Here is a 56,404-nt window from a genome sequence, read left to right as displayed (position 1 = left end):
ACAGGTGCTCGCCGCCGCGCTCAGCCACAACAATAACAACCGGAAAACCGCGTAGATGAATCAGGTCAAACTGCTTTTTACCCGCTACAAAATGCTCGCCCTGGTGATTGCGGTGGCGATCATCTGGGTGTTTTTCAGCTGGCAGACCGAGGGTGGCTTTCTCACGCCGCGCAACCTGTCCAACCTGCTGCGGCAGATGTCGATCACCGGGATCCTGGCGTGCGGCATGGTGCTGGTGATCATCAGCGGCGAGATCGATTTGTCGGTGGGTTCACTGCTGGGGTTATTGGGCGGGCTGGCGGCGATCCTGGACGTCGTCTACCACATTCCGCTGCTGGCCAACCTGAGCCTGGTGGCGCTGTGCGGCTTGATGATCGGCCTGGCCAACGGCTACATGACCGCCTACCTGCGGATCCCCTCGTTCATTGTCGGCCTGGGCGGCATGTTGGCGTTTCGCGGGATTCTGCTGGGGATTACCGGCGGCACCACCATTGCGCCGGTGTCGCCGTCGCTGGTGTATGTGGGCCAGGGGTATTTGCCGCATGCCGTCGGCGTGGGGCTGGGCGTGTTGCTGTTTGCCTTGACCCTGTTCCTGACCTGGAAGCAACGGCGCAACCGCGCGCTGCATGGCCTGGCGGCGCATTCGTTGGTGCGTGACCTGTTGCGCGTGGCTGTGATCGGCGCAGTGCTGGCCGGGTTCGTCACCACCCTCAACAGCTACGACGGCATCCCCGTGCCGGTGCTGCTGTTGCTGGTGCTGCTCGGCGTGTTCAGCTACGTCACCAGCCAGACCGTGTTCGGCCGCCGCGTGTACGCGGTGGGCAGCAATATGGAAGCCACACGCCTGTCGGGCATTAACGTGCAGGCGGTAAAACTGTGGATCTTCGGCATCATGGGCGTGATGTGCGCCCTCGCCGGCCTGGTCAACACCGCACGCCTGGCTGCGGGTTCGCCGTCGGCGGGCAATATGGGCGAACTGGATGCGATTGCCGCGTGTTTTATCGGCGGTACCTCCATGCGCGGCGGCTCCGGCACGGTGTATGGCGCGTTGCTCGGGGCGCTGGTGATTACCAGCCTGGACAACGGCATGTCGATGCTGGACGTGGACAGCTACTGGCAGATGATTGTGAAGGGCAGCATTCTGGTGCTGGCGGTGTGGGTGGATGTGAGTACCCGGGCCGGGCGGCGCTGACTCACAGCCATAAAAAAGCCACTCGAATGAGTGGCTTCTTATTGGCGGGTCGATTAACTCAGCACAACATCACGCATTGGCGGGATGTAACCGTAGTCGTAGGCCTCCTGCACAAACGAACGGTCACCCTTCAATACAATCCTCACGGTGGGCGCCTCTGTGCCGCCGATGCGGTAGTCGTCGCCGGTGGTGGGCACGCTGTCGATAAACGACGTCACCAGGCCATTGGGCATCACGCAATGGGAATACGTCTGGAACGGCTGCGACGGTGGGTTGCCAAGTACCAACCCCGAGCCATTCATCGGCGTATAGGGGCCAAACAGATGCTCGCTCACAAAACCGTAGACACCATCCGGCCCCGTCACGCCGTCCGCGTAGGTGAACTTGTGACTGATGGTAAACAGGTAGTACTGGTTGTCCTGGAACACGTAATGCGGGCGTTCGGTTTGATCGTTTACGCCAACCGCCGTCACCAGTGGCGGCAGGATTTCCCATTCTTCACCGCTGAGGTCCTTGGCCACGGCGATGCCAATGCAACCGACCTGATACCGCGCACCGCCGACATCTTCATGCCCTGGCGGCACCAGACCGAGTTCATCCGGGCCCACCGCGTGAGTGCCGCGCTCACCCGCGACATTGCCTTCAAACACCATGTACAACTTGCCGTCGTTGGGGTCGATAAACGGGCTGGGGTCGCGAAAGTTCCACGTCGCGTTCTGCGCTTCGGTCTGGTAATACGTGCCGTCGGCATCGAACAGCGGTTTGACTTCAGTAAAGCCCTCAAGGGTAACGCCGCTGTCGGAGGTGACCACCCGGCCCCTGACCTTGGCAATGGTGGCCCCCGGGGTTACGCAGGTGTAATACAGGTCGATATCGCCGTGGTTGTTAATCAGGATCGGCGTGCCTGCCCATTCACGAGTGGTCGGCGAAACCCCTTCGGCCATCACGCGGCCGCCGAAGACCCAGTCCTTGCCGGTGCGTGAGTACCAGTAGCAAATGCGCGCATGGCCGTGGCGGTCTTCCCAATCACGCTTGATGTCGTAACGGCCATCGGCGTTGATAAATTGCGGATCATGCGGGCGACGGTCTGCAGTCAAGGTGAAGATAACCGACCAACCATCGACCGATACCACTGTGCCATCCAGTTCACGCAATGGCATGGTGTCCCAAATAAACACGGTGTCACTCATGACAGGAAAGTCAGGACTCACTAACGGCTGTGTGGTCGTCGGGTCATTTTCATTAACTTTAAGCGCATCGGCCCGAGTCCAACGAGTGGGTGTGTGATTCGCATGTTTCATGATGATGTCCTTTTACTGACGCTTTAGTGACAAGCGAAGATTAAATAACACTCACAGCCAGCAACTTGATGCCGACTGAAAAGAGCGAGCCATTATTAGCCCTATAAGTGCAAAACAAGGTTTAACATGCAACCTATCGATCACAACATGAAGAATTATTTAAGCCACAAGTGCCATCACTGTATTGATATCCTTGATATAAAAACAGTGGCACTGCGTATGAATAACCTGATCAATAGAAAGCTAGCTACTCAACTACCAAACACCAGCGCTACCGCCTGAGCGCCCGCGTTCTTTTGCGTGAATTCCTTGGCCTGAGCGGCGGTTTTCAAGGTGTAGTTATAGTTGGAACGCGCTGTCCACTTGGCATTAGGCGACTTCTGGCGGGTGATGGCGGGCACACTGTTGGTGTCGGTGAACGTGCCAGTGCCTTTATCGTCCAACATGCCGTTATTCTGGCTGCCCTCGCCGAAGTAATTGCTTTCAGAAAGGATATTGGCGTTCTGTGCCAGGGTAAAACCCAGATGGAAGTTATTCACGTAGTTGTTATACACGTGGAAATAACCGTAGCGCATCAAACCCGGCGCGCGCACTTCCATGTTGTCAAAGCGGTTATGGCACAGGGTAAGACGCGGGTAGCCATTAAACTCCGATTTGTTGTCATCGGCCGGGTGACCGAAGATCAAACCGTATTTGTGGTTGCCGAAAAAGCAGTTGCTGATGGTCGCGTAGTCGGCCTTTTCACCGATATACACCAGTTTATCTTCACTGCCGTCCGTGGTAGACCAGTTGTGGCCGACAAAAGAGCAATGGTCGATCCAGTATTGACTGCCATAGTTCAGGTACACCTGGATATCGTCATTGGCCTTAATACTTGCCGAATGCTTGAAGATAATGTTTTGCAGAATAATATTCTGCGACTGCGCCGTGGCACGCAGGTGGATGTTCTCCAGCGTGCGGTTCTGGAAGGAGCCGATCAGGGTCTTGTTAGCCCCCATGTTCACCTTGGTCAGGCTTGCCGCCGAGATATTGCTGTTGATCACCAGCACCCGCGGGGTGGTGTCGCCAATATTGGCTTTGAGTTGGTCCAGCGTGGTGATACTGACCACCTGGCCCGCCCAGCCACCGGTGACTTTTGCCGCAAGGGCGAAACCGGTCAAGCCGGTGAGCTTGCTTTCTGGATACGACATGAGATCCCTCTCTTTCATAAAAAGCGGCTCGACAGTGCGAGCCCGCGCATTCAAGTTAATCCGTTAACTTGCACACAGTGTTTGGCGTGGCTGGTGATGCCGAGGTTGGCTGATCAGCGCTTAAACACTGTGTTTATATACAGTATTAGATATCGAGTACGCCGTCAACACGCTGCTGGAAATGGCCAGGACCACGGTGGATCGCTCCATCGAATGCCTGAAGCCCGCCAGGGCTATGGCTTAAACGCGGTAAAAAAAGTGGGAGCTGGCAAGCCAGCTCCCACAATTGACCTGCGGTGTATTTAAGTTACTTGGACACCGGCATCGCAAACTCCGCGCCCTGCTCGATGCTCTCCGACCAGCGCTGCATGATCGACTTCTGCTTGGTGTAAAAACGCACACCCTCAGTGCCGTAGGCATGCATGTCGCCAAACAGACTCTTCTTCCAGCCACCAAAGCCGTGCCAGGCCATCGGTACCGGAATCGGCACGTTGATGCCGACCATGCCCACTTCGATGCGCCGGGCGAATTCGCGGGCGATGTTGCCGTCGCGGGTAAAGCAGCTGACGCCGTTGCCGAACTCGTGGTCGTTGACCAGCTTGATCGCCTCGGCAAAGTCATTCACGCGCACGCAGGCCAGCACCGGGCCGAAGATTTCTTCGCGGTAGATGCTCATGTCTTTTGTCACGTGGTCGAACAAGGTCGCGCCGAGCCAGAAGCCGTTTTCCAAGCCGGCCTCGGTTGGCACGTAATCACGCCCGTCGAGCAGCAATTGCGCGCCGGCTTGCACGCCTTGTTCGATGTAGCCGCTGATGCGTTCCAGTGCAGCACGCGACACGATCGGGCCCATTTCAGCCTTCAAATCGCGGCCGTCGGTGATGCGCAGGTGCTTGGCGCGCTCGGTCAAGGACGCGATGACTTTGTCACCCACATCACCGACCAACACGGCGACGGAAATCGCCATGCAACGCTCGCCGGCACTGCCGTAGGCGGCGCCCATCAGCGCATCCACGGTTTTTTCGATATCGGCGTCGGGCATCACCACCATGTGGTTTTTCGCGCCGCCCAGGCCTTGTACGCGCTTGCCGTTGCGTGCGCCGGTTTCGTAGATGTATTGGGCAATCGGCGTGGAGCCGACGAAGCTCATGGCCTTGACGTCCGGGTGTTCGAGCAGGGCATCCACCGATTCCTTGTCGCCCTGCACCACGTTGAACACGCCTTTGGGCAGGCCGGCTTCACGCAGCAGCTCGGCCATGAACAGCGAGGCGCTCGGGTCGGTCGGGCTGGGCTTGAGGATAAAGGTGTTGCCCGCCGCGATGGCGATCGGGTACATCCACATCGGCACCATCACCGGGAAGTTGAACGGCGTGACGCCCGCCACCACCCCCAAGGGCTGGCGCATCGTCCAGTTGTCCATGCCACGGGAAACCTGGTCGGAATGCTCGCCCTTGAGCAGGTTGGGAATGCCGCAGGCGAATTCCAGAATATCGATGCCACGGTCGACTTCACCCTGGGCATCGGTGAAGACTTTGCCGTGCTCGGCGACGATGATGCGCGCCAGGTCGTCCTTGCGTTCACGCAGCAAGTGCAGGTACTCGAACAACACACGAGCGCGGCGGATTGGCGGTGTGTCGGCCCAACCGGCGAACGCGGCCTGGGCAGCGGCGACGGCTTCACCGACGGTCTGGCGGCTGGCCAGGGCGACGCGGCCGGTGATTTCGCCGGTGGCTGGGTTGTAGACGTCCTGATAGCGATCATCGCGGCTCACGCGTTGGTCGTTGATGTAGTGCTCGATCGTGCTGGTCATGGCAGGTGATCCCTGGTGGATAGCGTTGAGGCACACGATAGGCTTTCAGTTTGTTCCAAACCAGAGCAGAATCCTGAACTTATTGTCCTTGTGAGCGAACAATAGCACCATGGAAAAATCCGAGATCGAAGGGCTGTGGACCCATATTCACTGGTTGTCGGTGCTCGAAGAGCAAGGCACCTACACCGCCGCCGCCGCGCGCCTGGGGGTGAGCAAGTCGGCGGTCAGCCAGCGCATCTCGGACCTGGAAAAGGCCACCGGCACCCGCCTGGTCACCCGCACCACGCGCAGTGTGAGGCTCACTGATGCGGGGCTGTCGTTGACCCGCGAAGTGCGCAGTGCTTACGAACACATCGCCCGCAGCTTCTCGTCGGTGCGCGACTCGGCCGGGGAGATTCGCGGGCTGGTGCGCCTCACCGCGCCGGTGGCATTTGCGCGGCAGCAATTGGTGCCGCATCTGTCGGAGTTTTTACAGCTATACCCGCAAGTGCGCATACAGCTGGACGTGTCGGATGCCCTGAGTTCACTGGCAGCCGAAGGTTACGACCTGGCGGTGCGCCATGGCTTCCAGGTGCCGGAGACCCATGTGGCGTGGAAGTTATGCGACACCGGCTCGGTGCTGGTCGCCACCCAGGACTACCTGCAACGCCACGGCGAACCCCGCGAGCCTGCCGACCTCAGCGCCCACAACTGCCTCTACTACCCACGTGGCGCCGACCAGCCGGCCTGGACATTCGAGCGCGGCGGCAAAAAAGTCGAACGCACCACCGTGCCCATCGCCGGCAGCTTTTCCACCAACAACAGCGAAGCCCTGCGCGACTCGGCGCTCAACCACCTGGGCATCGCCCTGCTCCCGGATTTCAGCGCCCAGGCGGCGCTGGCCAGCGGCAAGTTGGTACACGTGCTCAAGGGCTGGACACTCAAGGGCGCATTTGCCGATGAGATCTACTTGATCCGCCCGTATTCGCCGCATGTGCCCAAGTCGGTGAGTGCGTTGGTGGGGTATCTGAAGGAGAAACTGTCGGGTGGGTTTCGGTTTGTGGGATGAGGCAGAGCCAGCGCGGTGCGTCCCTTCTAGCGGCAATGGCTTGAACACGGTCAAAAAAATGTGGGAGCTGGCTTGCCTGCGATAGCGGTGTATCAGCCAAAAAATCAGGTGCAGGTATACCGCTATCGCAGGCAAGCCAGCTCCCACATTGGATCTGCGGCGTGACTGAAAACAGTGTAACTGTTGCTCCATGTGGCCGATCAATCAGTGGCCTTTCGACATGGTTATTGCAGGACGTTTCCTAGACAATCCCTGCCGCCTTGTGCCTGTTGGAATCGATGGCTAGTCTGCGATCCGTCACTGCTCATCAGTGATCGGGTTTAGCAGCCTGACTTCAATAGGTATACGGTTCACCGCTGCATTTATGGTGGCTGTGCGTGGGGCATCTTCGGGTGCGCTGGTTTTCCTATTGACCGGTCTGCTAACCCGCGTACAGCTACCACCCTCGTTTAGCAGCGCAGGTGATAGCTCTCTGGTTCAATAGGAGTTACACCATGAAAAAAGTTGTCCCCGACCCACCCCGCAATTGCGCCAAAGACCGCGCCGCCTTCAACAGCGTCCTCGACCATTATCTGCCCACCCCAGGCGTTCACAGCGTGATTGAAGACCTGAGCTTTGAAGACGCCTTGCTCTACACCGCCAGCCTGCTCGACAGCGCTTCGGCCACCACACTCAATTGCAGTGAAATGCTCGCCAGCCCCGAACGCGCGAAGATCCTGGCGGTGTGGCATTTGCTGGAGCTGGCCCGCACCACGGTGGATCGCTCTATCGAGTGCCTGAAGCCTGCCAAGGCAATGGCTTAAACGCGGTAAAAAAATGTGGGAGCTGGCTTGCCTGCGATGGCGGTATATCTGTACCTGATTTTCTAACTGATACACCGTTATCGCAGGCAAGCCAGCTCCCACATTGGATCTGTGGCGCTGCTCCGTGTGGCTGATCATTGCAGGACGTTTCCTAGACAATCCCTGCCGCCTTGTGCCTGTTGGAATCGATGGCTAGTCTGCGATCCGTCACTGCTCATCAGTGATCGGGTTTAGTCGCCCGGTTTCAGAACAGGTGCATCGTCCTCCGAAGTTTATGGTGGCTGTGCGCAGGGCGCCTTCGGGTGCGCCGGGTTCCTGTTCTGACCGGTCGACTAACCTGCGTACAGCCGCCACCCTCGTTTAGTCGCGAAGCGTGTCGGCTCCTTGACCAGACAGGTACTAAACGATGAAGAAAATTGTTCCCGACCCACCCCGCAATTGTGCCAAAGACCGCGCCGCCTTCAACCGCGCCCTCGACCATTACCTGCCCACCCCCGGCGTTCACAGCGTGATCGAAGACCTGAGCTTTGAAGACGCCTTGCTCTACACCGCCAGCCTGCTCGACAGCGCTTCGGCCACCACGCTCAATTGCAGTGAAATGCTCGCCAGCCCCGAACGCGCGAAGATTCTGGCGGTGTGGCATTTGCTGGAGCTGGCCCGCACCACGGTGGATCGCTCTATCGAGTGCCTGAAACCTGCCAAGGCAATGGCATAAACGCGGTAAAAAATGTGGGAGCGGGCTTGCTCGCGAATGCGGTGGGTCAGCCACATATGTGCTGACTGACACTGCGCTTTCGCGAGCAAGCCCGCTCCCACAATGGTCCTGCTGAGTATTTGAGTTCTTTGGATGCACATCGCATTAAACGGAACAGTTCTCGACAACTACGCGCACATAAACTTGTTATAGCTAGCCGCAATAATTCACCAAACAAACCTCACGTTTTTGAACTCAACTTTTTACTTGCAACGGTCATCAACAACAGCTTCTTGACGCCGCCATAAAAGCCATACAACTAATTGTAAATATTGAATAATCACCGCTAAACCTTCTCCTCTAAAACGCCCTTTTCAAACTCCCTTGCGCACAAACTTGCAAAACAACCACAACCGGCTACGTTCATGAATACCGTGAAAGCCATCAGCCATTACGTACAAAACCTGCCCGCCAGGTGAGGGGTTTTATTGCTCTAAAAACAGCGCAAGCACAGACACGGAATTTAAGTCTCAATACTCAAAAGGGATGCTTTGATGAAGCGCAGCCGGTGGTATCGTGCGTTCACGAAAAAGGGCCCAGCCGAACATTTTTGGCTGTCATTGGTGTGTTTTTCTGTGCTGGTGGTTGCCAGCTTTCTGTTGTTTGAACAACAGATCCAAGACTTCCTGATTCACCTCAACCTGTACCAACCGTCCACGCCTGCCCAGGCGTTCAACCTGGCCCTGTTGCTGGTTGCCCTGCTCGCGCTGGACGTGGTGCTGCCCGTGCCGTCGAGCATGGTGGCGTTGCTGGCGGTGGCCATGCTCGGCAGTGTCGGCGGTTATCTGGTGATCTTTATCGGGCTGTGCCTGGGGGCAGGCCTGGGGTATGCCCTGGGCGCCGGTTATTTTCGTTTGCTGTCCGGCCGCCTTGGCTTGCATCAGCGCTCGCCCGGGCAGTTGGCGTACCGCTTGGGCACGCTGTCGTTGATTTGCCTGCGCGGTGTGCCGGTGCTGGCGGAAACCTCGGTGGTGGCCGCCGGGATGCAGCGCTATCCGCTGCGCGCTTTTTTGTTGATCACCACCTTGGCCAATGCCGGCCTGGCGCTGGCCTACACGGCCATCGGCACCTTCCTGATCGAGCAGAATTCATTGCTGGTCACGGTGCTGGCCAGCATGGTGTTACCACTGGCGTTTGTGGCGATCTACAGCTTGCTCAAGCGCAAGCCCAGTGAGGACCAGCCCCTGCGTGGGCGGTTCACGGTCGCCTATGACTACCCGGTGATCTTCACCGACCACCTGTTCGACCCGCTCAACCCATGCCTGCACCACCAGCTCATCACCCAGCACCGTGCGCCGGTCACAGTGATGGTGTTCGCCGATGAGCAACTGCTGCACAGCGCGCCTGCGTTGCGCGACCAGATCGACGCCTACTTCGCAGCCCATGCCGATCTGCAGTTGCTCGCCGCGCCTATCGCCGTGCCCGCCGGTGAACTGAGTAAAACCTCAGAGGTGTTGCAGCAGCTCTACAGCGACATGCTGCAACACGGCCTGGACCGGCATTGCTACGTGCTGGCCCTGGGCGGCGGCGCGGTGCTGGATGCGGTGGGTTACGCCTGCGCGACCTTCCATCGGGGCATCCGGCTGATCCGTATTCCCAGCACGGTGCTGGCCCAGAACGATGCCGGTATCGGCGTCAAAAACGGCATCAATGCCTTCGGCCAGAAGAACCTGCTCGGCGCGTTCTACCCCGCCACCGCCGTGATCAACGACTTCCAACTGCTCACCAGCCTCACCCGCCGCGACCAGATCGCCGGGCTGGCCGAGGCGGCGAAAGTGGCGCTGATCAAGGACGCCGCGTTCTTCGAGTGGATGGAAGCCAACGCCAGCGCCCTCGCCCACTTCGACCACGCGGCCAGCCGCTATGCGATTCGCCGTTGCGCCGAGCTGCACCTGGGGCATATCACCGGCGCCGGTGACCCGTTCGAACGCGGCAACGGTCGCCCGCTGGACTACGGGCACTGGGCCGCGCACAAGCTGGAAAACCTCAGCCACCACCGGCTACGCCATGGCGAAGCCGTCGCCGTGGGCATGGCGCTGGATGGGCTTTACGCGAACGCACTGGGCCTGTTGAGCGATACCGAAACTGAGCGGGTAATGAGCCTGCTGCACACGCTGGGCTTCAACCTGTGCCCGCCGGAATTGAGTGTGACCGATGCCCAAGGCCGCTCGCCGCTATTGCTCGGCCTGGAGGAGTTTCGCCAGCACTTGGGCGGGCAACTGTCGATCCCCATGCTCACCGGCATCGGCCAATCGGTGGACCTGCATGCAATCGACAGCGCAAAAATGCACGCGGCGCTGCAACGGCTGGCGGCCCACGGCAGCCCGGCACTGCCTGCCAGCGAGGGCTACGCGCGATGAGCCCGATGAAAACCTGGATGACCCTCGGCCGCGTGTCCAACCTGCCCACGGTGTGGACCAACACCCTGGCCGCCGCCCTGCTCGCCAGCAGCGCCGGAGCCCTGGCACCGCCGTCGTCGCTGGTGTGGGGGCTGCTGCTGGTCACCTTATCGCTGCTGTACCTGGCCGGGATGTTCTTGAATGACCTGCTCGATGCCGACTGGGACGCGCAACACCACAACCCGCGCCCCATCACCCTGGGACTTGCCAGCCGCCAGCAAGTCGGCGTGGCCACAGCCTTGCTGCTGGTACTCGCGGCAGCGGCGGTGCTGGGCCTGAGCCGCTTGATCGACACGCCGCATTGGCTGCTCGGCGGCGTGCTGCTGCTGGTGGGCTGCATCTTTGGCTACAACCTGCTGCATAAAAAATACGCCCACAGCGTGTGGCTGATGGGCGCCTGCCGCTCGGCGCTGTACCTCACCGCCGCTGCCAGCCTGGCGGTGCCGCCGGAGCCGATCTGGCTGTGCGCGATGCTGCTTGGCGTGTACATCAGCGGCCTGACCTACCTGGCCCGCCAGGAGCATCGCAACCAACTGATCAGCCGCCTGCCACTGCTGTTGATGCTCAGCCCGCTGGCGCTGGCGTTCTACTCCAACAACCTGTGGTTCTGGCCGGTATTGCTGCTGTGGCTGGGCTGGTTGGGCTGGCATTACTGGAAACACCTGGCCCACCCGCAACAGCGCCAGGTGCGCGCGTTTATCGGCGCAGGTTTGGCCGCGCTGCCGTTGTTCGATGCGCTGGTGCTGGCGGTGGCCAACCAGCCGTTGGGCAGCCTGGTGTGTGTGCTGGTGTTTTTCCTGCTTCCCCACTTTCAGCGCTGGATCAAGCCGACATGAACACGCGCCCGGATTACCTCGCCGACCTTCGCTTGAGCCTCACTCAACAGCTGGATGCCACGCAACTGCATTGGTGGTTGCAGGCGCATGCACAGCTTGAAGAACAACCGCATGCTTCCACGGCGGCGCTGCTGAGCGGCCAGTGCAAACGCAAGTTGCCTGCCGCTGTCGTCGCACCAGCACGGGCGCTGGTGGTGGCCAAGGCGCTGGAACACACGCCGGCAGACGATCAGTTGCCGCTGCTGCGCCAACTGTTCCTGTGGGGCGACGATCAGGAAAAAATCGCCCTGCTCAGCGCCCTCGACTGGCTCGACCGCGACGGGCTGTGCCTGGAGCTGGCGTTGCAGGCCGGGCGCACCAGCAACCCGCAGGTGTTTGCCGCGCTCGCCCTCGACACCGCCTACCCGTCACGTCATTACCCGGAACGCGCCTTTCACCAACTGGTGCTCAAGGCGCTCGGCATGGGCCTCGACATCGGGCGTCTGACCGGCTTGGCGCAACACCACAGCGTGACCCTCAACCAGCTCGCCCTCGACCTGCTCGACGAACAGCTCGCCGCCTCGCGCACCGTATCCCCTGGCTTGCCCAAAGCCATCGCCTTTGACCTGCTCAGCCCGGCGCAACTGCAGCGCCTGCGCGGCCTGAGCCTGCCGCCCGAATGGCACGCCCACCTGAACTGATGCACATCGCCTTCCCTTGACGAGGATTCACCATGCTCAAGTACTTCGATCCGCATATCCATATGGTCAGCCGCACCACCGACGACTACCAGAACATGGCCGCCGCCGGCATCACCGGGGTCATCGAGCCGGCGTTCTGGCAAGGCCAGGCGCGCACCAGCCTGGGCAGTTTCGTCGACTATTTCGACACGCTGCTGGGTTGGGAACGCTTTCGCGCGAGCATGTTCGGCATCCACCACTTCTGCACCATCGGCCTGAACCCCAAGGAGGCCAATGACCTGTCGATTGCCAATGAAGTGCTGGAGATGCTGCCGCGTTACCTGATCAAGGATGGCGTGGTGGCGGTGGGTGAAATCGGCTACGACGACATCACCCCCGAAGAGGACCGCTTCCTCGCCGCGCAACTGGAACTGGCCAAGCAATTCAACCTGCCGGTGCTGGTGCACACGCCGCATCGCGACAAGATCGGCGGCACCAAACGCACCCTCGCCGTCATCCGCGAAGTGGGGATTACCGAACACCTGGTGATCATCGACCACCTCAACGAACTGACCTTGCCGCTGGTACTGGACAGCGACTGCTGGCGCGGCCATTCCATCTACCCCAACACCAAGATGTCGGAGCAGCGCATGGTCGCGTTGCTGCAGGAATACGGCACCGAAAAAATGGTGGTCAACAGCGCGGCGGACTGGGGCATCAGCGACCCGCTCAAGGTGCCCAAGACCGGCCAGGCGATGCTCGCGGCCGGGTTCAGTGAAGCCCAGGTAGAACAGGTGCTGTTCCATAACCCGGTGGACTTTTTTGCCCAGAGCGGCCAGCTCGACAAAGCCCTGGTGAGCACGCCGCTGCCCATCGACCAGCGCAAGCAATGGCAGGAAAACTCGGCCTTGCGTGGCCAGGACCCGGTGGTCAAATGAGCGCCGCCAACGGCTGGACGGCCAGCCAGATCGGCTATTGCAGCAATGTGCACCCGGCCCGTGACCTGGCCGCGCTGCGCGCCTCCATCACCGAGCATTTTCAGGGTGTGCGCACCTTGCGCGGGCTGGAGCAACAAGACAGCGGCCTGTGGATCTGCGCCCAGGCGGCGGCGCAATTACAGCACGCCTCGGCACGCACGCAGTTTGTGCAATTACTCAAGCAAAGCGGCGTGCGCCTGACCTCACTGAACGGTTTTCCCTATGGCGACTTCCACAAAGGCGCGGTGAAAGCCGAGGTGTATTTGCCCAGCTGGGCCGACCCGCAGCGGCTGGCTTACAGCCTGGACCTGGCGCACATCCTTGCCCACGCCCTGCCCGACGATTGCCGCCAAGGGGTGATTTCCACGGTGCCGCTGGGCTATGCCGCGACCTGGAGCAAAGCGCGGCAACTGCGCGCTGATGAACACCTCAGCCAACTCACGGAGGCACTGGCCGCGCTGCACCGCAAAACCGGCAAGAACATTGTGTTTTGCCTGGAGATGGAGCCCGACTGTGTGCTGGAAAACACCGAGCAGACCCTCGCCTTCTTCCAGCGCCGGCAGGCCATGGACCCGAACCATGCCTACCTGGCGCTGTGTTTTGATGTGTGCCACCAAGCGGTGATGTACGAGGATTGTTATCAATCCCTGGACCGGCTGCGCGCGGCCGGCGTGCCGGTGGGCAAGATCCAGCTGTCCAACGCGATGATCTGCCACTTGCCGCCCGACGATGCCACGCGGCGCGAAGCCGTGCTCGACACCCTCGCAAGCTTTGCCGAAGCCACCTACCTGCACCAGGTCAAGGCACTCGACGCACAGGGCGGCCGTGTGGCCTGGCCCGACCTGCCGGCGGCCCTGCAAGCGTGCGCCGGCTTCAACGAGCTGCGCATTCACTTCCATATCCCGCTGTTCAGCGAACACCTGCTGTTGCCCGAGCTGCGCGGCAGCCAGGTGGCCCTGGCCCAGACCTTCGACTACCTGGCCGCCCACCCCGAGTTTCGCCCGGTGTTGGAGGTGGAAACCTACAGCTGGGGCGTGCTGCCCGCGCAACTGCGGCCCACCACGCAACAGGCGCAGCTGGAAGGCATCGCCGCCGAGCTGCGCTGGGTCGAGGGCCAATTGCGCCAGCGCAACCTGCTGCAAACCCTGATGCAGGAGGCGTATGCCGATGCGCTCTGAGCAACCGCTGCTGCTGATCAATGTGGTCGGGCTGACGCCGTCGCTGCTGGGTGAGGCGACGCCGCAGATCAACGCGCTGCTCAAGACCGCCAAGATGGCCAGCCTGCAACCGGTGTTCCCCGCCGTGACGTCCACGGTGCAGGCCTCGATCCTCACCGGCGCGCCGCCGTCGCAGCATGGGATCGTCGGCAATGGCTGGTACTTTCGCGACCAGGCCGAAGTGCGTTTCTGGCTGCAACCCAATGCGCTGATCCAGGGCGAAAAGGTCTGGCACACCCTCAAGCGTGAAATGCCGGGTTTTCGCTGCAGCCAGCTGTTCTGGTGGTACAACATGTACGCCGACGTGGACGCCTCCATCACGCCGCGCCCGCATTACCCGGCCGACGGGCGCAAGCAATTTGGCCTGTATTCGTCGCCGCCCGGTTTGCATGAGCAGATCGAGGCGCAGATTGGCGAGTTCCCCTTCCATGGTTTTTGGGGGCCGGCGGCGGGCATCGCGTCGAGCCGCTGGATTGTCGAGTGCGCCATGGCCGAGTTCCAGATCAGCCGGCCGCACCTGCAATTGATCTACCTGCCGCACCTTGATTACAGCTTGCAGCGCGTGGGGCCTGAGCACCCGTCGATTGCTGATGAAGTGCGCGCCATCGACCACGAAGTCGGGCGTTTGCTGGCCTTCGCCGAGGCCCAGGGCGCGGCGGTGATGCTGCTGTCTGAGTACGGCATCGAAGCCGTCGCGCAGTCGGTGTCGATCAACCGCGTGCTGCGCGCCGGAGGTCTGTTGCAGGTGCGCCAATCCTTGAGCTGGGAATTGCTCGACCCCGGCGCCAGCGCGGCGTTTGCGGTGGCGGACCATCAGGTCGCGCATGTTTACGTAAAGCACGCGCAAGACATCCCGCGCGTTAAAGCCTTGTTGCAGCGCCAGCCCGGCATCGAGCAGGTGCTGGACAAGACCGAGCAACGCGCCTGGCAGCTCGACCACCCCCGCAGCGGCGAGCTGGTGGCCGTGGCCGCTGCGGGGTTCTGGTTCGATTACTACTACTGGCTGGATGAGCGCAAAGCGCCGGATTTTGCGCGCACCGTGGACATTCACCGCAAGCCCGGCTACGACCCGGTGGAGCTGTTTATCGACCCGGCGATTCGCTTGCCCAAGCTCAAAGTGGCGCGCCGCCTGCTGCAAAAAAAGCTCGGTTTTCGCTACTACATGGACCTGATCCCACTGGACACGGGGTTAGTTCGTGGCAGCCATGGCCGCCTGCCCACCAGCGCGCAGACCGGCCCGCTGCTGATCACCAATTGCGACCTGGCGTTGCCGCAGCAACTGGCGGCGACGGCAGTCAAGCAACTGCTCCTGGAGCACTTCCTGGGGCGCCCTCACCTCGAACTGGCGAATGCCAAGGAGCTTTCATGCGGCGAGCCTTATCTATAACGGTCCTGAGTGCCCTGGCCGGATTGGCCCAGGCACAGGACACCAACCCCTTCGACTGCAGCAACTTTTTGCAGTTTGGAGGCAATATCGACGCCACCCGGGCCGCCTTCACCCAAGGCCCCGACACCCTGGCCTGGAACTGGTTTGCCTGCCTGAACCAGCCCGCCGGCGCGCAAAGCCCCGACCGGGTCTGGGAAACCCTGAAACCGTCGGACCAGGTCTACCTGCCTAACGGCGCCCAACCGCTGCCCTATGGCCAAAGCGTGCCGCCACCCGCCGCCGTGCTGACCCAGGCCCAGGCGATGGGCATGAACCCCAACCGCATCTTGCATAACCTCAACGCCACGCAACAGGTGGACGGGCTGATCCTGCAAATGGGCGGCCAGGTGCCGGCGGCCGAGAAAGGCCAGGCAGTGCGCTTCCAACTGCTGATGGGCCAGGACACCTTCAACTACATCCTGCAGCAGAAGGTCTACAACGTGAATGGCCAGGCCGCACTCACCAGCGACCTGAACTTCCCCTCCACTGCCTGGGAGCTGAAAGCCGCGTGGCTGTGGATCGGTAATGACACGGCCTACCAGCAACAATTGGCCAGCCAGGGTTACTACATTGCCCAGGCCTACTACCAACAGGGCAAGCAGTATCAGGTCGGCTATGCGGCGTTGAGCGGCTTGCATGTGATCAACAAGTTGAACCCGGACTGGGTGTGGACCACCTTCGAAAACCGTAACAACAGCCAGTACACGGTGACCAATGCCGCACCCGCCGCGCCGATGACCAACAGCACCGGGCCGACAGCGGCGGCGCAGCCGGTGAACGCCACCTTCCAGGCGCAATACCCGGCGTTGGCGCAATACGAACTGATCGGTGTGCAATCGAATACCACGCCCACTTTGCTCGCCAACTCCCAGCTGGAATCGGCGTTCCAAAGCGAATCTTCCTGCTTTGCCTGCCATGGCACCGCGGCCTATTCGCCCAAGCAGGGCTACTTCAATTTCGCCTTGAACAAAGACGGCGGCATCGTCTACCCCACCGCGCCGCTGCCCGCCTCCGACTTTGTCGGCTACCACAAACTGGACTTTGTCTGGTCGCTCAAACGCGCCCAGTGGCAACGCTAAGGAGCCTCACATGAGCGTCTTGAATTTCCCGCGTATCTACCTGGGCGGCCATATGTTCTGGAACCCGCCGACCGCCAACAACAACGACATGTACCCGCTGTACGATGCGGTAAAAATGCAGATGAACTGGCCGTTCTTGAAGGCCTTCGACATCACCCCGTTGAACGCCGCCAGCACCTTGCTGCCCTGGACCATCGCCCCGCTGCCGCCCGCCAGCGTGCCCGATTACGTGATGCAGGTGCCGGGCAACGCCGCGCAGTTGACCACGCCGATGATCCCCGGCGAGTGGAACCTGTTCGGTGACAATGCCTGCGGCACCGTGAGCTACAACCAGACCCAATCGGTGATCACCGGCGGTGAGTTGCCGGGCGGTGAGTTGCCGGGCGGTGGTTATGTGAGCCAGGACCCGCTGATCAACCAGAGCTTCCAGCTGCTCGGCAACCCCTTCGGCGGTGCGCCCAGCTCGCCGGCGCGCTTTGTTGACGTGAGCCCCTGGCAGAATATCTTCACCGCGCTGTACTTCGACAAGCTGGTGCTGGGCAATGCCGCGTGCGGCCTGACGCTCAATCGCCAGTACCGCATGCTCGACCGTTTCCTCAACTTCAACTGGGCCAACCTCGGCGGCCTGGCCTACGTGACCACCACCTGGCAAACCTGTTTCCCCAAAGAGAACCTGGAATGGGTGATCGGTAATTCGGCCTTGCTGCAAAACCTGCAAACCCAGATGGCGCAGCAAAATGCCAAGGGCTTGATGTTCCGTTTTTCGACCTACCTGACGTGCTACGACAAGAACGGCATCCTCAACAACTACCCGCCGATCGACACTCACTCTTCCAGCGCCGCAGCCCAGGCTCAGGTGCAGGCCATGTACCAACAGGGGCTGGATAACGTCGGCGATATTTTCTTCAACCCGGCCTATAGCCGCACGGTCGGCACCCTGGGCTTGTGGCTCGACGATGAGTTCCCCACCGCCCCCGCCGGCCGGCGCCTGGTGCCGGCAGGCGCGGTGCCCATCTACAAGACCTCGCCGGGCGCGGCCACCCAGGCGCAACTCGGGGTGATCTCGGCGCAGGCCCACGACAACACCTTGTCGCTGGACCTGGGCAATGCCTTCCCGTTCTACCCGGTCGACAAGACGGCGGACATCCCGGTTGCGGCCAAATTCCAGGCCGGCAATTACCAGATCGGCGTCCGCCAGGGCACGCAATTCAGCCCGCTGGCCAGTTTTGGTTATGACGATTATCAACAGGCGGCCTTCGACAAACGCTCGGGCATCCTCGACCTGCCGCTGGGCGTGGACGCCCAGGCACTCCTGCAAACCGGCACCCTGGAACTGCAACAGCCCGGCACCACGCCCGTGATCGCCGCGACCCAGCAGATGTGGACCGCCGAAGTCGTCGAAAGCGCGAGTTTTATCGACGTGGGTGACACCAGAACCCTGCAAGTGATGGTGCAATACGACGGCGTGCCCGCACCCGCCGGCACCACGTTGTGGGTGGCCGAATACGGCAATGCCTACATGCTGTGTACCACCGATTATTACCTGGCTTTCAGCAACGCGGCGAACTTCACGCTGTTTAACAACGACCCGGCCAACCTGACTAAAAACAGCGCCAATTGGCCGCAATTCCAAGGCGCAACCCCGCTGCGCAGTCACGTGACCGAGGGCACCGGCCGCCAATTGATGGCCACGCGGCTGGCGGTGTCGGCCGATCAAATGACGCCGGTGACCTACCAGGAATTTTTGCCGACGCCTGCTGCCGTCGCCTTAAGCCCGACGCTCACGTTCGCCAACCCCATCGCCATGCAGGGCACCTTGCAAGACCCGCTCAACAGCACGGTGCAATACAGCCTGGCGAAGATCCAGACCGACGCCAACGGCATCGCCAACCTGACCGTCACCGCCCAGGCTCCGGGTTTTCCGACCTTGCGTTTCTTTGTGCAGGAAGGTCAGCAGGCCCCGGCGATCCCGTTCAGCTTCCCGCTGCCCACGGCCTTCACCGACTTCCTCGCGCCGCTGCGGGTGCTGCCGCTGGAGCCGCAGTTGCAGCAGAACTTCGTGGATGCCTGGAACCTGATTTATCAGCGCGAAAACGCCGGCCAGCTGATCTGGGAGACCTTCATCTATCCCTTCATCCTCCAGCCGTTCTATTACCTGTACCCGATCATGAGCAAGTTCATGCCGCTCAATTCCCTGCCGCGCATTGAGGGCGCGGTGGACCAGCTGATTGTGTTGATCAGCAAGCCCTATCAGGAAGAAAGCACCCTGGCGATGCCCATCACGCGGGACATGCCGCAAAGCCGTCGAGCCGTGCTGGAGCTGTGGGCGAACGCCCTGGTGAAACGCAACTACCCACCCGTGCAACTGAGCATGAGCGACTACCACTAAGCCACACACAGGAACGCCGGGTGGCCTCACGGCTGCCCGGCACCCCACAGGAGTGCCCCATGAACACCCGCCTTTTGAGCCGACTGTTGCTGCTGCTTGTGCTGCTCAGCCCCGCCGCGTTTGCCGCCGACGACAGCGGCGCCGTGTACTTCACCAATGGTGTGCACAACAGCGAAGGGTGCAATGCGCAGAACGGCAACTGCATCGCCAAACGCATGCCCGGCGAGCCGTCCGATCCGTTTTTCCCGGCGCAATGGATCAGCGACTGGACCATGTACCGGGTCACCAACAACTACGCGAAAAACCCGCCGCCCTACAGCAACCCACCCTCTACCCTCACACCTGCCGACTACACGGTCTCGCGCGGGACGAGCTACTACGACACCACCTATATCCCGCCGGATGGCGACGGCTTCGGTGCGACGATGGAGCACTACGAGAAATACTGCCTGCCGATCTTCCCGATCAAGAACAACAACTACACCTGCTCGTTCGTGTCCCTGGGCAACAAGGCGTACTTTTTGACTTACCCGCAGGACCGCCCGAAAGACATGCCGGCCTGCTGCATGTTTTCGCCGATGAACCACCCGCCGCGCCAGGACTTTATCAAGCACCTGCCCTACAGCGCCGAGCGCAGCAAAAACCTCAACGCCAGCGTGCAGGCCTATGCCCTCGACCTGCAATCACCGGCGGGGCCGATCCTGTTTGGGTATGCCTTTAACAAGCGCCAGACCGGCGCACCGCCCTACCGCTCGCCGCAGTCGTTCTTCTTCTCCGGGGACACCAGCGTGGCCAATGCGCCGATCGTGAGCCAGAACTACACCAACTTCCGTATCGCCAAACCCGACCCGAAACAGACCTGGGACCAAGTGGCCGCCATGTGCCCGTCGAACCCGCCGCCGTGCCAGTTGTTCGAGCCGCCGGCGTCCCAGAGCAACGGCCATAACGCGCAGTGGAACCAACTGATGCAGCGCAAGCCTTGAGGATAATCATCATGAAAACCCTACTGAGTGTGATGCTGCTGGGGCTGGTCAGCCTGCCGGCCCTGGCGCGCGAAGCACCGCAGCCGTCGCTGCTGGCCAACCAGCTCAATTGCCAACCACCCACCAGCGCACCCGCCGCCAACGCGCCGCAGGACCAGTTCGATCAATACAGCTGGCAGATGTTTGTCGCCCTGAACTGGCCGGCCCAGGACGGGCAGCGCGGCACGCCCAATTGCAACAAACAGCCGGGGGATTCGGGCTACACCGTGTGGCAAACCTACAAGACCGTCAGTGAGATCTTCCTGCCCGGCGCCGCCAACCCCGGGCCGTGGAACAGCCCGCTGACGGCCCGCAGCCTGGGCATTATCAATATTGCCGCGCTGAAGAACAGTTCGCTGGTCAACTCCATCGACCAGGCGGTCGGCGGCTGGTTGATCGACCAGGCGGGCAACCCGACCTACTACGATATCTCGGCCAACCAGGCGTCCTATAACTACATTGTCGGCAACCGCTTCTACAACGCGAATGTGGTGTCCAAGGCCAATAACATCAGCTTTCCCAACGGGGTGATCGAGATCAAATCGAGCTGGCGCATCCTCACGCCCAGGGACAACGCCAGCCATTACCTCACCCAGATTGCGCGCGTGGCCACCTTCAACAACCAGGGCCAACGCACCGGGGTGACCGAGGCGTATCTGGGGCTGGTGGGCTTGCATATCATCACCAAGGTCAATGGCTACCCGCAGTGGATCTGGTCGACCTTCGAGCAGATCGAAAACGTGCCGCCCAAGGCCAAGGTCAATGGCCAGTGGGTCGATCAACCGGTGTCCGGTACCGCGTACTCCTACTACAACCCTGTGGCCCCGGCCGCCACGCTCAACCAATCGCCGTGCAACTGGCAGACCCAGGGCACGCAACTGGTCTGTGTGCCCAAGCCCGGCACCACGTTCCAGACGCCGAACCCGCTTAACCGCGTCACGCCGCTTGCCGACGCCACAGGCTGGGTGAATGCCAACTACCAGGCCAACCCCGGCCTGCAACGCAGCGTCTTGAAGTACTACCAGCTCATCACCACCCAGCGCCCGCTGATGCCCAACAACCCGAGCAACCCGTTGGGCCAGCCGACACCGGCGCTGTCGGCCAACGTGACCATGGAGAGCTATATCCAGCCCAACGGCAGCTGCATGAATTGCCACTCCATGGCGACGCCGGTGAAGAGCCCGTTCAAGTCTGATTTCTCTTACCTGTTCAAATTTGCCAACCCGCCTGTCACCCCACACGCCACGGACAAGGAATAGACCATGAGCATCCTCAATGGACCACGACTGAATTTCTGGGGCGGCATCCGCACGGACGTGAGCTTGCCGAACAACTCGCCGACCATCCCGTTCAATGGGAACCCGAACTGGCCGCTGTTTGACCTGACCACCTCGACCCTGGCGCCGGGTGCGCAGTCTTATACCGATGACCAGTTGAACAACATGATCAACGCGCCGGCGGGCAACTACTACACGGCCGGCGGCTGGAACCATTACGGCCAGCATGTGGTGGACATGCAGAACGCCTTGATCAGCTCCCAAGGTGTGCCGGGCAACATCAGCACCACCGGCGACATGATTGGCCAGCCGGTGTACCTGCTCGGTTCGGTAGACCCGGTGACCGGCCAGGGCCCGGTCTCCGGCCCGATGATGGTGGACCTGGACCCCAGCGCCTCGACCACCACGCAGATCTTTGTGGGTGGCCTGCAAATTGGTGGCAACGACAATATCCAGTTGCTGATCCGCAACAATGCGGTGTGCAGCAGTTACGACGTGACCACCCGCGTGCTCGACCCGGCAAAAATGGACGCACCGGGCTCGTTCCATGCCAGTGGCACGTTCCAGTTGACCTTCCCGCTGAGCAGTATCGTCAGCTGGAACCAGAACAGCGCAGGCCTGAAGGCGATTATCCAGGCGCCGGGAGCGACGGGCATTGTCTTGCGTTTTGTGATGTTCGAGATGTGCCCGCAGATGACCACGGCGCAGTTGGACGCCGATTACGCCGCCGGTAAATACACGCCGAACCCGAGCATCGGCCGGGTGATCGGCACCCTGGCGCCGGTGTTTGCCGGCGAGTTGCCGGGCTGCCAGCCAGGCCGCCAGATCGTCAACCAGGCCACGGGCAATGCCGCCTACGCGGCGCTGGGCAACAACGGCTTGCTGAGCCTGGATATGGTCAATGTCATCCCCAAGCAAACCTTCCGCGCCGTGCGCGATGACATCACCAGCCCCATCGGGCCGAATGCCAATTACGGGCCGGTGACCATTGCCGCCGGTGCCGCGCCGCTGACGACGCTCAACCCCGCCGCCAGCCCGCTGGTCAATTACTACGTGTACGGCGGCATCGTCGACCTGCCCCTGAGTACCAGCCAACAGCAAGCCGTGCGAACCACGGCGTTGAACATCACTGCGCCCAATGCAGTGAATGGTAAAAAACTCAACGCCACCGAAGCGACGTACCGGGTGTCTGCCGACCAGCGCAATGTGTACCTGGAGGATTACCCCGATGGCCTGACCATCACCTTGCGGGTCAGCTACCTGGGCGGGCCGGTCCCCAGCGCCACCCAGGTGAGCCTCGCAGCCAGCGCGCCGGGGGTTTACGGTCAAAAGCAGTACTTTGACTTCCTTAACTTTCCTACTTCGCTGACCGTGAATGCCGGGCAACAGACGGTGAGCTTCCCGGTCACGCTCAAAAGCGGCAGTGCCGGCCAGGCCGGTTTTGTCGCGCTGACCTGCACGGCCAATGGCGTGGGCGATGGCGCCTTCTTCACCAACCTGCGCAAATACGCCCAGACCGATTTCGGCATCGCCAAGGGCAGCACCATCTCCTGGGCGCAGGTTTACCCGAACGTGCTGCGCTTTCACTACCTGGCCTTCCCCGCCATGTCGCGTTATGTGCCGCTCAACCAGCCCGACGCGATCATGGCCGCGAAAAACGCGATTTTGGCGCGCACCTCGGACGCCTATAAAGGCACCACGCTGTTCATGCCGGTCGTGCGCTCGATGTCGCCGGCCCAGCGTGCGTTGCTGCGCGCCTACCTCACCGGCAGCCCATGGCAGCCACCGCAATAGGAGCACAGCCCATGACCTTGCATATCCCGGCGCAGCCCATTGAGGCGCTGCGCCCCAGTACACTGATCGCCGAGGGCCTGCTCAACCCGCGCGGCCTGTGCCTGCAAGACGACGGCAGCCTGCTGCTGGCCGAAGCCGGCTCCGGCCTGGCGGACCAACCGTTCAGCGGCCGCATCAGCCACCTGCAACCCGACCCTGCACGGCCTGGTGAATATTTGCCCGGCGACGTCATCGCCCATGGCTTTCGCAGCATGAACATGCAGGCGCGCATGCTGCGCGATGAAATCATGGGCGTGTCGGACATCGCCTGCGGTGAGGGGCGTTGCCTGGCCAGCCTGACGGATTATGTCGGTGGCTCGCAACTGCTCGATCTGCAATACAACCCGCCTGAGCCGGTGTTCCACAGTCGAGGCAATTTGAATGCGCTGTGCTACCACCCAACGCGCCACAGCTGGCTGGCGGTAAAACCGGATACCAATCAACTGGTGGAGTTCACTGAAGGCCGGGACGAACGGGTGCTCGCGCAACTGCCGGAACTCGATCAGGGCCATGACGCCGTGCCTGTGACACTGGTGTACGAACCGCAGACGGACGCCGTGCTGATCAGCCTGTTCTCTGGCGAGCTGCACGGTGATCCGACGCGCAAGGGCATCGACTTCGCCGACTTTGCCGGCCAGGTGATTCGCGTGTATCCGGCCAGCGGGCAAGTCGAGGTGGTGATTCGTGGCCTGCAATTGCCCACCGGCCTGGCGTTGTGCCCAAGCGGCGGGTTGCTGGTGCTGGAGCTGTGCAGCCACCTGCAACAACCGCTGCTGCCGGACTGGAGCGGCGAGGCGCTGCACGGCGGCTTTACTCGGTTCAGTGGTCGCCTGCTGCGTTGCGACCTGCTCACACGGAAGGTCGAAGTGCTGGTGCGCGGCCTGGATACGCCGTCCAACTTATGCGTGGTGCCGGGCGCCGTACTGGTCAGCGAAGGCATGGGGTTGACCGGTCGGCACATCCCGACGCCTAGCGACACGGTGGTGGCATTGAGCGGCAAGATAAGGCGGGTGCCGCTCTGAAAGCGATCTTATACCGCGTCCTCCAATAGCAAAACGGTCGCAGGCCCGGCACGAAACGATGGATTGTGCTCAGTACGTGAGCATGATGCCCGGGTGCAAAAAACATAATACACACACGGTTTTCACGCGGTTTTCACAGTGGCGCGCCTAGCCTGAACTCAGCTCCTAAGTGAACACCTTTTAAGCCCGCGCCCCCATCGTGGGCTTTTCTTTGTGCGGGCCGAGCTGTTAGTGGTGTAGACAGCCCAGGTCATGACCCGCCAACAACGTGAAAGCATTCACACTTCTGCAACGCCAGTGTTGAAGCACAAAAAAAGCCCCAATAGTATTTACCTCCACCCGAGCGCTCACTCTTATACGGATATTGCTCTGCGCCAGCTCGGGCGCTGACACCTGTGCAGGCAATCAAACATTGAGGTTTGCCATGCGTCTTACCCAACTCGCACCCGCCGCCGCCCTGTTCAGCCTGTTTACCCTGCCCGCCCACGCCGCCGACCTGACGGCCCTGACCGGCGCCCTGTCCTCCGCCCTGGGTGGCAGCAGCAACAACACCGTCAACACCACTACCAACAACGCCTCCTGCCAGCAGCAGATCCGCGATCTGCAGGCCAACCTTAATGCAGCCAACGCCAAAGGCGATACCTTGCGCGCGACAGCCTTTCAGGCGGCCCTGACGCAAACCAATAAAAGCTGCAGTAACGCGCGCTACAACACTCAGGCACAGGTGGATACCAACCCACAACACCAGCAAAACGTGAACAAGGCTGCGGATGCGATTAATGCCATCGGTGGTTTGTTCAAGTAAGTCGAAATTTGATGTGAGAAGAGCCCGCGGTTGCGGGCTTTTTTATGCCTGCTCTTTGGCTGCCTGCTGCGTGCAGCCCGATACGATAGACATGCTTTAATGGGCGCCATATCACCACAGCAAAGGAATTGCCCGATGAACAAATATCTCCTGTGCTCGCTATTGGCACTGGTTGCGGGCTGCAGCACCGGGCCTTATCTGCATCCGGAGTCTGCTGTGGGCCAGAATGCCTTGCTCTCACGTACCTGCCCCGGTGCACACGCGGCCATGAGCTTTACGGCACAACCAGAGAAACTCAACTGGGTTCGCGTACTGGTGTATGTGGCGCCACCGGGCACGCGCAGTTGGCCAGGCAATGTGAAGTCAACCGACAGCGAACTTCGCCTGTTCGGACGCCTCTATAAACCGAGCCAGGGCTACACAAAAACGCCGCTTTGGGTAAGTGCCGCATCGCCTGAAGTGAGCGTGCAATTGGCATCCGGGCGGACTTACCGGGTCAGCGTCGAGCAGTTGAAAACAGGGTTCGACCCCGCGCAAATATCCAGCTCCGACACTCAAGGCACACCCTTGGGTAAAGGTGACATGGACGACTTTACGCTGACCTTCCCGGACATCTTCGTCAATGGCGAAAAAGTCCCCATGGCGCCGATTCACTTTAAAAAGCGTGAAGAGCGTTATGCGCCGGTGTTCAACTGCTGAATTGAATCGCCACGCGGTCATAAAACCGGTGATTGTTAAGGATATTTCAAATGAACGGACGCACCTTGCTGGTCGTTATGTTGCTCGCCCACCCCACGCTATCCGTTGCAGCCACTCAACCTGGTGACGGGAAGGTACTTGGGGCAAGCGATGGCTTGATGTACTCCCGGGCGCAATTCACCTGCGGGACGCTGCCCGCCGATCTTGTTGCCGATTACGTAAAGGCATCCAAGCTGATTGCAGGGCCAAGCGCGGAATACGATGAAGGCTATGAACAAGTCGTCTCCCGAGGGGAGCGCAATTGGCCGGCCATCCCGAGCGCTGAGCAGCGAGCACTCGAATGCCAGAAGTCCAAAGAGGACCTGGCAATCAAGGTGAAGTTGGCGCAACGCTGGTTTTCTGAGGCTTACAAGTAAACGCTGGGACCACTGCACTATTATCTAAAAGCGGAGGCGACGTCCATAATTGACATCGTGGCGTGAAGTAAAGCGCCGCGCTCCATGATGGAGCAGAAGATGCTGCGCCTCTCTCAATTGATCGCCGGTGCTTCACACGTGTTGTTCGTGCCTGCAGCGGCCTGAGCAATTGAGGAGCCAGAAGTGGATTCTGGCCTTTAGACTATTTGTCGTAGAAGTACCACATTACAGCTATCACGGTGGCAACCCATCCGAGGGTGAGCAAAAATGATAGACCTGCGAGACGCTTATCCATGGTGCCCTATCAAAAAAACGATGATCGCGATACGAACGCCTCCAATCAGAGTAGTTCAGCGTTCTCAGTGTGCAATGGCATGTGCCTGGCGATCAGTCCCTGTTCGACAGTGCTGCTTGCTTTTACTTCAATCTCAAGAACCTTCTTTTTTGCAGCAACGGTCGCAGCTATTTCAACCGGACCACTATCGTGGACGCGAGCATGTCGCCTAGGCGTTTGCGTGAGCCAAAGAAAATAAAAATCCAGTCCAAAAAGCTCAAAACAGGCGTAGTGATGTTGCGCATAAACGATTGATACAGATTGCAATAAAGGTGGCTGCGCTCGTCAATGACTGACATCCCCAGCAGTTTTTTACCCACGCTTTGACCATTGGGCATGGCGTCTGAAAACAGGTAATACGCCGCGGCGGACCCTATAGCCAGAATCCCGACCGCGTCTGGAGAGACACCCACAAACTCAGCGGCTCTTCCCACGGCAAATAAAATAACAAAGGTGATTAAGGAATCAATCCACTGACCGCCCAACCGCCGCCCCAATCCGGCCAAGTTGTCTGGCTTTCGGTACTCGCTTTGAGGGGTGCTCACTTCCATGCTTTAACGCTCCAATAGTGTTCGATTTCAAATATTTCAAAATGCCAAAGCTTAGCGCGGATACGCTCTACGGCGACACAAAAACAACCCGCTCACGGCCAACAGCATGCAGGTCAGTACCGCCTACGCCCATTCGGTGCTCGAGGTTCAATACCGTGAAACGATGGCCTTGGCGGCTCGAGCGCTCAGCGCTGCCGATGAAAGTAACGAGAAGGGAATGTGCTTGTATCACGAGCCGTAGACGCCCAAAGTGGACTGGCGGTGGCATTCAGGGATAACACTTAACGCATGACAGCATGGCGAAATCAGAGCTTTTGGAGCAAGGTCGGGGTCATTGCCTGGCTGACGCTGCTTATGGCCATTCCTGACGCTGGCGACACAGGCTGGTTGGACGCAGGCGCATCCAATCGTAAGCGAGTCTTCAGCCCTGGCTTCATTGCGCTGTGCGCCATTGTGGCGGTGTTTGAGCTGATAGTGCTGAACCACTTCTATGGGGTGCGAGGATGAGGTGAAGGCGGTACGCTTATATCTTGTTACAACTATTCACCTGCAGGCACCGCCCGCAAAGAACTTCAAACTTTTGTCCTAGTCCCAATGACAGGCGTGCTTTAAACCGTGAGCGCCTGCTGACAACCCATAGAGGTTCACAAAATGAAAATGACACTGCCCGTCCTGTTTTTGGGCGTCCTCATTGCGCAAGGAGCGATGGCTGCCGGAGATGGCACAGCCGGTCTTGGAGGCGGCGTTGGTGGTGCACTTGGCAACATCGTAGGTCAACAGCTTGGCGGCTCGACGGGCGCGGCGGTAGGCGCAGGCGTAGGTGGTGCCGCCGGCAGTGCTGTCGGTGCTCAAAGAGGCAATAGAGCGGAAGCTGCATTGGGTGGAGGAATCGGCGGCGCGGGTGGCTCACTGATTGGTAATCGCCTCGGCGGTACAACCGGCTCGACGATAGGTGCAGGTCTCGGCGGCGCGGCGGGTGGCGCGCTGGGAAACAACCTGGCGGACGATGAAAGTAATCATCGATCTGATGGTAGAAAGCACAAAGGCAACAACAAGCATAAACACAAGAACAAGCATCATTAGGTTCTGACGCTGTTTCATCGAAGCCCGGCCCAGCGCCGGGCTTCTTGTTTCTGGCAGGCGCCCTGCTCTGCTATCGTGGCCCGCTCTGATCGCAGTGGAAGCATCGAAGCATGAATTCATGGAAGACTCTGGCAATCGCCTTGCTGGCATCGGTCAGCACACAGGCCGTATCAGGCGACAACGTCAACCCTGTCGCTGCAGGAATATTTATCACCATCTCCTTGCCAACCATTTTAATTGGGGCAACCACATCGCTCACGACCGAGCCGCCAAAGATTTTCAAGTCCGCCAAGACTGACGCACTGACGTTCATAGGTTCGGACGGCGAGATTCGCGGAGCACAGTTTGAGCAAGCCTCCCGACACTATCGATTGAGCTACAGATCACCGCTCATGTCCGATATGCAACTCGCCAAGGCGATCGCGGCGTCCTACTGAGCGCATCCTTTCACATCCCTTTCACACTCGGGCGCTTATGGTTACCCCAGCTCCTAGAGAACATCCCTTTAAGCCCGCTAATCCCCATCGCGGGCTTTTCTTTGTCTGCGATTTGGAGAGCCGAGACTCGCCCTCGACGTCTTACCCGACGACCGCTATACACGCCCACCGTCAAAATGACACGATAACGCCTTGCCTTCGTAAGCAGGAATACAGGATGTTCAGTCACGTAACCGTTGGGACAAACGACCTTGATAAGGCGTCTAGCTTCTATGACGCGGTGCTGATCCCCTTGGGGCTCTGTCGTCGGCCTGTAACCCCTGATGGCGGGCCACCTTCGGCATGCTGGATCAAGCCAGATTGCGCTCTCCCTCGCTTTTATGTGTACAGCCCTTATGACCGCAATGAGGCCGAAGCAGGGAATGGCAGCATGGTGGCTTTTACTGCACACTCTCCAGATGCGGTAGATAGCGCCTATGCAGCCGGGCTTCTTGCAGGTGGGTCTGATGAAGGTGAACCTGGCCCACGCCCCCACTATGGTGACGGCTACTACGGTACGTACCTGCGTGATCCAGATGGCAACAAGGTGCACATCGCTCATCGTGGAGATTTGCATGTGGCGGGATAGGCGCCGCTCATCGTCTTCGCTTGAAGCCCGCCAAAGAGAAAGCCGATGGGGTGCTGGCAGTCAGCATTCGCCAGATCCAGCTCCGTGATATCCGCCCGCAATGATGCGGAAACGATCAGCCTCTAAGCTGATGACTAGACCAAACCCCAGAAACGCAAAAGCCCCGCAATTGCGGGGCTTTCGTGTAAATCTTGGCGGGAAACCAGGGATTCGAACCCTGGAGACGCTATTAACGTCCGCCGGTTTTCAAGACCGCTTTGCAAACTCCAGCGGGCCGGGGCGTTGAAGGCCTGCGGAGTTCCATTACTCAGGAAAAATGACCGGGCTACAGACCGCATTCTACAAGGGGTGCGGTTTTAGTTTTGGAACTCTTTTTCACCCCTCCCCGGCGTCCTGCCGACCGAACACAAACCACCAATAGCCCACGAGTCGTGAGACAATCGTATGGCCGCGTTCGGCCGATCTCTGCCTGTCGCGAGGTCCGAAATCCACTCAAAGCAAATACCCAGACATTCAAACCAAACGGGTAGATAATCGACTGCTGTTCCAGCCATTTCCAGTGCTTATGAACAACGAATACTCCCGAGGCAATCCACCGGCAGTACGGCATATAGCCTGTGCAGGCCCACGGTGCCCAACCCCTGTCGGTGTCTTTGTTCTTTGGCGCGCCTGCTAACGTTCCTCGTTGACTACGCACCTTTGCGTATTGATAGGTAAAAACGACGCTGTGTAATGCGCAGTGCAACTTTGGTGATATATCTCTACGGCATCAATTGCATCTCCGACAAACCGTATTCCCCCAACGAATACAGCAACGTCCCATACCCCAGTTGCTCGTAGCCACCGTTGTCAGCCCCATAATCCCCGCCCCCTCCTTCCACTTGTACTTTATTTGCCATGGCCTGCACGTTCGGCGCGCTGAGGTCCTTTCGCACGGCGTAGTGGTTGTAAAGTAGTTCCCATATCGGCCGGGTGTCGCCCCGGTGTTTAGTCGAGATGGCCGCCTGTTTGAAACTGCGGCGGATCACGGGAGTAAACGGCACCTCCTGGCCCAAGTTGTACTTGGCCACATACTCGGCGGCTTGCAGCACGCGGTTGTTCTGGTAGCCGAACAGATCGTCGCCCTGGCTCCAGGCCATTTGGCAGAAACTGCCGAGCAACGCGATGTCGAGCATGGCGTGTGCCTGATCACGCCCGCTTTCCTGGACTTGACCCAAGCCACGGCCGTAGATCTTCCACACCGCGTGTTCGATGGCGCCGTTACCCCTGCCGTGCTTGAAGTAGTCGACAGCCTCGTTGTAGAGGTCGCGGCGATCGGTCAGTACGCCGATGGCCAGCATCGAGTTCATGTTGGCTAAATCCCAACTGGCCCAATGGTGATCAGGCGGGGTGCCATCGTGGTACACCAGAAAGTCATGATTGATTGGGTAGAAGACAGTGAGCATCAGGCTTTGAAAGCGCTGGAAGTCTGCCGGCTCCCACTTCGGATAGGTGCGCAGCAGTTCGGCCGCATTGGCAAGTTGATAACCGTGCAAGCCTGCCGCCAAGGCTTTGACGGGCTTGCCTTTGGTCGCGGTGAGGGTTGAGGACAACCGGTTCAAAATGCTCACCGCCTTGTCGGCATATGCCGGGTCGTTCGAAATCTGCCAGCGCAGGGCCAGTGCATACGCGGTGGCGTTATCGCTGAACAGCATGCTGTGGTTATTCGGTTCTTCTGAAGTGCGGTAAACCACCGGCACCGGGTTGGGCTGCCATGCCAATGAGGCATGGGGGTTGGCGATCAGCTTCTGCCAGCCGGCCAGCCACGGCTGGTTATAGTTGGCTAGTTTTTCGCGTATTCGTGAGAAGTCATCCTGAGTGTGGAGCAGGCCAGGATGCACGAACGCTTCGGTATGCAGGGTGGGGGAAGCTTGACTGCCGATACTCATCAATAGCGCGCCGAGCAGCACGGCTCTTTTGGATAGGTGCTTCAAACGGATCATCATGTGTTCACCCGGATGGGTAGAACCTTGCGCGGTCCGAAAAGCCATTCGCTCAGAGTCAGAATCTGCCCCTGGGATAGTTCATCTGGCGCCTGCATACCTGGGATCTTGTTGTTAGAAGGTGTAGTTGATTGCAAACAGGCCCAGGCCTGAGCTTCGGTGTCTTACCAGCGGGCTGTCGCTGGCCTGGTCGTCGTATTGAGTCACCGTCAGGCTGGCCAGCGTTGACCAGTTCGTATCCAGGGTATGCTGCCAGTTCAAGCTGGCGGAATAAGCATAGATCCCAGCGTCTGCGGAGTATTTGCTGTAGATCGAGCGTTGGCTCTGTGCCTGTGTGACCCCGAAGAAAGTCTGGTTGTAGCGGCTGTCGCCTGCATGGGCGTCCACGGCCAGACTCAGGGTGTCGCGGCCTGTGTGCAACAGGATGCCTTCCAGGCCAAATCGGTAACGGTTGCCACGGTGTTCGCCGGCCATGCGTATGTCGGCTTCAGCGTTGACCGACAGCCAGTCAAGCAGTTGTTGACTGAGGGTAAAGTTGGCGACGGTTGCGCCGTTGATATCGCCCATACCTCTGAGCTCGTCGCCGCCGGGGCTGGTTGTGGTGTCCCGCTGCTTGCGGCCCAGGTCGTAATTGATCGCCGCGCTGGTGCCGAAACCACTGTCGGATTGAAATTGCAGGCCCACGCCGCGAGTGGTGTCGGCAAACAACGCTCCGTGCTGGATGCTGAGCATCGGAAGTACGAGCGGACGATAGCGGTCAGCGCCCATGTAGCGAGGCGTGCCCCCCATGCCAAGGCCCAGGGTAATGGTGGTTTCATCGGCTGCCGGGCTGGCGTCGGCCGCGTAAGCCTGGGGCGCGAGCGCGAAGCACATCAGCGTGGCGGCGCCCAATAGGACCTTGCGGGTAGGGGGAGCGGTGAAGTTCATGGTCAAGCCCTTTGTGCAAAAGAAGACAGCAGTGCGCCCGCCGGCGAGCGATACGGCGCCTCTCCCTTATCGAGCTGTTCAGGCACGTTGATAGGCTTGGACAGCGATACAGTGGTCGGCATAGGATCGGCTCGCGAAAGCGGGCGTAGGGCAATACTGGCAGCACACTTTCAATAAACCGTTCGTAAATTATCAAGATTTCATCAAGAGGCTTCTTTGTGTCAGGAAAACGTATTCTCATCGTCGAAGACGACGCCGACAGCGCCAGCATTCTTGAAGCCTACTTGCTCCGGGATGGCTATGAGGTGGCCCTGGCCGAAGACGGCCAGCGCGGGCTCGACCTGCACAAAAGCTGGCAGCCCGACCTTATCTTGCTCGACGTGATGCTGCCGCGTTTGAGTGGTACCGAGGTGTTGTCGGCCGTACGCCGCAGCAGTGACACGCCGGTGATCATGGTAACGGCCATGGGTGACGAACCGGAAAAGCTGGGTGCCTTGCGCTATGGCGCGGACGACTATGTGGTCAAGCCTTACAGTCCGCGCGAAGTAGTGGCGCGGGTGCACGCAGTGTTGCGGCGCACCACCGGCAACCAACCGGTGGAACACTTACTTCGCCATGAAAACCTGCGAGTGGATCTTGTCGCCTTTACCGCGGCCATCGAGCAAGGCGATGAACCACCGGAATGGCTGGACCTGACCCCAACGGAGTTCAAGCTACTGGTGACGTTGCTCAAGACGCCGTCCAAGGCCTTCACCCGCGATGAGTTACTGGAAATCTGCCTGCCGGAAAGCGAAGCCCTGGCCCGCGTCGTCGACACCCACGTGCACAACCTGCGCCGCAAGCTGGAAACCCATGGCATCACCGGCGTACTGGTAACGGTGCGCTCTATCGGCTATCGATTCAGGTAACTCACATGCTTGAGCAACCGCAGGTCAACGACAAACCGATGTGGCGCTGGATCGGCCTACGCATGAGCCTGCTGGCAATTGGCGCGGTGGTAGTGATCTCTGTGTGCATGTGGATCAACGTCACACTGTCGGATTGGTATTTTGTGCAGCATCTTCCGCCGGGGCCACGCGATGAGTTGCTGGCGCTGCGTGCCGAGCCAGGGCTCAATGAGGCACGCTTGCGTCAATTGGTTGCCCAGTACTATCCGCTGGCCTATTTCCAGCCGGCTATCGCCAATCGCGACTGGCTGATACTGATCGGCCTGGTGCTGGCCGCGATCCCCACCATCATAGCCTGCGGCCTGTGGTTTTCGCGGCCATTGTCCAGCCAGTTCTCTGCGATTGCCCAGGGAGCCCGGCGGGTCGCCGGCGGTGATTTCCTTACGCGCCTGCCTGTGCACCGCGATACCCCCGACGAGCTGCGACGACTGGTCAGCGACTTCAACAGCATGACCATGCGACTGGAGCGCTATGAACGCGATGTGCGTGAATCCAGCGCGGTCATTGCCCACGAATTGCGCACGCCATTGAACGCCGCCATGGGGCGCGTGCAGGGTATGCTCGATGAGGTGTTCCCCAGCGATGCCACGCAGTTGGGCATGGTCAAACGTCAGCTCGATCAACTCAGAAAACTGGTGGATGACCTGCATCTGTTATCGATGGCCCGTGCTGGCCGGATGGTGCTGGAGCGCAGCGAGTTTTCTCTGGGCGCTCTGGTGGCGGAGCGGTTGGCCTGGTTCCAGCCACAGTTGGATGAGGCTTGCGTGCGAACGCAGGTCAGTATTCCCGATGGGCTTCGAATGCACGCCGATCGTGATCGCCTGGGCCAGGTGATCAACATTCTGGTCGATAACTTGCTGCGCTATGCGGCTGGGGGAGGCGAGTTGAATATGACGGCGCGCAGGGTTAACGGTTCGGTGGTGATTGAAGTCGGTGACCGAGGGCCAGGTATCGAAGCCCAGCATCTGGACAGCGTGTTCGACCGCTTCTGGCGGGCAGAACGATCCAGGGCACGTTACTCAGGGGGGAGCGGGCTAGGCTTGTCCATCGCCCGTGCGATCTGCCAGGCCCATGGCGGTACCATTACTGCCCGCAATCTGGCCGAAGGCGGTACGCTGATCAGGACGGAGGTTCCTGTGTAGGCGTTTCTTCCTTGCCTTGCAACCGGCGCTCAAGGCGGTGAAGTCGTAATGATCGTAGAGCCGGAAAACTGCCAAGGCTAACAGGGCCTTGCGTGATCAGGGGTGAAGTAATTTCAACGAGAATATCTCGTTGCTGCCGACCGGCAGGAACATGCTATAGCTGGCGTCCCTGCCATTGGCGATGATGTCTCGGGAAGGTGTACTGGGCGGACACTTAGGTCGCGTCGCTTGCGGCTGGCTGTTTCGCTACAAGATCATTGGCAGCTTGGACATCCCAGCGCATGACCAAACGTCATTCGCCGGTGCTGTAGGTAGCCTGGTTGCTGACAAGGGAGAAATACGTGATCTCTCAGGTCCGATTTTCATGGACATGCTTCACATGCTGACATAGCTCGCGGGACCACTTTTGGCCGGAAGCAGTTCACCGCCTACGACGGCTTTGGGCCGGTTACAGCCCATAGCGACCGGCAGCTACTGGCCGATTCCAGCCCTTCGTGGGGGGTAGGTCTGGGACGAGAGCGTACACTTATAACTTTGGAGCAGGCGACCAAACTTCTGCTGCTCCGCTGTTCACTTTACCAGAGGAACGCCGATGCCAAACTCAGATCTGATCCCTTCCCTGCTCTCGAAGCTTTACGAAAACCAGCTGGCCCTTGAAGCGTCCATCATCGAGATATCGAATTGGGTTGAGCAGCGCGGCTCGGCCGACGTGGCTGAGAACGTTCGAGGTGCCCTAAATACCATCGACAAGAATGAAGAGTTCATCAAGCTGACCTTGGCGGTACTAATGGCACCCGAGTAATCACTACTTGCAAGCCACTGACCAGAGCTGGTCCAGCTTGGTGGTGTAGCTCTGGCTCATCATCTCCCGGCGCATCCCCCAGTCGGGGTTCGTCGGCACACTGGCCGAACGTAACGTTCCCCTTCCCCACCGGTCATTGATCTGGTCCAGCACCGTCATGACTCTTGTTGCCTCTGCTGGCTGCGATATCGCGAACAGATCGTCGGTGTACTCGCCTGGCTGGCAAAGGTTCAGCAGCATCACTTCGGCCTTGCTGTAGTTGAAGCCAGGCCGAAAAATGCGGTCGAGCGCATCGACGGCCGCCTTTGTTAGCAATCTCACGTCGTCTGTTGGATATGGCATATCCACCACCACCCCATTCGCATACTTCGCTTCCTCCGGGTTGAACATCCCGGTGCGGATGCAGACTCGGACCTTTTTGCATAGCGAGTTCTGAGCTCGAAGCTTTTCCGAGGCTCTCATCATGTAGGTGGCCACCGCCTCTTGGATGGGTGCCAACTCTGTCAGCCGCTTGCCGAACATCCGGCTGCAGCAAATTTCCTGCTTCGGAGGGTCTGGCTCGTCCAGTTCGAGGCACGATGTACCCGCAAGCTCCCGCGCCGTTTTCTCGATAACAACACTGAATTTCTTGCGGAGCGTCCACGGATCCGCCTTGGCCAAGTCCATAGCGGACTTGATGCCCAGAGCGTCGAGGTGGAGCTTCATTTTTCGGCCAACGCCCCACACCTCAGAAACATCGGTGTTGCGAAGAACCCAGTCTCGCTTGACCGGATCAGTGATGTTTACCACACCACCGGTCTGCGCTTGAAGGCGCTTCGCGGTGTGATTCGCGAGCTTGGCCAGGGTCTTCGTATTGGCTATGCCGACGCCTACAGGGATCCCCGTGCATCGAAGCACCTGGGCCCGGATCTGCCGCCCGAGTGCATCAAGCCCAACAATGCCTGTGAGATCGGCAAAGGCTTCGTCGATGCTGTAGATCTCGACAGCGGGCACCATGCTTTCGATCAGTGTCATAACTCGCTCACTCATGTCCCCATACAGGGCGTAATTTGAGGAAAACGGGACAATGCCGTGCTGCTTGAGCTTGTGCTTGATCTGGAAATACGGCTCGCCCATCTTGATGAAAGGCTTTGCATCGTAGCTGCGGGCGATCACACAGCCGTCGTTGTTGCTTAGGACTACGATCGGCGTCTTGGCCAGATCGGGGCGAAATACGCGCTCACAGCTGGCGTAAAAGCTATTGCAATCGATCAGTGCAAAAACTGGCGAGTTAGACATGACTGCGGACTGTACTTGTGATCACGCCCCAAATCGAAAGCTCGTCACCCTCTAGGACATAGCGCGCCGGGTACTTAGGGTTTTCGGATAACAGGATGACTTCCTTGCCGCGCTTGCAGAGGCGTTTGCACACGGGGTCGTTGTTCAGCAGCGCTACTACTATGTGCCCGTGGGCCGGCTCAATAGATCGGTCTACGACCGCCAGGTCACCTTCAAAAATACCCGCGCCCTGCATGCTCTCGCCAGTGATGGCTATCAGATAGACGTGCGGAGCCCTGATATTTAAGACCTCATCCAATGAGATGTGCTGCTCGATGTGATCGGCCGCCGGCGATGGAAAGCCGGCGGGTACCCGAAAAGAGCAAAAGGGCAGCTTCGTGCCACCCTCGGCAATAGGACCTAAAATTGAGAAGCTCATGATGCAGCCTTTTACACATACTGTACGAATGTACAGTTAATAACGCAGACGGCTTGCGGTCAATTTGGTGTAGGAGATATCTGACAAGCGGGCGCGTCAGTCCAATTCAACTGCGTACGCGGCGACGGCCTCTTCGGTCAGTTCGCGCCACTCGCCGCTGTCGATTGCGCCGCGCTCTTTCATGTCGTCAGCCAACGCCAGGCGCCTCTCGTAACGCTCCTCCGGTGTTGCTGAGTTGAAGTCCTGATCGTTGCGTAGGGAAAACCACGCCTCCATCGCGTTGATCTGATCGATGTTTATTGTCATGACGAATACCGGGGGCCAGTGTCTACAGTGTAGAGATTGGCCTGGCCCCGGCTGTTCATTGGGGCCGACGAGCGGAGACGACTATGTGTGGAAGGATTTCCCAATACAGCGGCATTCACGACTTCGTTGCAGCGCTGAGCATGCCCAATGCTCTGGCGAATTCCGTCGGTGAATTGCCGCTCGAGCGCTACAACGTCGCCCCGACAACCCAGGTCGCCCTGCTCCACCTGCAGGGTGAACTGCTGTACGCGGACATGGTGCGATGGGGATGGCGCCCGCACTGGGCCAAAGATCGCGCCGCGCCGATCAATGCTCGCGTCGAGAAGGTGGCCCACGGCCCGTTCTTCCGCGCGATCTGGCCACACCGGGCAATCACACCCGTCGATAACTGGTTTGAGTGGGTGGACGAAGGCGGGCCGAAGAAACAGCCCTACCTGATCCGCCGGCAGGATGGCGCGCCGGTGCTGTGCGCCGCCATTGGCCAACTACCCGACAGCGATAAAGGCCCGGGTGAGCATGACGGCTTCGTGATCATAACCGCAGACAGCGCCGGCGGCATGGTGGACATCCACGACCGGCGGCCCGTGGTGCTGACACCGGACCTGGCCCGGGAATGGTTGGACCCGGCCACGCCCAAGGAGCGTGCCGAACAGATGGTGCTGCACCAGGGAGAGCCCTACGAGGTTTTCGAGTGGTTCAAGGTCGACACGGCCGTGGGCAGCGTGAGGAATCAAGGTATAAATTTGATTGCAAAAAATGTTTGACATCAGCGATTTCACTTTCTTATAGTTTCAGAACTCCGTCTTGCACGGTAAATGGGGGCTTAGCTCAGTCGGTAGAGCGGCGGTTTTGAAATCCGCGCGTCGGGGGTTCGATTCCCTCAGTCCATTCAGAAGCCCTGGCTAAATGCCGGGGCTTCGCTTTTTCAAGTCAGAGGTTTGTGCTTACGGCGCGGGACCTATAGTCCTGACGTACGCCTGGCACGCCCGCAGCGCGATCACTGCGTTATCCCCATCGTCGGTGATGGCGATAATTCGTTGCGCATGCGCTGGGTCAAGTTGGGCTCGACGGGCTGCATGAACCACGCCGACGGCGCCGGGGGTGGTAGGCACGTCGCAGCCACTGGCTGAATCCGTGGCGGCGAGAAGGACTGACAACCGCACGTCAGCAGTAGAAAGGCGATCACGCAGCAGAGCCTGGTTGCGCTGGGCATCGGATAATTCCTTTGTGTGTTGTTGGTCCAGGGTGGCGAGCTGACGCTCGGTGGCCAAGCGTTTGTCTTGCTCGGCCTGCTGCTGACGCCAGGCCTCGCCGGTGATTGCGTCGAGGTCTTTCTGGTGCGCGTCACCTTGCTCGGTGAGCTGCTCGGCGAGTTGCTTGCCAAGTCGCCAATCCTGAACCTGCCAGGTGGCGACGGCTGTACCGGCCATCAGCACCAGGACCAGCAACACCAGGCCACCCAGCTTCTGCACCGGCGTCATGCCAGCACCTTCAGCGCCCTGTCGTACAGCGCCTGACGGTCGGCCTGGCCGGTGAGCCCGCCATTGATGCGCCGGGTGATCTTCGCGAAGTCCTTCTGGTCTGCCAGCGTGTTCAGCCCACGCGTGGACCAGAACCACGCCGCCGACATTGCTGCGTGCTGTGGCTGCTCGAGCAGTTCAGGTTGGTTGATCAGGTCGAGGCCCAGGGCTTCACCGCACCCAGCATAGTTCGCCCGGCCGGTGATCTGGATCAGGCCACGGCCACAGAACTTGGAGCCATCCCCCTTCACGGTGTTGCCCAGGTCAGCACGGCCTTCGTATCCGGACTGCTGCGCCGTCGGCCCCCAGATCTCGCGCACATAGCGTAACTGGCCAGACTCATGCCCGACCTGGGCGATGAACGCAGACACACGCAGAGTGCCGACAATGCCGTAACGTCCCATGGCCGTATTCAGCACAGGAACAAAAACGCCGGCTTGGCGGCCGGCGTTGGGGAGGATCTGCAGCAGCTGCTGCTCGGTGATCGGCATGCTTTTCTCCAGGCGAAAAAAAACCGCTCGAGGCGGCATCGTTTGAACGGTGAAGTGATTAGGCTTCGGCGCCCCCTACGGGCGGCTGAGCATCTTCCGTGGATTCGGGCACCTCAATAGGCGGCATCGGTACGACGGGCGCATCGGGCACCAGGATGTGTAGCGTGATCATGTGCTTTAGGTCATACGGTTTGTCGTCCTTGGTCACCACCACCGTCAGCACGCCTTCCTCGAACTGAATATCCACGTCTGCCCGACTGTCGACCTGGTTCACCGTGTAGCCCCATCCATCATCAATCGGTGGGAACGGCACCATGCCCAGGCATCCGGTGATCTGGTACACCCCGGCCGATATTCGCGAAGACGCGATAACACCCGCGCCTGCGGTCACAAAGTCATAGGTCGCACCAGTGGCGCCGAGTACGTTGATTGCTGCTCTTGCCATGATCAAATCGCCTTCAGGGTGCCGTCGGCGGCACGGGTGGTGTTAAGTGTTGTGTAGAGCTTTGCTACCTTCCACTGCCCGCCTTGTGAGGGGTTGGTGATGGACACATCGTAAATATCACCTTCGGTGGTGAACTGGAGCATGTGGCGCCATTCTGCATTCTGGCCCTGGATACCAATTGCCAGCCCGTACGGCGAAACAGCGCCCGGGGCATTTGATCCGTTAATGGGGAAATACTGCCCCATCTCAAAGGACCGGCCTGTCATATTATAAAGATTAGTGACAGTGGGCGCCGCGGCAGGAAGTCCCGAAAGACCACTCGTTCCTACGGCCATGACCTGGCCGGGTGCAGTCCCAATATTGGCATTAGCAGCCGATCCCAGTAGAGCGTTTCTCGCATACAACTCAGTGGTCATTGCATTGATTTTTACTGCGGTGCTGCGAGTTGTATCCCCGCCAGCACCCGTTGGTGCCGTGCCGATGTTAATTTCCTGTCTTGGCATAAATCTCTCCAGGCAATACAAACCGCTCAAGGCGGCATAGTTGTTTGGTGCGTAATTCCAATGCTTACCAACGTCTAAGCAATCGGCTTGGCAAACAATATAGGCAGAAAAAGCGCGTCAGTTCTGAAATCGCCAAGATTAGAAAGAGTAGCTAAAATTCTATTATTTGTATAATCACAACTGCAAGATAGCTTCGACCAAGAACTTTGGCCTGGAAGGTCCATCGCAATATTGTTGATCAGCATATAATCGCCAGAACTCAAGCTAGCAGGTGTCGAATACACATATATCCATATACCGGGTGACGGATTGGTAAGAGACAATAACGACCATGTTGTGGCAACTAATGTGAATTGAGCGCATGGCGTTCCGTTGTCAAATAAAAGCTTTGAGGCTCCATCCCATAGCCTTAGCCCATAGCTTGCTGTTTCTTTTGATTCATAGGCGGCCAAGAAGTATGTACCCGGCGCGTTTGCTGGGTTTGAATTAGAAAACCCTGTCCAGTTCCCCGGAGTCCCAATAAGCCTCACATACTGAAATGACGAGTTGTTGTCAGGCCTTACAAAAATAAGAGGCGGCTCTTGAGAGGTGATCGGGGCTGGGAAAAATGCACCTGCATTGTATCTAGCAGAGTACAAAATCACTAACCTCGAAAACTCTGAATCCAAGGTAACAACGTCAGAAACGTTGGAGAATTTTAAACCGTAGGTCATTACCTATACCTCATCACCAAAAGCCTTTGTGTTCCAACCCCGAAAGATATTGATGTAGGCATATTTCGATTTGTAAACCAAACCACAACTCCACCTTGCACAACCTGAGCATCGAACTGCGAGTTCCTGGCATCCTGACCACTGGGGTCGCCAGTGAAAGAAATATTAGGAACGCACACTGCTATATAGCTGGATGGATTTACCTCGGGTATTGATATTGTGACATTCCTTGTCACATTGGGCCGCTCAACATTTCTTGTTACAAGAGCTGAATAAACAACCCTTACAGTGAACGAGTTCTCATCAAGCTGCAAGGCTCCATTAGCCCCCCATATTCTAATCCCATTAGTCATTCGGTTAGATCTCCGATTTGAACCCGCTTAACTCCGTTTACATCCCAGAATCGCAGCGACCGGTTTGTTATGACGGAACGCCCCTGACCGGCGACGATGCCGTTAATTTCAAACGTACCATCGAAGTTCAGCCTCCAACCAATAAGGCCAGGGTCGTAGTTGTTGGACTGGATAAAGCTACCGATCTTGGCGTTTGTAATCGACGCATCTTGGATGAACGCCGATTTTATGAAGGTCTGCCCCCCCTGCACCGCGAACGGCACAGTTCCGGCCTGGCCAATGGCGAACCGGTCGGCGTCAATGATGAACTGCGACTGCAAGCCACCAGGGCCATTTTCCAGGCCCAGGCCGATCCCGGCATACTTGTAGAGGCCGGTCCCGGTGTCGTACTGCATGCGCACCGACCAGTTGGCCGTGACCTTCCCGTTGACCGTTTGAATTGCAGTGGCGTTGGTCTGGATGGCGAGCGTGTTTCCGCCCACCGTCGTCTGGACTGTATCGATGCGCTGCCCAAGCGCTTGGTCGGCGTTCGTCCTGGCCGTGATCTCGCCTTGCACTGCGGAAGCGTTGGACGACGTCTGAGCACTTACCGTGTCTATCCGTGTTGCGAGCGCTCCGTCGGCGCTCACCCTTGCAGTTTGTTCGGATAGTACGGCGGCCTCGTTTGCAGCTGCTCTAACCTCTACAGCATCCGTTCGCTGGCCCTGCACCAGGTCGCCCTCGATGAGAGCTGACTGGGTAGACCAGACGCCTACATAAGCCGCCTCCGACCCCATCAGCGCAGTGTCATCGCCCTGAAGCGGAGGGTTCACCTGCAGATAGATGCCGTCTACCCGCTGCGCTGTGGTGGTGACTTTACCGTCGAGCGTGGTCACCGAAGCCTTAAGCGTGCTCAGTCCTGTAGCCGTGGCTTGCACGCCAGTCACCGGATCATTCACCGTAGCTCGAACGGTGTTTAGTTGCTGAGCCTGGGCGCTGATGTCCTGTCCATGCTGGTTGATCGTCGCCGAGTTCTGCTGAACCTGTGTGACCAGCGCGTTAACCGTCTGAGTTACCGTGCCGATATCGGTCCAGTATGTCGCGTTTGGCGGCGGGTTGTTCGCCGGCACCGGGCCGTTTGCCTGGTACAGGTGCTGGCCCTGGCGCACGATATCGTTCAGCACATATGCCTTCGACGGAACGTACTCCAAGGCGTCGACAATTTGATCGATCAACCCCTCGAGCTCTTCCTTGGCGGCGTCGATGCGAACATTTACTGATCCGGGTCCACTGCCATCGATGAGATCGATCCGCGCATTCAGCGTCTGGCCCAAGTGCGTCTTGTCGATTTGCCCCTTGATCTGCTCAAGGATTGGCCCCGCATCCGAGCTGGATTGGCCCATCACGCCATTAACCACTGGAAAGAACGGCCCGATGTTGCCGGAACGGTCCACCAGGCGCGCCCAGAAGAACAGCGTGGCGCCCGCCTGCAGCTGTTGCATACGATAGCCGGCCTGCGGATAAGCCAGGTCGGCCAGCTTGCTTGCAGCTGGCAGGCTGTTTGCCGGTCCATACCACAGCTCGGTGCGCTGAGTGTCCTCTGCACCAGGTGGAAAACCCCACTTGATGCTGATGCCGAACAACTCGCTGGTGGTGGTCAGGAACGACACCGCCGGCGGCAAGCCTTCCTTACCTTTTAGGTTGGTCAGGTTGGAGCTTTTCCAGATCGAAGAAATCTCAAAGGCGCTCACCGAACGAACACGGGCCAAGTAGGCGCCCGAATAGATGCCGGTGACGTCCACGCTCGTCGAGCCGGTGCGCTGCACCTTGATCCAGTTGCCGCTATCCTTGCGCCACTCCACGTCATACGCGACCGCGCCTGCGACAGCGGGCCACGAAATGTTCATGGTGCTGATCGCGATACCCTGATTCACGGCGTAGCTCGACGTCAGCGTGACACTGGCCGGCGTCGGAACTACGGTGATAGGGATAACACTGATCGGCCTTTCTTCCAGGCGCGCGCCGGTGTCGATGTGTGCAAACTTGCTCGGGTCGTACTGCACGGCCGATATCTCGAACACGCCAGGCTCTGGCCGGGCTACGCTCACCACACGGTAAAGTGGGATGGCCAAGTCGTCGGCATCCAGCGCCCACACCAGTTCAGGTTCGGGCGTCACGGAATAAGCCACGGTCACCGTGACTTTCCGACCGCTCACCAGTTGCACGGTCCGCCCCTCACACTTGCCGTTTGGCAGGTTGAGGATGAGCCGGTCGCCGGGCTTGGCCTGGGTGTCGCGGTCCAGGGTAATGACCTTGCCATTCACCGCCGAGATACGCCCACCCACTGGCCGACCTGCCAGCAGCTCGTCAGCGATAGGGATCACGTACCCAGGCAGCGGGATTCGACCGTCGAGGCCTACCTTGAAGGTGACGGCCCGGTCCTTAGAGTTTGTGAGCAGCGCCCACTTACCCCGGCGCTGGGCCTCGGATTCGCGCGTGCAGCCAACCGCACTGATCTCCAGCGGGTTGTCGCCGTAGCGCCGCTGCAGCTTCTGGTCGGTCACAGCAGTGACGTCTGTGTCGTAGTTGTTCAGCGGGTTGTCGTAGCTAATCAACGCCCTGGTGTAGCGAGTGCGCTCCGACGCGCTGGAGTAAATGAACGGCTGTCGCCCCTCGGTGATGACATTCGCGCCGGTATAGGCGAAGTCAAAGTCAGTGGCACGCGGCATGTCCGCCAAGGTGAACACTTGGCCCTGAGCCCAGTAGGTCATGCCCCGGTAAATGGCGGAGATGTCACGCAGCAGAGACCAGGCATCGGCCTTACTCTGCAAGTTCAGATTGCAGATGAAGCGCGGCTCCATACCGCCCTTCCCGTCCGGCACCAACTGATCGCAGTACTGCGAGATCCGGTAAAGCTCCCACTTGTCGACCATCCAAGGCTTTATGCGGCGGCCAAGGCCAAAGCGGTCGTTGGTGGTAATTCCGAGCGTCGCCCAGGTCGGATTGTTGGTGTAGGCCTCCTTGAAGGTACCATCCCACACGCCGCTGTATGTGCGCGATGCGGGATCATAGTTGCTCGGTACTGACCATTTTCGAGCCTTGCAGCCCACTGTTACCGTCGGAATACTGCGAAATTGTTCAGCAGAAAACTCGATGTAGAGTATTGCGGTGTTCGGGTAACGGATCTTCGCGTCGATCACCTCGGTGAAGCCGGCGATCTGCATGATGTCGGAGAATTTGGCCGGGCTGTTTTTGTTGACAGTCAGTCGCGTGATTCGCATCAGCCAGCCCGTGTTCGCTTTGGGCAGATCAACACGGCGAGTGCGCTCGTATAGGCTGGTAGTTTTGCCGTCGACAGCCTCGCTCAATACCTGCTGGTAGGCACCACCATCAGTGGCCAACTCAACTTTATACTCAATGCGGTACCCGTTGATGTTGTTGCTGGCATCGACCGACTGGAGTGCCGGCCACGCAAAGCGAACACGCACGGCGGAAAGCTGGGTGTTACTGATGGACTTGACCCACGGAGTACCGCTGCGCAGCTCGGTGCCGATTGTGGTCTCGTTCTCGATTGAGGGGATGCCCTGGATATAAGTCTGGTCGACCGCACCAGTGCGCCACTCCCACTTCACGTTCGGGAAGTTCATGTTGCCTTGTGGATCTTGCAACGGGGTGTTGTCGAGGTAAATGTCCTTGGCGGTCGGCGTACCTTCGAACTCACCCTCCCCTATAGCGATCAACATTTTGGCGATGGCAACGGAGCGCAGGCTATCCGGGGCCTCAGTTGGCGTTTTGGGCTTCTCTTCGCCGCCCTTGGCGCCGTGGATACCAATCTTGAGTGCTGCGCCCATGCTTTTCTCCAGGCAATAAAAAACCGCCTCATGGGCGGCTGCGGTGCTTCAGGTATTGGCTACATCTGGTCTTCGGCGTAGATGGCGGCACTGATAATTGCCCCACCCCAGCGGCGCTCGCCAATGCAGAGCGGTACCGGGTTACCAGATGCCGTGGTGTTCTTGGCGCTGCCGAAGGCATAGCCGGGGGTGTTCTCTGGCGAGGCGCTGGTTTTGAGCCCGCCAGCTTGTGGACTGAGCATTTGGATCACGCCGCCAGCGACCAATCCGATGCCTGCTCCAATTAACGGGGTGCCGAACGGAGTTGCCGAGAAAATAACGCCCACAACAATCAGGATCGCGCCGACGATGGTCTGAAGGACCCCGCCGCGCTTGCTCCCCACCACTACAGGAGCAATCCGAATGTCGCCGGCGCCGCTGTAGCTCAACTCTTTCTCGCCGATGTTGCGCTTATCTCGAAAGACTGCGAACTCCAGACCTCGCGATTTGGCGTTCGACAGGAAGCGCTCAAATCCGGGAATCTGGATGCACAGAGCCTTAATCGCCTCGGCAGGCGATTTAACCGCAAGCATGAATGACTTCCCGAACTGACGTAGCTGCCCGTGCAGGCGAATGGTTGTCATTGGTTGGTAGTTGATCGCTGACGCCTGCATCTTTTTCTCCGTGCAATAAAAAACCGCCCGTAGGCGGCTTTATGATTTTCGTTTTTCAGTTGTAGTCGACATATGGGCCGATGTAGAAGCCGCCTATATCACCGCTGATCCTGTACAGACTTTCCTTCCCGGGATGCACGGTCGCCGCAATCGTACGGATCGCCGCTCCAGCACATAGGCCAGACCCTGCCAGGCCGGCGCCGAGATTTGGCGATCCCGGCGGAAGGTAAAAGGTAGCGCGCTGACCAGTACCAATTTTCGCGGCCTTGCGCCCATCTACATAGACGACGATATCGCAGCCCGAACCGACGGCGCCGGAGTCGCGCACAACCGTAATTTTCCCACTTTCGCCAGATGGCTTGGACTGGAAGGCATAAACCTCATCCGCCGGCACCGGCTTTGCGTCGCGCACTGAAATTGCCGTGGAGGCGCATCCCGCCAGCATCGCCACCGCTACCGCCGCTATCAAAATCCGCATGCTTGCTCCTAAAAAATTGAACCGCCGAAAGTGAAGAACTTGAACGAGATTTTATCGTCATCCACATCTCTCATTTCATAGCGAATTCTGTCGAGCCCATTATCTACTCGAAAGGCTTCAAGGTGCATGAATTGGGTCAGGCCACCACCGAATCCGTTCACCTCAAGAGCGCTGACATCATGAAAAACTAGCGACACCGCATCCGAACCTGACTCATCGGCAGACAGCACCAACTCCAAATCGTATTTGAAGTCGTTGAATTTGATGTCGATTGACATAACACAGTCCTGCTCTCGCAGCAGATCGTTCAAGCGATCAAGCCTATCCATGTGTCAGCCCGCCCGGGATAAATTTCGGCGTCACATACATATCGTTCGCTCTTTGGTTTGGCGGGGCTGTAGCACTGAGGAACAGCTGCAAAAAGCCCAGCCCAGCGCGGCGCTGGGCATCAATGGCTTCTATTGCCGCGGAGTCACGCGAATCTCAGTAATATCGCACCCGGGACTCTGATTAGCTGCCTGAATGTGAGCCAAACTATTAGCCTCTGACTGGGATGATGCTTTGACCTCAAATCCCCTACTGCCGGTGGCTCCATCGGAGCGCCTCTTCCAGCTGTAACGCACACCGTAATAATTCATTCTGTCACTCCTTGGCTGTTCACGCGTTAAAGACCCCTACTCCGACCGCAACACCTGCAGCGGATGGCAGAACATCATACTGAGTCCTGGCCGGGCATCCAGCGTGGATGGAATGCCAGTGAAAGCGACCGACGGGTCTGAACCGGCAAGCGATGCGCTTAAAAAGTTATTTCTTGAAAAGGTGCATCCACTTTGATCGTTGGCTCGTAGATTCAATACCCTCACTCGGAGGGCATTAGAGCCAAGGAGATACATCATGCACGCCTTTTACAAAAAAATTGCTGCTGCAGCCTGCTTCGCGATTCTCTCCGTTACTGCGACTCTTAGCATTGCTGCCGACACTGTAATGGTCGGAGGCGCAGCGATGTACCCAAGCAAAACCATCGTGGAGAACGCAGTCAATTCAAAAGACCACACGACACTCGTAGCGGCAGTCAAAGCTGCCGGCCTGGTTGACACACTCAACAGCAAAGGTCCTTTCACCGTATTCGCTCCTACAAACGAAGCCTTTGCTAAGCTGCCAGCAGGCACCGTTGATACTCTGGTCAAGCCTGAGCACAAAGCCGACCTGACTAAAATTCTGACCTACCATGTAGTTGCTGGCACTCATACATCAGCACAGCTGATGGCCGACGCCAAGAAGAATGGCGGAACCGTTGTATTGAAAACAGTTCAGGGTGAGTCTCTGAATATCAAGCTGCACGACGGCAAGCTTTGGGTGGTAGATGCCCAAGGCGGTAAGGCTAGCATCAGCATCGCAGACGTTATGCAGTCCAACGGCGTGATCCACGTTGTCGACTCGGTCTTGATGCCTTAAACGCTATTTACTCCCGGCAGACGCAGAGTTTGCCGGGTATTGGGGCCTGCACAGACATCCCAGTTACTCCGATCTCAAGGTCCAGAAATATCGTAGGCACTGCTTTACACGAATCCAAAACCAGCTGTACGAATCCCCAGTAACGCCCGCTCCGCAATCAGCAGTAGCTTTTGGCCTTCACCTAACCAAGGAATGGACATGTCGATCAGAAGTCTCTCAAGGAACCTGCCCCCCGATCCAGACAACAAGGGCTGGGTATTGGGCTGGGCTGTTTTAAAGGACCGACCTTCCCCTTGGCATCTCGTCGATGTCTACCACAGCAAAGTCGTAGCCGAGGCTGAGGCCGCAAGATTGAATGATGGATACATTGTCGAGTATGGGTCCCACAAGCTTGGCTCAGATGATTTTATAGGGGGTCTTACTCCGCCTAAGTGAGCTCAGAGCCGTAGCGCGCTTGAAAACTAATCCGGCCCGGCCCTGCTGATACAAGCGCCGCATGAAGCCCTGACTTGCCATGGTAGCTGCGGCTGTAGCCACCTTCGCTCTGGCACTTGCCGGTGAATTTCACACGATCAACTTCGACTCCATCATCCAGAATGGCGACCACGGCGTCAGCGCCGCAAATGCCGCCTTCGGTGACGGTGAAAAGGTCGTGAATGGACAACCTGTAGCGCTGCGAGGCTTGCATGATCTTCTCCTACGGCCCTGCCGCTTCATGTTGGTTGTTTTGCGTCTTTGTGCCTGAGGATCAGGCGTGTCCGGTCATGCCAGGGCCCGCCGTAGACGATGATCTCGGACGGCCTGCCATACAGGTGGTGCAGCAGGAAAGGTCCCGGGCCGAAAACATCTGAATCCTCACCAGGCAATGACGAATTGGTGCCGAGGTAAATACCTGCGTGGTTCGGGTGAACTGTCCGGCCAGCCTGCATAACGATCATGTCACCGCGCTGCGGCTGGTCGACGCGTACAAAACCGGCCGCCTCGTAGCGATGCTCGTACAGGCTCTCGTTCTCCGCGCTCTCCCACCAGCCGTCGGTGCGCTGGAAAGTTTCGAATTCAAGGCCCCACTCACGTTGATACCAGTCAGCGCAGACCTGCCAGCAGTCCCATGCACCGTGTACAAACGGGCGCTTGAGCATCGGCGTGCTGCCCGTGGGCGTGATCGTGCGCATGTCGCCCTCGGGCCAGGACAAAATGTGCCAGGGCAAAACCGTGGCTTCGCACATGGCCAGGTCGTGCGGTGACGGCCTGCTGGTGGCGTCCGGGTGCGAGTGAACGATGCCGATCACCTCGCCCAAGTCTTCCGCCGCAGCGTAGTCCTCCGGATCAAGCCGAAACTCTTCGTTCGGCTCCGTGGCGATGTTCCGGCACGGAACGTATTTCTGCGCTCGGCCCACGGACAGCAGCAGGCCGCAGCACTCGCGCGGATACTCAGATGCCGCGTGCGCCTGGATAGCCGCAATGATGTGCTTGCGCATGGTCAGCTCCGGGCAATGAGAGAGACGGCAGGGAATCCACCGAAGGAAAGTTCGTTGTTCTCGCCGAAGCGCAACTTGCAGGACGACAGGCAGCCCTTGCACTGGTCCAGGGCAGAGTCATCCGTGGGGTTATCCTCGTCGTCGAACATGGCCGCGCCGGTGTAGCCGCAGTCAGGCCCCCGGTAGCCGTTGGTCATGGCCCAGTGGCAGAACGTCGTCATTTGGCGCCCGGGTAGCCCGTGGTTATCGATCTCGCCCGGGGACGACAGATCCCAGACCACCGCTTCCCCGTCCTCGCTGGTTTTCTGGTCGATGTACCAGATCTCCAACCCTTCCTGAGTCGGATCGGCCGTTGGGTTGCCCTCAGGAAAGTTGGCCGCATCCAGGTACTGGGCCAGGGTCTCGCGAACAGTCAGCTTGAATTTCAGCAGGTCCTCGAAGGCCAGGCACAACGCAGTGACGCGCCCGTTGATGTTGCCGGCGGCGAACGTCGGCCTGGTGGCCGTGCCGTCGCTATTGGACCCGATACCCTCAATCTGCACCGGCCACGCCGCGTATTCAGCGCCCTGCCACCAAATTGACTTGGCCGGCAGATCCTCCTCCGAGTGCTCGTAGGCCAACAGTTCCTCGGGCGTGTGCGGGATGGCGTGACCGTGGAAGCGCAGGTAATCCGCGCCGTATTCAGTCCCGTCAATTTCGAACAGGCGAATTTCGGCGCCGGGCTCCAGTTTCTGGATGTCCGTGATTAGTGCCATGGGTGTTTATCTCAGGGGTGAAAGGTTTGTTCGAAGGTCGCGGTAATGGCGTAGACCTGGCCGCCGCGGTGCACGGGCTTGTAGCCGTTGCACTTGTAGAGACCAAGCTCGCCAAGGGGCGGCGTCCAGAGAAAGCCTCTTGCCCCTTTGTGCCGGTCGAGGAACTTCCTGATTTCCAGGACACTGGATGCCATACCGGTGAAGGTCACCGGCCAAGATTCCGACAGGTTGTTGATCCCGTCCTCGACAGACTGGGCGTACCCATCGCCAAACTGCTTGGTCCGGACGCGCTGAGTAATTTCACCCTCCGCGCCCTTCTCTGTTGCCCAAGTAAATCGCTCAATCGCCATGAATCATCCCTTCACGTTGCGGCGGCTTACACCACCCTGTCGCCAAGACTTGGCAATTTCTTCGACTGCAACCTGCCGGGTGCGAGTCTCCATGTTGCGCTGGAAGGTCTCGGCGTCGAACTCAGCACCATCAGGCCGACCGGCTTCCTGATCGCCCAGGATGATCGGCATGCTGAGACTCAGATTTACACCACCGCCTCCGGCGCCCATGGCAACAACGCCTAGCTTCCCGCTGGAAGTCCTGGCCAGCGGCATAATGGCCTCTTCCCCCGCCTCTCCCATGACCCCGGTCTTGCCGTTGGCCATTCCAAATGCGGCGGGCTTGCTGACGATGGAATTAGTGAAAGCGCCGCCGTCGGCGAACATCTGCACACCGCCCGACCAGGCGCCACCCTTGGCCTGCGGAAAGTACGAGCCGGAATAGCCGCCTGCAGATGCACCAAGATTCGACGACGCGGCACCGGCAGATCCGGCCGCCAAGCCGTTGCCACGGGCGGCGCTACCACCGAAGTAGCTTGCCGCTGCGCCCACCAGACTTCCCAGCAATGCCGAACTGGCTTGGCGTGTGGCAATGCGTGCCATGTCCGCCAGGATCGACTTGGTAAAGTCAGCGAACGACGCTTTGCCTGATAAGGCGAAGTTAACCAGCGAGTCTTCCATTGAGCTGAAAGCGTTGCCGAATAGGCTTTTCGTCTGGCCGGCTATGTTGCGCGCCGAATCCAAATAGTTGTCCCAAGCCGCTGTCGCGCCTTTGGTCCAATCTCCCTGGGCGTTCTCCACATCCGCGTAGTTCTGCCGGATCTGGTCAGTGGCGGCCTTGTTCGCGTCGGCGAGCGCCTGCGACTTACGCTTGAACTCTTCCTCCGACATATTCCGCGATGGGTCGGACTTCTGGTTGGCCAGCTCCAGCGACTGCTGAGCAAACCGGTCTTGCTGGCTGTTCAGCTCTCCGCTGAGTGCGTTCTGGCGGTCACCCTGACCCACGCCGAGAACCGCGCGCTGGCCGGCGAGCTTCAGAGCTCGCTGTTGCTGCCCCAGAGCCTGCACGTAGGTGCTGATCGCGCGCTCTTGCTTGGCCAGGCGCCCGGTCTCGTTGGTCGCTAGGACTTCAAGCTGGCTGTCAGCGTCTTTCTGCGCTTTGACCATCCCCGCGCGCGCGTCAGCGATCTTCTGGTCCAGCTGGATGCTTTGCGCGGCCGATGTGGTCTTCTTGCCCTTGGCAGCCTCCAGCGCCAAAATCTCGGCCTCGTAGGCTGCCGTTACCTGGTCGCGTTCGTTGCCGATGAGAGCTTGGCGCCGTAGCAGGTAATCGGCCTCGGAAAGCAGGCCGGCCTTTTGTGCCGCGTCCAGTTCCTTCTGATAGTTTTTGTAGGTGTCGGTGATCGCCGCCAGGTCGTTCTTGGCGTTGTTGAAACTGGTTAAGTCGACCTGGGAACCGGCGGCCTTCTGGTCTTTGAACTTGTCGTTGATATTGGCGATGTTTTTGTCGACCGTTGCCTGAGCCAGGCGAGGATCGTTCGGCGCTACCTTGCGGATATCGTCGAGTTGTTTCTTGTAGTCCTTGAGGGCGTCGGCGCGTTTCTGCTCATTCGTCCATGACGATTTAGTCAAAGCATCGATTTTAGCCATCGACGACACGGCTTCGCCTTGGGCCTTGGCCTGGTCACCCTCCCACTTGGCGATATCGGCTTGGGCCGCCTTCTCATCTTCCAGCATGTTTAGGCGGTCTTGCCGAAACTCAATCAGCGCGTCTTTGGACTTTTTGTTTTGGAACAACCCGTCCATGTTTTGCGCTTCAAGCAGGTCCGCCTTCGCGCTTTCAATATCCGCGTTGATGTCGCGACGACCAATATTCTTGATCCCGTCGGCGGCGCGCGCCACGGCGTTGTAAGCCTTTTCCCAAAGACTGAGGTTTGCCAGAATCTTCGGAGTGCGCTCATTGATCGCATCAGCGTAGGCATCGGTCGCGAGCTTTACGGCGCCGGCGTGATCGCCTTGCTTCTCAAGGGCCACGATTTGCGAGTAAACCGAGGCAGTCAGGTAGTGATACTGCTCGTTTAGCGCAGCGGACGCCTTGACGGGGTCGTCTGCCAGCTTGGAGAACTCCCCGACTGTCTCACTCACAGCTTTGCCAGTCGCTTCCTGCATCGACACGGCGGCCTGAGTGATCTCGGTAAAGCTCGCACCTGCGATCTTCCCGTTGTCAGCCAGCAGAGCCAGGACAGAGGCTGCTTGCCCCGTAGAGCCGACAGTAGCGCTGACCTGGCGCGCCATATCGCCGAGCTGTCCGGCACTGACGCCTGCGTAGTTGCCGGTGAGGATCAGCGACTTGTTGTATTTGTCGGTTTCGGCCCTGCCCTGAACAAATCCATAAGCGAGTGCGCCGACCGCTGCTACAGCAAGCCCAATAGGCGCGGCCATGGCTGCGATGCGAACGGCCGAGGCGCCGGCATTGGTCCCGAGTTCCAGAACGTTATGTGCCGCTACACGAATGTTTCCTTCAGCCAGAGCATTGCCGAGCTGAACCACGTTCTGCCTGGCGGACTTGGTGTTCAGTCCAAGGCCCGCAAACGCCGAACTCGTCTTGTCGATCTCGGCATACTTGCCATCGATCTTCTTTAGGGCCTGGTTGTATTGCTCTTGGTTGATACGTCCGGCATCCAGATGTTTGCCCAGTTGCTCTACCTGGGTATCCAGCTTGGCCAGGGCCGCGCGAGCCGGGTCGATGGCACCCAACAGACTGTTCAAGGCCTTCTGTTCATCCATGGCCGACTTGGCCAATGCAACTTGCTGCTTGTCGAGCTGCGCGGAGATCTTCGCCGCCTCGGCCTCGCCATAGGCGCCGGTCTTGGTCAGCTTGGAGAGCGCGTCACGCTGCTTTGCCAGGTCCTGCGTGGTTTTGGCGTTGGTAGAAAGCGACTTCTCCAGTGCCTGCATTTCGTTCATCAGCGAAACGGCGGACTGCTCGGCCCGGCCGCCAGCCTTCGCCATTTCATCCAGGCTCGTTTTTGCCTGGATTGCATCGGCCGAGTCGATCTTGACGCCGAGTTCTGCAATGTTCATCGACTCACCTTGAATAAGTGCCCGTGGTTACGGGCTGTTTTCCCTTTCCTCCGCCATAACGCGCAGGGCTTCGCCTTCCAGCACCTGAAGGTCAGGGAAGATTTCAGCGAGTTTCTTTTTCTTGATGCCGAGGAAGCCGGCCACGTCGCGAATGCTGCTGTAGTCGAGGCCGATCGCGCCGCCCGTTCCTGCTCGCCACTGAGTAGACATGCGGTTGAATAAGAAGAAGGCCGGCCAAAGGCACGGCCAAACCTCAAACTCCTCTTCCATGTCTTCGACATCCCAGCCAAAGGCGGCAAGCTGCTCCGCATCAGGAGGAGGCTCATACAGGGCTCGGGCGGCGCGGATCAGTTTCCCGTGCGAGCCTTAGCGAAAGCTGATTGGTACGCGTCGACGACAGCCTCTGTCGTTCCGTGACAGGAGGTCACAAGCGCCTTGATGCTTTCGTCATCAAACTTGTCGTCAAACTCCCAGCCGACGACCAGATCCTTAATCTGCTGCATCTGATTTTCGGTATCGGCGGCAACAATTTCCGACACCTTTGGATTTTCACCAAACCGCTCAGCACCATCACTGCGCCGCTGATTCCATTCATCGAACAACGCAGCCAACTCGATTCGGTTTCGATACTTGAAGGTGAATTGAACCTTCACCGGATCCTGGCCAACTACCGGAATCATCACCGCCCCGAGAAACGTTGGCGATTGGGCAATCTTGAATTTCGCCATGATTAAGCCCCGCCGTCAGCAACAACTGGTGCACGATACGCGGTGATCTCTGCGTTGATGGTGAAGCCAAACGCGACGGCGGCACCCTCGTTGCGCACCAGGGTCGGGCTTTTGTTGAAGGACGCGTAACCGGCGTAGTAGATCGTTTTCCCGTTCGGCAGCGACATACGCAGGATCCGCACTTCCTTCTCGCGGTCGGCCTTATCCAACTCTTCGTACCAGGCCAGGCTGTCGTCGTCAGCGAGCTGGAACGAGAAAGCCTGGGCGTTCTTGGTGGTTGGAATCTGCTTGTCGCGGCGCGCTTCGAGCGGCGCGTACGTCCAGTACTGCTGCTCACCGCCGGACATCGAGTTGCCGATCACTTGGTTAACGGCGACCCAGCCGGTGACCTTTTTGGCCGTACCTGCACTGATGCCGTCTGGAAAGAACGAGGTATTCGAGGTGTCGATACCTTCCAGGGTGAAAGCGCCGGCAGCAGCAGCGGCAACACGCACGGCACGCTCGTTGATATCTTCCCAGCCGGATGTGACGAGCAAGATATCGCCATTGGCAAAACCGTTGGCAAGCGCGGTGGCGACGCCTGGGTTTGCATTCGTGATGCTGGTGATCTCCTTCGCAGCGGCAAAGCCGGTAGAGATCGCCAGTGTTGCCCCGTTGGGGAAGTAAACAGACATGGGTTTTCCTCTTTGCAGAAATGACAAAACCCGCTCAATGGCGGGTTCAGGATTTGCCCAACGGGCGGGTTATGGCGTGGTGTCGGAGCGGTATGAGAACGACAGCGGGACGGTGTAGGTTGAGTCGCCAGTAATGCCAGGTCCAACATCTACTGGCGTCATGGGCGTGACAACGAAACCGTTTTTGGTGTCCCGTACATATAGCGGAAACAGTGCGGTCAACTCTGCCGAAATTGGGTTCGTCTTGGTTTTGCCGCTGCCCGCCGGCGCGATGATGCTCACTTGAAACACACCGGTGAAAAGCCGGTGATCGCCACCGAGCGTGTTGCTCGCGGTGTCGCCCGGGATAGTGAAGGCTCGCAGATAGGTCTCGCCCGCCGCCGGCGTGTAGGCCGTGTTCTCGAACACGATCTTCAGCTTCTCCGGCCTGGCAGCGTTCCAGGCGATTAGCTTGGCCTCGTAGATCGAAGCGATAATTGCGTGACTCATACCTGGTTGTTCCTGATGGCCTCCAGCACTATCTGCTGAAAGCGAGCCACGGTGACCCGAACCATGCCGCCGGGGGCCTGGGTGGAATGGCCGAACTCTAGCGGGATCGCATAGGGCAAGTTGTTGATGATGTAGGCCATCTGGCCGGCGGTGAAGTCGCTCATCGCTGCGACCAGCGCCGCTGTAGTTTCGGCGCCGCTCGGGTCTACCTCGTCAAAGGTGACGTTCTCGACCACGCCCAGAGAGATGTGCCAGTTCGCACGAAACCGGCCGCCGACGTAGCCCTCAGGCGCCTTGATATCCATGCCGTCGTTGAGCTTGCGTCCCTTCTTCAGTCTGCCGCCCTTCGTCAGGTTGGCCGGATCACTGCGCAGCGCGCTGTTGTGATCGTCGACAGCCTTGTTGTACTGGGTGGCCACTGCGTTCTGCGCCCAGATCTCCGGATTACCCACGGGAGACATCCGAATCAGGCTGCTGCCGACCTCGATGATGATCTCGCGCACACTGGCGTCGATGGCTTCGCCGGTCTGGGCGGCGAACTCGGCCAGGCTCAGGGCGAAACTGCCGGACTGCCCGGAACTGGCCCGGCTCACGACCGCACCTGCAACTCATACAGGATCGGGGTACCGGCAGGGTTCACATCTTTCAGCGGCGGCACGATAGACCAGGTGCGGCCCTGGGCGACCACCTTATCGAGCAGACCCGGAACCCAGGCCAAACCCTGAGCAGCGATCTTGAGCTTCTTGTCGCCCTGCCGGATGAGGCTGTTGTTCTGGAATTCTAGGCCGGTGAAGTCGAGCAGGATGCCCTGGGCGATTTGCTCGACGGTTGCGCCTGGAGCTTCGCCGCCGATATCCGGGTCGTACTCGCCCGGCTCAGTCCTGCTGATGGTCACAGACTGGCCGAACTCTGTGATCATCTCCAGAGCCATCACGGCCATTTCGTCGTAGAAGGTGGCCATAGTGGTCTCCGCTTAAGCTATGCGCGGATTGCGAACAGTCCGCGCTTTTGTAGGTAGTCGGCAAACTGCGTTGCGCTCGGCCGATCTGGAGCCGCCGGCAACAGCCGGTTGCTGGTGGACGGGATAGCCGCATATTGCCGCGTCACCGCGCCCTCAACACGATCCAGCAGCACAGCGCCCTTGCGCTTCTCCACCGGGTCGATGTCGTCCTGATGGATCTCGGCGGCTAGGGCCATCTGCCCGTACTGGATGCGCGCTGGCAGGTAGTTGTTCGGCTTGATCTCGTGATCCAGCAGTACTTCCCGGCGCGGCCAGGATAGTGCCTGATCGCTGTTCGTCTTGCGCCCCTTCCAGGTCATGCCATCCATTGCCAAGGTGGCCCGGCGCAGCAGCGCTTCCTGCTCCGGAACGCCTACAGGGATGACCGTGCCGAATTTCACGGCATACATGGCCAAGTCCTCGGCGCTCGCGTAGCTTTC

General features: G+C 59.2%; 59 protein-coding genes and 1 tRNA gene (2 of these 60 only partly in view). 30 read left to right on the top strand and 30 right to left on the bottom strand.

Going from position 1 to position 56,404, the window contains the following annotated elements; all coding sequences use genetic code 11:
• On the top strand, nt 1-55 hold the 3' portion of the coding sequence (xylG, locus tag ASE80_RS28455; RefSeq protein WP_177336543.1) for a D-xylose ABC transporter ATP-binding protein. 1,490 nt of this gene lie to the left of the window's left edge; only the last 55 of its 1,545 coding nucleotides appear in the window; its start codon lies beyond the left edge, outside the window; its stop codon occupies nt 53-55.
• Complete coding sequence (locus ASE80_RS28450) at nt 56-1,192, top strand: sugar ABC transporter permease (protein WP_056861844.1); 1,137 nt, start codon at nt 56-58, stop codon at nt 1,190-1,192.
• Between the two features lie 53 nt (nt 1,193-1,245).
• Here ASE80_RS28450 and ASE80_RS28445 read toward each other — a convergent pair whose 3' ends face one another.
• The 3 genes from ASE80_RS28445 to ASE80_RS28435 form a co-directional block, all read right to left on the bottom strand.
• Nucleotides 1,246-2,493 (bottom strand): glycoside hydrolase family 68 protein, encoded by a 1,248-nt coding sequence (locus ASE80_RS28445; RefSeq protein ID WP_056861843.1) that lies wholly within the window; start codon nt 2,491-2,493, stop codon nt 1,246-1,248.
• A gap of 251 nt (nt 2,494-2,744) precedes the next feature.
• A complete protein-coding gene (locus ASE80_RS28440) occupies nt 2,745-3,683 on the bottom strand; it encodes a pectate lyase family protein (protein WP_056861842.1) in 939 nt (312 codons plus the stop codon).
• Between the two features lie 307 nt (nt 3,684-3,990).
• Nucleotides 3,991-5,490, bottom strand: coding sequence for a CoA-acylating methylmalonate-semialdehyde dehydrogenase (locus ASE80_RS28435; RefSeq protein WP_056861841.1), 1,500 nt, complete (start codon nt 5,488-5,490; stop codon nt 3,991-3,993).
• A gap of 109 nt (nt 5,491-5,599) precedes the next feature.
• Here ASE80_RS28435 and ASE80_RS28430 point away from each other — a divergent pair, with 109 nt between their 5' ends.
• The 18 genes from ASE80_RS28430 to ASE80_RS28345 all read left to right on the top strand — a co-directional run bounded on the left by ASE80_RS28430 (nt 5,600) and on the right by ASE80_RS28345 (nt 26,151).
• Entirely contained in the window at nt 5,600-6,538 is a 939-nt protein-coding gene (locus tag ASE80_RS28430; protein ID WP_056861840.1) for a LysR family transcriptional regulator, read from the top strand.
• 494 nt (nt 6,539-7,032) lie between these two features.
• A complete protein-coding gene (locus ASE80_RS28425) occupies nt 7,033-7,341 on the top strand; it encodes a DUF6124 family protein (protein WP_056861839.1) in 309 nt (102 codons plus the stop codon).
• Between the two features lie 406 nt (nt 7,342-7,747).
• A complete protein-coding gene (locus tag ASE80_RS28420) occupies nt 7,748-8,056 on the top strand; it encodes a DUF6124 family protein (protein ID WP_056861838.1) in 309 nt (102 codons plus the stop codon).
• A 533-nt stretch (nt 8,057-8,589) separates the two neighbouring features.
• Nucleotides 8,590-10,455, top strand: a complete 1,866-nt coding sequence (locus ASE80_RS28415; protein ID WP_056861837.1) for a 3-dehydroquinate synthase — start codon at nt 8,590-8,592, stop codon at nt 10,453-10,455.
• Between the two features lie 5 nt (nt 10,456-10,460).
• Entirely contained in the window at nt 10,461-11,330 is an 870-nt protein-coding gene (locus ASE80_RS28410) for a UbiA family prenyltransferase (protein ID WP_056861836.1), read from the top strand.
• A complete protein-coding gene (locus ASE80_RS28405) occupies nt 11,327-12,010 on the top strand; it encodes an EboA domain-containing protein (protein WP_056861835.1) in 684 nt (227 codons plus the stop codon). Before ASE80_RS28410 ends, ASE80_RS28405 begins: the two co-directional genes overlap by 4 nt.
• A gap of 32 nt (nt 12,011-12,042) precedes the next feature.
• Nucleotides 12,043-12,927, top strand: a complete 885-nt coding sequence (locus ASE80_RS28400; protein WP_056861834.1) for a TatD family hydrolase — start codon at nt 12,043-12,045, stop codon at nt 12,925-12,927.
• Nucleotides 12,924-14,144: a metabolite traffic protein EboE gene (gene eboE / locus ASE80_RS28395; protein ID WP_056861833.1), complete on the top strand. Its 1,221-nt coding sequence runs from the start codon at nt 12,924-12,926 to the stop codon at nt 14,142-14,144. The genes ASE80_RS28400 and eboE overlap by 4 nt, the downstream gene beginning before the upstream one ends.
• Complete coding sequence (locus tag ASE80_RS28390; RefSeq protein ID WP_111452810.1) at nt 14,134-15,570, top strand: alkaline phosphatase family protein; 1,437 nt, start codon at nt 14,134-14,136, stop codon at nt 15,568-15,570. The genes eboE and ASE80_RS28390 overlap by 11 nt, the downstream gene beginning before the upstream one ends.
• A complete protein-coding gene (locus ASE80_RS28385) occupies nt 15,549-16,688 on the top strand; it encodes a hypothetical protein (RefSeq protein WP_056861831.1) in 1,140 nt (379 codons plus the stop codon). The genes ASE80_RS28390 and ASE80_RS28385 overlap by 22 nt, the downstream gene beginning before the upstream one ends.
• A 10-nt stretch (nt 16,689-16,698) precedes the next feature.
• The gene (locus tag ASE80_RS28380) at nt 16,699-19,077 is read left to right on the top strand and encodes a hypothetical protein (protein WP_056861830.1); all 2,379 of its coding nucleotides are present in this window, start codon (nt 16,699-16,701) and stop codon (nt 19,075-19,077) included.
• Nucleotides 19,078-19,136: 59 nt separating this feature from the next.
• Nucleotides 19,137-20,060, top strand: coding sequence for a hypothetical protein (locus ASE80_RS28375; RefSeq protein ID WP_056861829.1), 924 nt, complete (start codon nt 19,137-19,139; stop codon nt 20,058-20,060).
• An 11-nt stretch (nt 20,061-20,071) separates the two neighbouring features.
• Nucleotides 20,072-21,358 carry a hypothetical protein gene (locus tag ASE80_RS28370; protein WP_056861828.1) on the top strand — a complete coding sequence of 429 codons (1,287 nt, stop codon included), beginning with the start codon at nt 20,072-20,074 and terminating at the stop codon, nt 21,356-21,358.
• A gap of 3 nt (nt 21,359-21,361) precedes the next feature.
• Complete coding sequence (locus tag ASE80_RS28365) at nt 21,362-23,170, top strand: hypothetical protein (RefSeq protein WP_056861827.1); 1,809 nt, start codon at nt 21,362-21,364, stop codon at nt 23,168-23,170.
• 11 nt (nt 23,171-23,181) lie between these two features.
• Nucleotides 23,182-24,231, top strand: coding sequence for a hypothetical protein (locus ASE80_RS28360; RefSeq protein WP_056861826.1), 1,050 nt, complete (start codon nt 23,182-23,184; stop codon nt 24,229-24,231).
• Nucleotides 24,232-24,655: 424 nt separating this feature from the next.
• Nucleotides 24,656-25,036 (top strand): DUF1090 family protein, encoded by a 381-nt coding sequence (locus tag ASE80_RS28355; protein ID WP_056861825.1) that lies wholly within the window; start codon nt 24,656-24,658, stop codon nt 25,034-25,036.
• Nucleotides 25,037-25,171: 135 nt separating this feature from the next.
• Nucleotides 25,172-25,735, top strand: coding sequence for a hypothetical protein (locus ASE80_RS28350; RefSeq protein WP_056861824.1), 564 nt, complete (start codon nt 25,172-25,174; stop codon nt 25,733-25,735).
• A gap of 50 nt (nt 25,736-25,785) precedes the next feature.
• A complete protein-coding gene (locus ASE80_RS28345; RefSeq protein WP_056861823.1) occupies nt 25,786-26,151 on the top strand; it encodes a hypothetical protein in 366 nt (121 codons plus the stop codon).
• 462 nt (nt 26,152-26,613) lie between these two features.
• Here ASE80_RS28345 and ASE80_RS28340 read toward each other — a convergent pair whose 3' ends face one another.
• Entirely contained in the window at nt 26,614-27,036 is a 423-nt protein-coding gene (locus ASE80_RS28340; protein WP_056861822.1) for an RDD family protein, read from the bottom strand.
• Between the two features lie 651 nt (nt 27,037-27,687).
• On the opposite strand from ASE80_RS28340, the gene ASE80_RS30560 reads away from it, so the two are divergent.
• From ASE80_RS30560 to ASE80_RS30555, 3 genes are all read left to right on the top strand, one after another.
• On the top strand, nt 27,688-28,119 hold the full coding sequence (locus ASE80_RS30560; RefSeq protein ID WP_082463695.1) for a hypothetical protein: 432 nt from the start codon (nt 27,688-27,690) through the stop codon (nt 28,117-28,119).
• Nucleotides 28,120-28,229: 110 nt separating this feature from the next.
• On the top strand, nt 28,230-28,556 hold the full coding sequence (locus tag ASE80_RS28320) for a DUF2388 domain-containing protein (protein WP_056861818.1): 327 nt from the start codon (nt 28,230-28,232) through the stop codon (nt 28,554-28,556).
• A 37-nt stretch (nt 28,557-28,593) separates the two neighbouring features.
• Nucleotides 28,594-29,184: a VOC family protein gene (locus tag ASE80_RS30555; protein ID WP_330219966.1), complete on the top strand. Its 591-nt coding sequence runs from the start codon at nt 28,594-28,596 to the stop codon at nt 29,182-29,184.
• Between the two features lie 761 nt (nt 29,185-29,945).
• On the opposite strand, the gene ASE80_RS28310 is transcribed toward ASE80_RS30555, so the two are convergent.
• Entirely contained in the window at nt 29,946-31,166 is a 1,221-nt protein-coding gene (locus ASE80_RS28310) for an alginate lyase family protein (protein WP_082463698.1), read from the bottom strand.
• A gap of 114 nt (nt 31,167-31,280) precedes the next feature.
• A complete protein-coding gene (locus ASE80_RS28305; protein ID WP_056861815.1) occupies nt 31,281-32,093 on the bottom strand; it encodes a MipA/OmpV family protein in 813 nt (270 codons plus the stop codon).
• Between the two features lie 218 nt (nt 32,094-32,311).
• Between ASE80_RS28305 and ASE80_RS28300 the strand changes: the two genes are divergently transcribed.
• The 3 genes from ASE80_RS28300 (at nt 32,312) to ASE80_RS28285 (ending at nt 34,984) form a co-directional block, all read left to right on the top strand.
• Nucleotides 32,312-33,001, top strand: coding sequence for a response regulator (locus ASE80_RS28300; RefSeq protein ID WP_056861814.1), 690 nt, complete (start codon nt 32,312-32,314; stop codon nt 32,999-33,001).
• Between the two features lie 5 nt (nt 33,002-33,006).
• Nucleotides 33,007-34,182 (top strand): sensor histidine kinase, encoded by a 1,176-nt coding sequence (locus tag ASE80_RS28295; RefSeq protein ID WP_056861813.1) that lies wholly within the window; start codon nt 33,007-33,009, stop codon nt 34,180-34,182.
• 592 nt (nt 34,183-34,774) lie between these two features.
• Nucleotides 34,775-34,984, top strand: coding sequence for a hypothetical protein (locus ASE80_RS28285; RefSeq protein ID WP_056861811.1), 210 nt, complete (start codon nt 34,775-34,777; stop codon nt 34,982-34,984).
• Nucleotides 34,985-34,987: 3 nt separating this feature from the next.
• Here the strand turns inward: ASE80_RS28285 and umuC are convergent, their stop codons facing one another.
• The 3 genes from umuC to ASE80_RS28270 form a co-directional block, all read right to left on the bottom strand.
• Nucleotides 34,988-36,262 carry a translesion error-prone DNA polymerase V subunit UmuC gene (umuC, locus tag ASE80_RS28280; protein WP_056861810.1) on the bottom strand — a complete coding sequence of 425 codons (1,275 nt, stop codon included), beginning with the start codon at nt 36,260-36,262 and terminating at the stop codon, nt 34,988-34,990.
• Nucleotides 36,255-36,680, bottom strand: coding sequence for a LexA family protein (locus ASE80_RS28275; RefSeq protein WP_056861809.1), 426 nt, complete (start codon nt 36,678-36,680; stop codon nt 36,255-36,257). The genes umuC and ASE80_RS28275 overlap by 8 nt, the downstream gene beginning before the upstream one ends.
• Before the next feature lie 96 nt (nt 36,681-36,776).
• On the bottom strand, nt 36,777-36,986 hold the full coding sequence (locus tag ASE80_RS28270) for a hypothetical protein (protein ID WP_056861808.1): 210 nt from the start codon (nt 36,984-36,986) through the stop codon (nt 36,777-36,779).
• A gap of 83 nt (nt 36,987-37,069) precedes the next feature.
• Here ASE80_RS28270 and ASE80_RS28265 point away from each other — a divergent pair, with 83 nt between their 5' ends.
• Nucleotides 37,070-37,750, top strand: coding sequence for an SOS response-associated peptidase (locus ASE80_RS28265; RefSeq protein WP_056861807.1), 681 nt, complete (start codon nt 37,070-37,072; stop codon nt 37,748-37,750).
• Between the two features lie 53 nt (nt 37,751-37,803).
• Nucleotides 37,804-37,874: transfer RNA gene (locus ASE80_RS28260), tRNA-Ser, on the top strand.
• 56 nt (nt 37,875-37,930) lie between these two features.
• Here ASE80_RS28260 and ASE80_RS28255 read toward each other — a convergent pair.
• The 9 genes from ASE80_RS28255 to ASE80_RS28220 all read right to left on the bottom strand — a co-directional run bounded on the left by ASE80_RS28255 (nt 37,931) and on the right by ASE80_RS28220 (nt 46,250).
• Nucleotides 37,931-38,467, bottom strand: a complete 537-nt coding sequence (locus ASE80_RS28255; protein ID WP_056861806.1) for a lysis system i-spanin subunit Rz — start codon at nt 38,465-38,467, stop codon at nt 37,931-37,933.
• Nucleotides 38,464-38,997, bottom strand: coding sequence for a glycoside hydrolase family 19 protein (locus tag ASE80_RS28250; RefSeq protein WP_056861805.1), 534 nt, complete (start codon nt 38,995-38,997; stop codon nt 38,464-38,466). Before ASE80_RS28250 ends, ASE80_RS28255 begins: the two co-directional genes overlap by 4 nt.
• Nucleotides 38,998-39,055: 58 nt before the next feature.
• Nucleotides 39,056-39,442, bottom strand: a complete 387-nt coding sequence (locus ASE80_RS28245) for a hypothetical protein (RefSeq protein ID WP_056861804.1) — start codon at nt 39,440-39,442, stop codon at nt 39,056-39,058.
• A 2-nt stretch (nt 39,443-39,444) separates the two neighbouring features.
• On the bottom strand, nt 39,445-39,945 hold the full coding sequence (locus tag ASE80_RS28240; protein WP_056861803.1) for a hypothetical protein: 501 nt from the start codon (nt 39,943-39,945) through the stop codon (nt 39,445-39,447).
• Nucleotides 39,946-40,019: 74 nt separating this feature from the next.
• Nucleotides 40,020-40,658 carry a hypothetical protein gene (locus ASE80_RS30550; RefSeq protein ID WP_082463693.1) on the bottom strand — a complete coding sequence of 213 codons (639 nt, stop codon included), beginning with the start codon at nt 40,656-40,658 and terminating at the stop codon, nt 40,020-40,022.
• A 349-nt stretch (nt 40,659-41,007) separates the two neighbouring features.
• A complete protein-coding gene (gene gpJ / locus ASE80_RS28235; protein WP_056861802.1) occupies nt 41,008-44,841 on the bottom strand; it encodes a TipJ family phage tail tip protein in 3,834 nt (1,277 codons plus the stop codon).
• A gap of 59 nt (nt 44,842-44,900) precedes the next feature.
• Nucleotides 44,901-45,494: a tail assembly protein gene (locus tag ASE80_RS28230; protein ID WP_056861801.1), complete on the bottom strand. Its 594-nt coding sequence runs from the start codon at nt 45,492-45,494 to the stop codon at nt 44,901-44,903.
• Between the two features lie 55 nt (nt 45,495-45,549).
• Complete coding sequence (locus ASE80_RS28225) at nt 45,550-45,972, bottom strand: hypothetical protein (protein WP_056861800.1); 423 nt, start codon at nt 45,970-45,972, stop codon at nt 45,550-45,552.
• Between the two features lie 8 nt (nt 45,973-45,980).
• The gene (locus ASE80_RS28220) at nt 45,981-46,250 is read right to left on the bottom strand and encodes a hypothetical protein (RefSeq protein WP_236708874.1); all 270 of its coding nucleotides are present in this window, start codon (nt 46,248-46,250) and stop codon (nt 45,981-45,983) included.
• A gap of 616 nt (nt 46,251-46,866) precedes the next feature.
• Between ASE80_RS28220 and ASE80_RS28215 the strand changes: the two genes are divergently transcribed.
• Both ASE80_RS28215 and ASE80_RS31590 read left to right on the top strand, forming a co-directional pair.
• Nucleotides 46,867-47,427, top strand: coding sequence for a fasciclin domain-containing protein (locus tag ASE80_RS28215; RefSeq protein ID WP_056861798.1), 561 nt, complete (start codon nt 46,867-46,869; stop codon nt 47,425-47,427).
• Between the two features lie 198 nt (nt 47,428-47,625).
• Nucleotides 47,626-47,862: a hypothetical protein gene (locus tag ASE80_RS31590; protein ID WP_056861797.1), complete on the top strand. Its 237-nt coding sequence runs from the start codon at nt 47,626-47,628 to the stop codon at nt 47,860-47,862.
• Here the strand turns inward: ASE80_RS31590 and ASE80_RS28205 are convergent.
• The 12 genes from ASE80_RS28205 to ASE80_RS28150 all read right to left on the bottom strand — a co-directional run.
• On the bottom strand, nt 47,855-48,115 hold the full coding sequence (locus ASE80_RS28205; RefSeq protein ID WP_056861796.1) for a hypothetical protein: 261 nt from the start codon (nt 48,113-48,115) through the stop codon (nt 47,855-47,857). The genes ASE80_RS31590 and ASE80_RS28205 overlap by 8 nt on opposite strands.
• A 25-nt stretch (nt 48,116-48,140) precedes the next feature.
• Nucleotides 48,141-48,905 carry a C40 family peptidase gene (locus ASE80_RS28200; RefSeq protein WP_056861795.1) on the bottom strand — a complete coding sequence of 255 codons (765 nt, stop codon included), beginning with the start codon at nt 48,903-48,905 and terminating at the stop codon, nt 48,141-48,143.
• 2 nt (nt 48,906-48,907) lie between these two features.
• Nucleotides 48,908-49,660: a phage minor tail protein L gene (locus tag ASE80_RS28195; protein WP_056861794.1), complete on the bottom strand. Its 753-nt coding sequence runs from the start codon at nt 49,658-49,660 to the stop codon at nt 48,908-48,910.
• 11 nt (nt 49,661-49,671) lie between these two features.
• Nucleotides 49,672-50,010 (bottom strand): phage tail protein, encoded by a 339-nt coding sequence (locus tag ASE80_RS28190; protein WP_056861793.1) that lies wholly within the window; start codon nt 50,008-50,010, stop codon nt 49,672-49,674.
• A 3-nt stretch (nt 50,011-50,013) separates the two neighbouring features.
• Nucleotides 50,014-53,073 (bottom strand): phage tail tape measure protein, encoded by a 3,060-nt coding sequence (locus tag ASE80_RS28185; RefSeq protein ID WP_056861792.1) that lies wholly within the window; start codon nt 53,071-53,073, stop codon nt 50,014-50,016.
• A 27-nt stretch (nt 53,074-53,100) separates the two neighbouring features.
• Complete coding sequence (locus tag ASE80_RS28180) at nt 53,101-53,403, bottom strand: DUF1799 domain-containing protein (RefSeq protein WP_056861791.1); 303 nt, start codon at nt 53,401-53,403, stop codon at nt 53,101-53,103.
• Between the two features lie 17 nt (nt 53,404-53,420).
• Nucleotides 53,421-53,801: a phage tail assembly chaperone gene (locus ASE80_RS28175; protein ID WP_056861790.1), complete on the bottom strand. Its 381-nt coding sequence runs from the start codon at nt 53,799-53,801 to the stop codon at nt 53,421-53,423.
• Nucleotides 53,802-53,803: 2 nt separating this feature from the next.
• Nucleotides 53,804-54,475: a phage tail protein gene (locus ASE80_RS28170; RefSeq protein ID WP_056861789.1), complete on the bottom strand. Its 672-nt coding sequence runs from the start codon at nt 54,473-54,475 to the stop codon at nt 53,804-53,806.
• 69 nt (nt 54,476-54,544) lie between these two features.
• A complete protein-coding gene (locus ASE80_RS28165) occupies nt 54,545-54,964 on the bottom strand; it encodes a phage tail terminator-like protein (RefSeq protein ID WP_056861788.1) in 420 nt (139 codons plus the stop codon).
• On the bottom strand, nt 54,961-55,557 hold the full coding sequence (locus tag ASE80_RS28160; protein WP_056861787.1) for a hypothetical protein: 597 nt from the start codon (nt 55,555-55,557) through the stop codon (nt 54,961-54,963). The genes ASE80_RS28165 and ASE80_RS28160 overlap by 4 nt, the downstream gene beginning before the upstream one ends.
• A complete protein-coding gene (locus tag ASE80_RS28155; RefSeq protein WP_056861786.1) occupies nt 55,554-55,925 on the bottom strand; it encodes a hypothetical protein in 372 nt (123 codons plus the stop codon). Before ASE80_RS28155 ends, ASE80_RS28160 begins: the two co-directional genes overlap by 4 nt.
• A gap of 17 nt (nt 55,926-55,942) precedes the next feature.
• Nucleotides 55,943-56,404, bottom strand: the 3' portion of a protein-coding gene (locus tag ASE80_RS28150) for a DnaT-like ssDNA-binding protein (protein ID WP_056861785.1). Its footprint extends 42 nt past the window's final position; only the last 462 of its 504 coding nucleotides appear in the window; the start codon falls outside the window, past its right edge; its stop codon occupies nt 55,943-55,945.

Origin of the sequence: Pseudomonas sp. Leaf15 (genome assembly GCF_001421425.1) — a bacterium.
Classification (GTDB): domain Bacteria; phylum Pseudomonadota; class Gammaproteobacteria; order Pseudomonadales; family Pseudomonadaceae; genus Aquipseudomonas; species Aquipseudomonas salomonii.
This window is presented reverse-complemented; position numbering and strand designations above follow the sequence as displayed.

Coding starts and splice junctions, on each gene's coding strand:
- ASE80_RS28450 (WP_056861844.1), top strand. CDS start 56: ATGAATCAGGTCAAACTGCTTTTTACCCGCTACAAAATGCTCGCCCTG.
- ASE80_RS28445 (WP_056861843.1), bottom strand. CDS start 2,493: ATGAAACATGCGAATCACACACCCACTCGTTGGACTCGGGCCGATGCG.
- ASE80_RS28440 (WP_056861842.1), bottom strand. CDS start 3,683: ATGTCGTATCCAGAAAGCAAGCTCACCGGCTTGACCGGTTTCGCCCTT.
- ASE80_RS28435 (WP_056861841.1), bottom strand. CDS start 5,490: ATGACCAGCACGATCGAGCACTACATCAACGACCAACGCGTGAGCCGC.
- ASE80_RS28430 (WP_056861840.1), top strand. CDS start 5,600: ATGGAAAAATCCGAGATCGAAGGGCTGTGGACCCATATTCACTGGTTG.
- ASE80_RS28425 (WP_056861839.1), top strand. CDS start 7,033: ATGAAAAAAGTTGTCCCCGACCCACCCCGCAATTGCGCCAAAGACCGC.
- ASE80_RS28420 (WP_056861838.1), top strand. CDS start 7,748: ATGAAGAAAATTGTTCCCGACCCACCCCGCAATTGTGCCAAAGACCGC.
- ASE80_RS28415 (WP_056861837.1), top strand. CDS start 8,590: ATGAAGCGCAGCCGGTGGTATCGTGCGTTCACGAAAAAGGGCCCAGCC.
- ASE80_RS28410 (WP_056861836.1), top strand. CDS start 10,461: ATGAAAACCTGGATGACCCTCGGCCGCGTGTCCAACCTGCCCACGGTG.
- ASE80_RS28405 (WP_056861835.1), top strand. CDS start 11,327: ATGAACACGCGCCCGGATTACCTCGCCGACCTTCGCTTGAGCCTCACT.
- ASE80_RS28400 (WP_056861834.1), top strand. CDS start 12,043: ATGCTCAAGTACTTCGATCCGCATATCCATATGGTCAGCCGCACCACC.
- eboE (WP_056861833.1), top strand. CDS start 12,924: ATGAGCGCCGCCAACGGCTGGACGGCCAGCCAGATCGGCTATTGCAGC.
- ASE80_RS28390 (WP_111452810.1), top strand. CDS start 14,134: ATGCGCTCTGAGCAACCGCTGCTGCTGATCAATGTGGTCGGGCTGACG.
- ASE80_RS28385 (WP_056861831.1), top strand. CDS start 15,549: ATGCGGCGAGCCTTATCTATAACGGTCCTGAGTGCCCTGGCCGGATTG.
- ASE80_RS28380 (WP_056861830.1), top strand. CDS start 16,699: ATGAGCGTCTTGAATTTCCCGCGTATCTACCTGGGCGGCCATATGTTC.
- ASE80_RS28375 (WP_056861829.1), top strand. CDS start 19,137: ATGAACACCCGCCTTTTGAGCCGACTGTTGCTGCTGCTTGTGCTGCTC.
- ASE80_RS28370 (WP_056861828.1), top strand. CDS start 20,072: ATGAAAACCCTACTGAGTGTGATGCTGCTGGGGCTGGTCAGCCTGCCG.
- ASE80_RS28365 (WP_056861827.1), top strand. CDS start 21,362: ATGAGCATCCTCAATGGACCACGACTGAATTTCTGGGGCGGCATCCGC.
- ASE80_RS28360 (WP_056861826.1), top strand. CDS start 23,182: ATGACCTTGCATATCCCGGCGCAGCCCATTGAGGCGCTGCGCCCCAGT.
- ASE80_RS28355 (WP_056861825.1), top strand. CDS start 24,656: ATGCGTCTTACCCAACTCGCACCCGCCGCCGCCCTGTTCAGCCTGTTT.
- ASE80_RS28350 (WP_056861824.1), top strand. CDS start 25,172: ATGAACAAATATCTCCTGTGCTCGCTATTGGCACTGGTTGCGGGCTGC.
- ASE80_RS28345 (WP_056861823.1), top strand. CDS start 25,786: ATGAACGGACGCACCTTGCTGGTCGTTATGTTGCTCGCCCACCCCACG.
- ASE80_RS28340 (WP_056861822.1), bottom strand. CDS start 27,036: ATGGAAGTGAGCACCCCTCAAAGCGAGTACCGAAAGCCAGACAACTTG.
- ASE80_RS30560 (WP_082463695.1), top strand. CDS start 27,688: ATGAAAATGACACTGCCCGTCCTGTTTTTGGGCGTCCTCATTGCGCAA.
- ASE80_RS28320 (WP_056861818.1), top strand. CDS start 28,230: ATGAATTCATGGAAGACTCTGGCAATCGCCTTGCTGGCATCGGTCAGC.
- ASE80_RS30555 (WP_330219966.1), top strand. CDS start 28,594: ATGGTTACCCCAGCTCCTAGAGAACATCCCTTTAAGCCCGCTAATCCC.
- ASE80_RS28310 (WP_082463698.1), bottom strand. CDS start 31,166: ATGATCCGTTTGAAGCACCTATCCAAAAGAGCCGTGCTGCTCGGCGCG.
- ASE80_RS28305 (WP_056861815.1), bottom strand. CDS start 32,093: ATGAACTTCACCGCTCCCCCTACCCGCAAGGTCCTATTGGGCGCCGCC.
- ASE80_RS28295 (WP_056861813.1), top strand. CDS start 33,007: ATGCTTGAGCAACCGCAGGTCAACGACAAACCGATGTGGCGCTGGATC.
- ASE80_RS28285 (WP_056861811.1), top strand. CDS start 34,775: ATGCCAAACTCAGATCTGATCCCTTCCCTGCTCTCGAAGCTTTACGAA.
- umuC (WP_056861810.1), bottom strand. CDS start 36,262: ATGTCTAACTCGCCAGTTTTTGCACTGATCGATTGCAATAGCTTTTAC.
- ASE80_RS28275 (WP_056861809.1), bottom strand. CDS start 36,680: ATGAGCTTCTCAATTTTAGGTCCTATTGCCGAGGGTGGCACGAAGCTG.
- ASE80_RS28270 (WP_056861808.1), bottom strand. CDS start 36,986: ATGACAATAAACATCGATCAGATCAACGCGATGGAGGCGTGGTTTTCC.
- ASE80_RS28265 (WP_056861807.1), top strand. CDS start 37,070: ATGTGTGGAAGGATTTCCCAATACAGCGGCATTCACGACTTCGTTGCA.
- ASE80_RS28255 (WP_056861806.1), bottom strand. CDS start 38,467: ATGACGCCGGTGCAGAAGCTGGGTGGCCTGGTGTTGCTGGTCCTGGTG.
- ASE80_RS28250 (WP_056861805.1), bottom strand. CDS start 38,997: ATGCCGATCACCGAGCAGCAGCTGCTGCAGATCCTCCCCAACGCCGGC.
- ASE80_RS28245 (WP_056861804.1), bottom strand. CDS start 39,442: ATGGCAAGAGCAGCAATCAACGTACTCGGCGCCACTGGTGCGACCTAT.
- ASE80_RS28240 (WP_056861803.1), bottom strand. CDS start 39,945: ATGCCAAGACAGGAAATTAACATCGGCACGGCACCAACGGGTGCTGGC.
- ASE80_RS30550 (WP_082463693.1), bottom strand. CDS start 40,658: ATGACCTACGGTTTAAAATTCTCCAACGTTTCTGACGTTGTTACCTTG.
- gpJ (WP_056861802.1), bottom strand. CDS start 44,841: ATGGGCGCAGCACTCAAGATTGGTATCCACGGCGCCAAGGGCGGCGAA.
- ASE80_RS28230 (WP_056861801.1), bottom strand. CDS start 45,494: ATGCAGGCGTCAGCGATCAACTACCAACCAATGACAACCATTCGCCTG.
- ASE80_RS28225 (WP_056861800.1), bottom strand. CDS start 45,972: ATGCGGATTTTGATAGCGGCGGTAGCGGTGGCGATGCTGGCGGGATGC.
- ASE80_RS28220 (WP_236708874.1), bottom strand. CDS start 46,250: ATGTCAATCGACATCAAATTCAACGACTTCAAATACGATTTGGAGTTG.
- ASE80_RS28215 (WP_056861798.1), top strand. CDS start 46,867: ATGCACGCCTTTTACAAAAAAATTGCTGCTGCAGCCTGCTTCGCGATT.
- ASE80_RS31590 (WP_056861797.1), top strand. CDS start 47,626: ATGTCGATCAGAAGTCTCTCAAGGAACCTGCCCCCCGATCCAGACAAC.
- ASE80_RS28205 (WP_056861796.1), bottom strand. CDS start 48,115: ATGCAAGCCTCGCAGCGCTACAGGTTGTCCATTCACGACCTTTTCACC.
- ASE80_RS28200 (WP_056861795.1), bottom strand. CDS start 48,905: ATGCGCAAGCACATCATTGCGGCTATCCAGGCGCACGCGGCATCTGAG.
- ASE80_RS28195 (WP_056861794.1), bottom strand. CDS start 49,660: ATGGCACTAATCACGGACATCCAGAAACTGGAGCCCGGCGCCGAAATT.
- ASE80_RS28190 (WP_056861793.1), bottom strand. CDS start 50,010: ATGGCGATTGAGCGATTTACTTGGGCAACAGAGAAGGGCGCGGAGGGT.
- ASE80_RS28185 (WP_056861792.1), bottom strand. CDS start 53,073: ATGAACATTGCAGAACTCGGCGTCAAGATCGACTCGGCCGATGCAATC.
- ASE80_RS28175 (WP_056861790.1), bottom strand. CDS start 53,801: ATGGCGAAATTCAAGATTGCCCAATCGCCAACGTTTCTCGGGGCGGTG.
- ASE80_RS28170 (WP_056861789.1), bottom strand. CDS start 54,475: ATGTCTGTTTACTTCCCCAACGGGGCAACACTGGCGATCTCTACCGGC.
- ASE80_RS28165 (WP_056861788.1), bottom strand. CDS start 54,964: ATGAGTCACGCAATTATCGCTTCGATCTACGAGGCCAAGCTAATCGCC.
- ASE80_RS28155 (WP_056861786.1), bottom strand. CDS start 55,925: ATGGCCACCTTCTACGACGAAATGGCCGTGATGGCTCTGGAGATGATC.